The 56398-nt window shown below is 69.8% G+C and carries 53 protein-coding genes; 37 read left to right on the top strand and 16 right to left on the bottom strand.

The genetic code is table 11. The annotated features are described in order from the left end of the window. Entirely contained in the window at positions 1-450 is a 450-nt protein-coding gene (gene rbfA / locus AAEX60_RS04650; RefSeq protein ID WP_342101546.1) for a 30S ribosome-binding factor RbfA, read from the top strand. A 90-nt stretch (positions 451-540) separates the two neighbouring features. Here rbfA and AAEX60_RS04645 read toward each other — a convergent pair whose 3' ends face one another. Continuing rightward, positions 541-1893, bottom strand: coding sequence for a sn-glycerol-1-phosphate dehydrogenase (locus AAEX60_RS04645; RefSeq protein WP_342101545.1), 1353 nt, complete (start codon positions 1891-1893; stop codon positions 541-543). Between the two features lie 94 nt (positions 1894-1987). Between AAEX60_RS04645 and truB the strand changes: the two genes are divergently transcribed. Beyond that, positions 1988-2893, top strand: coding sequence for a tRNA pseudouridine(55) synthase TruB (truB, locus tag AAEX60_RS04640; protein WP_342101544.1), 906 nt, complete (start codon positions 1988-1990; stop codon positions 2891-2893). Position 2894: 1 nt separating this feature from the next. Here truB and AAEX60_RS04635 read toward each other — a convergent pair whose 3' ends face one another. Beyond that, the gene (locus tag AAEX60_RS04635) at positions 2895-3149 is read right to left on the bottom strand and encodes an HPr family phosphocarrier protein (RefSeq protein WP_342101543.1); all 255 of its coding nucleotides are present in this window, start codon (positions 3147-3149) and stop codon (positions 2895-2897) included. Positions 3150-3287: 138 nt separating this feature from the next. Between AAEX60_RS04635 and AAEX60_RS04630 the strand changes: the two genes are divergently transcribed. The 7 genes from AAEX60_RS04630 (at position 3288) to AAEX60_RS04600 (ending at position 9491) form a co-directional block, all read left to right on the top strand. Beyond that, on the top strand, positions 3288-5189 hold the full coding sequence (locus tag AAEX60_RS04630; protein ID WP_342101541.1) for a BglG family transcription antiterminator: 1902 nt from the start codon (positions 3288-3290) through the stop codon (positions 5187-5189). 1 nt (position 5190) lies between these two features. Further along, on the top strand, positions 5191-5631 hold the full coding sequence (locus AAEX60_RS04625) for a transcriptional regulator GutM (RefSeq protein WP_342101539.1): 441 nt from the start codon (positions 5191-5193) through the stop codon (positions 5629-5631). Between the two features lie 31 nt (positions 5632-5662). After that, complete coding sequence (gene srlA / locus AAEX60_RS04620; RefSeq protein ID WP_342101538.1) at positions 5663-6214, top strand: PTS glucitol/sorbitol transporter subunit IIC; 552 nt, start codon at positions 5663-5665, stop codon at positions 6212-6214. Continuing rightward, complete coding sequence (gene srlE, locus AAEX60_RS04615) at positions 6211-7230, top strand: PTS glucitol/sorbitol transporter subunit IIB (RefSeq protein WP_342101537.1); 1020 nt, start codon at positions 6211-6213, stop codon at positions 7228-7230. The genes srlA and srlE overlap by 4 nt, the downstream gene beginning before the upstream one ends. A gap of 12 nt (positions 7231-7242) precedes the next feature. Then, the gene (locus tag AAEX60_RS04610; RefSeq protein WP_342101536.1) at positions 7243-7608 is read left to right on the top strand and encodes a PTS glucitol/sorbitol transporter subunit IIA; all 366 of its coding nucleotides are present in this window, start codon (positions 7243-7245) and stop codon (positions 7606-7608) included. 242 nt (positions 7609-7850) lie between these two features. Beyond that, positions 7851-8780, top strand: a complete 930-nt coding sequence (locus tag AAEX60_RS04605) for an SDR family NAD(P)-dependent oxidoreductase (protein ID WP_342101534.1) — start codon at positions 7851-7853, stop codon at positions 8778-8780. An 18-nt stretch (positions 8781-8798) separates the two neighbouring features. Beyond that, positions 8799-9491, top strand: a complete 693-nt coding sequence (locus AAEX60_RS04600; RefSeq protein WP_342101532.1) for a transaldolase family protein — start codon at positions 8799-8801, stop codon at positions 9489-9491. A gap of 34 nt (positions 9492-9525) precedes the next feature. On the opposite strand, the gene AAEX60_RS04595 is transcribed toward AAEX60_RS04600, so the two are convergent. Together AAEX60_RS04595 and AAEX60_RS04590 are read right to left on the bottom strand one after the other, a co-directional pair. Beyond that, complete coding sequence (locus AAEX60_RS04595; protein ID WP_342101530.1) at positions 9526-9837, bottom strand: AzlD domain-containing protein; 312 nt, start codon at positions 9835-9837, stop codon at positions 9526-9528. Then, complete coding sequence (locus AAEX60_RS04590) at positions 9834-10496, bottom strand: AzlC family ABC transporter permease (protein ID WP_342101529.1); 663 nt, start codon at positions 10494-10496, stop codon at positions 9834-9836. Before AAEX60_RS04590 ends, AAEX60_RS04595 begins: the two co-directional genes overlap by 4 nt. A gap of 124 nt (positions 10497-10620) precedes the next feature. Here AAEX60_RS04590 and AAEX60_RS04585 point away from each other — a divergent pair, with 124 nt between their 5' ends. Next, positions 10621-11523 carry a bifunctional riboflavin kinase/FAD synthetase gene (locus tag AAEX60_RS04585; RefSeq protein ID WP_342101528.1) on the top strand — a complete coding sequence of 301 codons (903 nt, stop codon included), beginning with the start codon at positions 10621-10623 and terminating at the stop codon, positions 11521-11523. Here the strand turns inward: AAEX60_RS04585 and AAEX60_RS04580 are convergent. Further along, complete coding sequence (locus tag AAEX60_RS04580; protein WP_342101525.1) at positions 11520-12002, bottom strand: GNAT family N-acetyltransferase; 483 nt, start codon at positions 12000-12002, stop codon at positions 11520-11522. The two genes, AAEX60_RS04585 and AAEX60_RS04580, sit on opposite strands and share 4 nt — an antisense overlap. Positions 12003-12268: 266 nt before the next feature. Between AAEX60_RS04580 and rpsO the strand changes: the two genes are divergently transcribed. The 5 genes from rpsO (at position 12269) to AAEX60_RS04555 (ending at position 21736) form a co-directional block, all read left to right on the top strand. After that, positions 12269-12532, top strand: coding sequence for a 30S ribosomal protein S15 (gene rpsO / locus AAEX60_RS04575; protein ID WP_446721262.1), 264 nt, complete (start codon positions 12269-12271; stop codon positions 12530-12532). Positions 12533-12830: 298 nt separating this feature from the next. Further along, positions 12831-15053, top strand: coding sequence for a polyribonucleotide nucleotidyltransferase (locus AAEX60_RS04570; protein ID WP_342101524.1), 2223 nt, complete (start codon positions 12831-12833; stop codon positions 15051-15053). A 76-nt stretch (positions 15054-15129) separates the two neighbouring features. Continuing rightward, entirely contained in the window at positions 15130-16398 is a 1269-nt protein-coding gene (locus AAEX60_RS04565) for a M16 family metallopeptidase (protein WP_342101523.1), read from the top strand. 75 nt (positions 16399-16473) lie between these two features. Further along, positions 16474-20376 (top strand): Pls/PosA family non-ribosomal peptide synthetase, encoded by a 3903-nt coding sequence (locus tag AAEX60_RS04560; RefSeq protein WP_342101522.1) that lies wholly within the window; start codon positions 16474-16476, stop codon positions 20374-20376. A gap of 40 nt (positions 20377-20416) precedes the next feature. Continuing rightward, entirely contained in the window at positions 20417-21736 is a 1320-nt protein-coding gene (locus tag AAEX60_RS04555) for a M1 family metallopeptidase (RefSeq protein ID WP_342101521.1), read from the top strand. On the opposite strand, the gene AAEX60_RS04550 is transcribed toward AAEX60_RS04555, so the two are convergent. Both AAEX60_RS04550 and pulA read right to left on the bottom strand, forming a co-directional pair. Next, on the bottom strand, positions 21693-22280 hold the full coding sequence (locus AAEX60_RS04550) for a 4'-phosphopantetheinyl transferase family protein (RefSeq protein ID WP_342101520.1): 588 nt from the start codon (positions 22278-22280) through the stop codon (positions 21693-21695). The two genes, AAEX60_RS04555 and AAEX60_RS04550, sit on opposite strands and share 44 nt — an antisense overlap. After that, positions 22277-25015: a pullulanase-type alpha-1,6-glucosidase gene (pulA, locus tag AAEX60_RS04545; protein WP_342101518.1), complete on the bottom strand. Its 2739-nt coding sequence runs from the start codon at positions 25013-25015 to the stop codon at positions 22277-22279. Before pulA ends, AAEX60_RS04550 begins: the two co-directional genes overlap by 4 nt. 92 nt (positions 25016-25107) lie before the next feature. Between pulA and dapB the strand changes: the two genes are divergently transcribed. Beyond that, a complete protein-coding gene (gene dapB, locus AAEX60_RS04540) occupies positions 25108-25848 on the top strand; it encodes a 4-hydroxy-tetrahydrodipicolinate reductase (RefSeq protein ID WP_342101516.1) in 741 nt (246 codons plus the stop codon). A gap of 33 nt (positions 25849-25881) precedes the next feature. On the opposite strand, the gene AAEX60_RS04535 is transcribed toward dapB, so the two are convergent. Further along, entirely contained in the window at positions 25882-26469 is a 588-nt protein-coding gene (locus tag AAEX60_RS04535) for a GNAT family N-acetyltransferase (RefSeq protein WP_342101515.1), read from the bottom strand. Positions 26470-26642: 173 nt separating this feature from the next. Between AAEX60_RS04535 and AAEX60_RS04530 the strand changes: the two genes are divergently transcribed. From AAEX60_RS04530 to hepT, 5 genes are all read left to right on the top strand, one after another. Next, positions 26643-28328 (top strand): ribonuclease J, encoded by a 1686-nt coding sequence (locus tag AAEX60_RS04530; protein WP_342101514.1) that lies wholly within the window; start codon positions 26643-26645, stop codon positions 28326-28328. A 124-nt stretch (positions 28329-28452) separates the two neighbouring features. Next, a complete protein-coding gene (rpmB, locus tag AAEX60_RS04525) occupies positions 28453-28638 on the top strand; it encodes a 50S ribosomal protein L28 (protein ID WP_342101513.1) in 186 nt (61 codons plus the stop codon). A gap of 160 nt (positions 28639-28798) precedes the next feature. After that, positions 28799-31015 (top strand): ATP-dependent DNA helicase RecG, encoded by a 2217-nt coding sequence (locus tag AAEX60_RS04520; protein WP_342101512.1) that lies wholly within the window; start codon positions 28799-28801, stop codon positions 31013-31015. Between the two features lie 5 nt (positions 31016-31020). Continuing rightward, entirely contained in the window at positions 31021-31437 is a 417-nt protein-coding gene (locus AAEX60_RS04515) for a nucleotidyltransferase family protein (protein WP_342101510.1), read from the top strand. Positions 31438-31460: 23 nt separating this feature from the next. Continuing rightward, a complete protein-coding gene (gene hepT / locus AAEX60_RS04510; protein ID WP_342101508.1) occupies positions 31461-31874 on the top strand; it encodes a type VII toxin-antitoxin system HepT family RNase toxin in 414 nt (137 codons plus the stop codon). Positions 31875-31890: 16 nt separating this feature from the next. Here hepT and AAEX60_RS04505 read toward each other — a convergent pair whose 3' ends face one another. The 7 genes from AAEX60_RS04505 to AAEX60_RS04475 form a co-directional block, all read right to left on the bottom strand. Further along, complete coding sequence (locus tag AAEX60_RS04505; RefSeq protein ID WP_342101507.1) at positions 31891-34227, bottom strand: FtsX-like permease family protein; 2337 nt, start codon at positions 34225-34227, stop codon at positions 31891-31893. 1 nt (position 34228) lies between these two features. Then, on the bottom strand, positions 34229-35017 hold the full coding sequence (locus tag AAEX60_RS04500) for an ABC transporter ATP-binding protein (protein WP_342101506.1): 789 nt from the start codon (positions 35015-35017) through the stop codon (positions 34229-34231). Between the two features lie 46 nt (positions 35018-35063). Next, positions 35064-36338 (bottom strand): HAMP domain-containing sensor histidine kinase, encoded by a 1275-nt coding sequence (locus tag AAEX60_RS04495; protein ID WP_342101504.1) that lies wholly within the window; start codon positions 36336-36338, stop codon positions 35064-35066. A gap of 5 nt (positions 36339-36343) precedes the next feature. Then, complete coding sequence (locus tag AAEX60_RS04490; RefSeq protein WP_342101503.1) at positions 36344-37030, bottom strand: response regulator transcription factor; 687 nt, start codon at positions 37028-37030, stop codon at positions 36344-36346. Between the two features lie 4 nt (positions 37031-37034). After that, a complete protein-coding gene (locus tag AAEX60_RS04485) occupies positions 37035-37760 on the bottom strand; it encodes an ATP-binding protein (RefSeq protein ID WP_342101501.1) in 726 nt (241 codons plus the stop codon). Further along, a complete protein-coding gene (locus AAEX60_RS04480; RefSeq protein WP_342101500.1) occupies positions 37708-38301 on the bottom strand; it encodes an AAA family ATPase in 594 nt (197 codons plus the stop codon). The genes AAEX60_RS04485 and AAEX60_RS04480 overlap by 53 nt, the downstream gene beginning before the upstream one ends. A 177-nt stretch (positions 38302-38478) precedes the next feature. Next, a complete protein-coding gene (locus tag AAEX60_RS04475) occupies positions 38479-38898 on the bottom strand; it encodes a pyridoxamine 5'-phosphate oxidase family protein (protein ID WP_342101498.1) in 420 nt (139 codons plus the stop codon). Positions 38899-39105: 207 nt separating this feature from the next. Between AAEX60_RS04475 and AAEX60_RS04470 the strand changes: the two genes are divergently transcribed. Beyond that, positions 39106-39690, top strand: a complete 585-nt coding sequence (locus AAEX60_RS04470; RefSeq protein ID WP_342101496.1) for an RsmD family RNA methyltransferase — start codon at positions 39106-39108, stop codon at positions 39688-39690. Then, on the top strand, positions 39680-40195 hold the full coding sequence (coaD, locus tag AAEX60_RS04465; protein WP_446721261.1) for a pantetheine-phosphate adenylyltransferase: 516 nt from the start codon (positions 39680-39682) through the stop codon (positions 40193-40195). Before AAEX60_RS04470 ends, coaD begins: the two co-directional genes overlap by 11 nt. Before the next feature lie 134 nt (positions 40196-40329). Here the strand turns inward: coaD and AAEX60_RS04460 are convergent, their stop codons facing one another. Further along, a complete protein-coding gene (locus tag AAEX60_RS04460; RefSeq protein WP_342101494.1) occupies positions 40330-40956 on the bottom strand; it encodes an IMPACT family protein in 627 nt (208 codons plus the stop codon). 100 nt (positions 40957-41056) lie between these two features. On the opposite strand from AAEX60_RS04460, the gene AAEX60_RS04455 reads away from it, so the two are divergent. From AAEX60_RS04455 to ffh, 14 genes are all read left to right on the top strand, one after another. Next, complete coding sequence (locus AAEX60_RS04455) at positions 41057-41611, top strand: YceD family protein (RefSeq protein ID WP_342101492.1); 555 nt, start codon at positions 41057-41059, stop codon at positions 41609-41611. Between the two features lie 45 nt (positions 41612-41656). Further along, positions 41657-41848, top strand: a complete 192-nt coding sequence (rpmF, locus tag AAEX60_RS04450) for a 50S ribosomal protein L32 (protein WP_342101490.1) — start codon at positions 41657-41659, stop codon at positions 41846-41848. Position 41849: 1 nt separating this feature from the next. Then, on the top strand, positions 41850-42617 hold the full coding sequence (gene rnc / locus AAEX60_RS04445) for a ribonuclease III (protein ID WP_342101488.1): 768 nt from the start codon (positions 41850-41852) through the stop codon (positions 42615-42617). Positions 42618-42645: 28 nt separating this feature from the next. Next, complete coding sequence (mutM, locus tag AAEX60_RS04440; protein ID WP_342101487.1) at positions 42646-43494, top strand: bifunctional DNA-formamidopyrimidine glycosylase/DNA-(apurinic or apyrimidinic site) lyase; 849 nt, start codon at positions 42646-42648, stop codon at positions 43492-43494. A 228-nt stretch (positions 43495-43722) separates the two neighbouring features. After that, positions 43723-44274 (top strand): GtrA family protein, encoded by a 552-nt coding sequence (locus tag AAEX60_RS04435; protein WP_342101658.1) that lies wholly within the window; start codon positions 43723-43725, stop codon positions 44272-44274. Positions 44275-44276: 2 nt separating this feature from the next. After that, complete coding sequence (gene smc / locus AAEX60_RS04430; protein ID WP_342101486.1) at positions 44277-47831, top strand: chromosome segregation protein SMC; 3555 nt, start codon at positions 44277-44279, stop codon at positions 47829-47831. A gap of 145 nt (positions 47832-47976) precedes the next feature. Then, complete coding sequence (locus AAEX60_RS04425) at positions 47977-48195, top strand: hypothetical protein (protein ID WP_342101485.1); 219 nt, start codon at positions 47977-47979, stop codon at positions 48193-48195. Between the two features lie 33 nt (positions 48196-48228). Then, positions 48229-49332: a signal recognition particle-docking protein FtsY gene (ftsY, locus tag AAEX60_RS04420; RefSeq protein WP_446721260.1), complete on the top strand. Its 1104-nt coding sequence runs from the start codon at positions 48229-48231 to the stop codon at positions 49330-49332. Positions 49333-49432: 100 nt separating this feature from the next. Beyond that, complete coding sequence (locus AAEX60_RS04415) at positions 49433-50794, top strand: sn-glycerol-1-phosphate dehydrogenase (RefSeq protein WP_342101483.1); 1362 nt, start codon at positions 49433-49435, stop codon at positions 50792-50794. A 136-nt stretch (positions 50795-50930) separates the two neighbouring features. Then, positions 50931-51968: a glycosyltransferase family 2 protein gene (locus AAEX60_RS04410; RefSeq protein ID WP_342101481.1), complete on the top strand. Its 1038-nt coding sequence runs from the start codon at positions 50931-50933 to the stop codon at positions 51966-51968. Continuing rightward, positions 51965-52312 (top strand): EamA family transporter, encoded by a 348-nt coding sequence (locus AAEX60_RS04405; RefSeq protein ID WP_342101479.1) that lies wholly within the window; start codon positions 51965-51967, stop codon positions 52310-52312. Before AAEX60_RS04410 ends, AAEX60_RS04405 begins: the two co-directional genes overlap by 4 nt. A 1-nt stretch (position 52313) precedes the next feature. Then, complete coding sequence (locus AAEX60_RS04400; RefSeq protein WP_342101478.1) at positions 52314-52655, top strand: EamA family transporter; 342 nt, start codon at positions 52314-52316, stop codon at positions 52653-52655. Next, on the top strand, positions 52655-54487 hold the full coding sequence (locus AAEX60_RS04395) for a DUF6020 family protein (RefSeq protein WP_342101477.1): 1833 nt from the start codon (positions 52655-52657) through the stop codon (positions 54485-54487). The genes AAEX60_RS04400 and AAEX60_RS04395 overlap by 1 nt, the downstream gene beginning before the upstream one ends. A gap of 155 nt (positions 54488-54642) precedes the next feature. After that, positions 54643-56238, top strand: coding sequence for a signal recognition particle protein (ffh, locus tag AAEX60_RS04390; protein WP_342101476.1), 1596 nt, complete (start codon positions 54643-54645; stop codon positions 56236-56238). The last annotated feature ends 160 nt before the right edge of the window (positions 56239-56398 follow it).

Genomic DNA, 56398 nt, shown 5'->3' with positions numbered 1-56398 from the left:
ATGACCAACCCTCGTGTGGCGAAACTGGCCGACCAGATCAAGATGATCACGGCCGAAATGCTGGAACGCAGAATCAAGGACCCGCGCCTGGGCTTCGTCACCGTCACCGACGTGCGGCTCACCGGCGACTCCCGCGAGGCGACGGTCTTCTACACCGTGCTAAGCGAGGAGGAGACGGGTGGCACCGCCGCGGCCCTGGAGTCCGCCAAGGGCCTGATCCGTTCCACCATCGGCAAGAAGCTGGGCCTGCGCTTCGCCCCCAGCATCGCCTTCATCCCCGACGCGACGCCGGAGGCCGCCGCGGCCATCGAGGACCTGCTGGCCCGGGCCCAGGCCGGTGACGCCGAACTGGCCAAGCAGCGCGAGGGCAAGACCTTCGCCGGCGAGGCGGACCCGTACAAGCACGACGACGACGCGCACGGGGGCTCCGCCCCCGTGGACCCCCAGTAAGGCGCGGAAGCCGCTGCGCTCGCTGCCACCTGTGCCGGGCGAGCGCATCGGCTCCTTCGCCGCCCGCGCGCCCGGCTGGGGTAGTGGCCGTCAGCCCCAGAGGCCGCCGGGGGCGAAGGTCTCGTCGACCAGGCCGTCGAACCAGCCTGCCTCCCGGGCGACGTCCAGCACGGTGTAGCGGGAGCGGTAGTACATCGCCTTCGGGAACGTGGCCTTGACGTCGGCCGCGGTCAGGCCGATGTCCTCCGGCCTGGACGGGGCACCGGCGCGGGTCAGCATGTCCTTCAGCTCGGCGGCGGGTATCAGCTGGTCCGCCAGGCGACGTTGGGTGTCGGGCCAGGAGTCCACCAGCCGCTGCAGCCGCTGGCGCAGTCCGTCGGCGTCGACGTACTTCTCCTTCGTCTGCTCGATTCCCCGCTGCACCAGGGCGCCGGTGGAGACCCGCTCGATGTCGGCCACCACCTCATCCCAGCTGGGCCAGGCCGTCACCGCGGCGTCGATGTCCAGACGGCCCAGGTCCCGGGCCATGAAGCGCTCGTAGAAGCCCAGCATCGCCAGGGTCCCGATCGCCACCTTAGCGCCGTGCGAAAGCGGGGGCTGCAGGTCGGCGCCCAGATGGGCCAGCTCCCACAGGTGGCTGAAGTAGTGCTCGGCGCCGGAGGCGGGCCGGGTTCCGCCATTGACCTGCATCGCCAGGCCGGACAGCACCAGGCCGTCCACCAGGCCCTGGTAGGCGTCGGGGGATCCGGCGGCCAGCCGCTGGGGCTGGGACAGGGCGTCACGCACCCCGGTCTGCACCAGCCGCCAGGCCTCCGGGTCAATGGGGTCGACGCCGGCGGCGTCGGCCAGGATCCAGTCCGCGCCGGCCGGGATCTTGGCGGACAGGTCGCCATAGCCGCTGGCGGTCATCGACGCCGGGGCGGTGGCCGCCACGTCCAGGTCGAAGATCACGACGGTGGGGGCGGGGCAGGGCATGGTGATCTTGACCCCGTCGGTCTCCATCGGGGCACCGAAGCCGGTGTAGCCGTCCATGCTGGCGGCGGTGCCGACCACGGCATAGGGCTGCTCCAGCTCGCCGGAGGCCAGCTTGACCAGGTCGTTCAGGGTTCCGGAGCCAATCGCGACGCCCAGTGCATCGTGCGCGGTCAGGGATTCGCGGATCTCCTGGCAGTGGTCATAGGAGGCGTAGAGGTAGGGCGTCGCCGGGTAGACCAGCGGGAGCACCACGTCGGCGCCCACCAAGGAGAGCTGATCTTGCACCTGCTGACCGGCGACGGCCCAGGTCCGCTCGTCGGCGATCAACTGGAAGGGCTGGTCCATCCCCAGGGCGTCGGTGATGATCTGGCCGCTGTGCTGCAGGATGTCACGGCCCACCTCCACAACTCGGGTGTCGTGGGCCTGGGCGACCGCGTCGGAGATGATCTGCTGGCTGGTCTGCGTCATGGGTCCGACGCTAACAGCGCTGCCGGGGCCGCCGGCAGGGGCAAGCGTCCGCTGCTTTTCCCTCGCCGTGTAAACGTCGGCGACAATGGACCCCATGACCTCTGCTAGCGACTCCGGCCTGCTGATCTGCGACAAGCCCCAGGGCTGGACCTCCCACCAGGTGGTGGGGCGGGTGCGTCGGCTGATGGGGACCCGCAAGGTGGGCCACGCCGGCACCCTGGACCCGATGGCCACCGGGGTGTTGATCATCGGGGTCAACCGGGCGACCCGACTGCTGGGCCACCTGGCGCTGCACGACAAGCGCTACGAGGCCACCATCCGGCTGGGGCAGTCCACCACCACTGACGACGCGGAGGGCGAACCCAGCGGGGGAGCCGACGCCGGGCACCTGACCCGGGAACTGGTGGAGGCCGAGCTGCCCGCCTTCCGTGGGGTGATCCAGCAGGTGCCCAGCTCAGTCAGCGCGATCAAGGTCAACGGGCAGCGCGCCTACAAGCTGGTCCGCGACGGGGAGCAGGTGGAGCTCAAGAGCCGGGAGGTGACCATCACGCGCTACGAGGTGCTGGGCCTGCGGCAGGTTGATCTTGCTGACGGCACCCGTGGCCTGGATGTCGACGTCGAGGTGGAGGCCAGTTCGGGCACCTACATCCGGGCACTGGCCCGTGATCTTGGTGCGGCTCTGGGGGTTGGGGGGCATCTGACCGCGCTGCGTCGCACCCGGATTGGCGGCTACAACCTGGTCGACCTGCCCGTGGTTGATCTTGAATGCGACGACCGGCCGCAGCTGTTGGGGATGGCCGAGGCGGCGCGGCTGAGTTTCCCCGTCGTCCAACTGGACGAGGACCAGGCACGCGACGTCGGCTTCGGACGGAGCCTGCGGGGCCTGATGGTGCCCGGCAGTCCCACCGGGGTGCTGGCGCCCGACGGCGAGCTGCTGGCCCTCTACCGCCCCGACGAGGAGGATCCGTCCATCGCTCGCCCGATCGCCGTGCTGGCCTGAGCTACTCTCCGGAGCGGAGCAGTTCCAGCACGGCTGTCAGGGCAGCCTGCTCGTCACGCCCGTCGGCGACGACGGTGACGCTTGCCCCCTGCTCCAGGCCCAGCTCCATCACGTCGAAGACCCTGGCCAGGCTGACCGGCCGCGGAGTCAACAGGAAGACCGAACTGCTGTGGGCCTCGACGACCCGTGCCAGCCGGAGGGCCATCCGGGCATGCACACCCCCGGTGACCCCAATGGTGACCTCACCTTGGCGCATTGTCCTCCTCTTCGAGGGTGATCGGCTGCCGATGTCGGAGCTTTGCGTCGGTCCGCGCAGAGCAGCGGTTGATTCAGACGGGACTATTCCACATCGGCTGATCTAGCGTTCCTTCCACCACCAACGAAGGGGGAAACGATGCAGCGGCCCGCCATCATCCTGCACCAGCTCGAGACCAGCCTGTCGGTTGCTCCCGAACAGCTGGAGCGGCTGCTCGGCGTCGGTTCCCGAACCGTGGCCAATGAGGTGGCCAGCCTGAACCAGCTGCTGGCGGGCGGCGCCCAGGTCCGGCTGGTCAACGGCCGATACCGGCTGCGGGTGCTGGACACCCTGTCCTTCGAGGAATCCCGCCGCCAGGTCACCGGCATCCGGGACTCCTTCAACGATCCCCAGCACCGGGTGGCACACATTCTGGCCCAGTTGGTGCTCAGCCCCGTCCCCGTCCGGATCGAAACGCTGGCCCGCGGTATGAACGTCGGGCGCACGACGGTGACGGCCGACGTTGCCGCACTGCGTCGACTGCTGCAGCCGATGGACGTCCAAGTGGAGGGGCGACCCCACGTCGGTCTGCAGCTCCAGGGTGAGGAACTGGCGGTCCGGCTGGCGGTGCTGCGACATGCCTACCGTCAGGCCTACGGCACATATCCGCTTGGTTCCGCGCTGCTCGATGTTCTGGACGAGACCTGTCGTGAATCCGACTTCGACGAGGCCGTGGCCATGGAGGTCTCCCGCTGGCTGACCGTGGCCCTGGACCGACGCATGGCCGGGCACCCGCTGGAGGAACTGACCCAGGACCTCGCCCAGCTGGACCGAACCGAGGCCCACGTCTTCGCCGCTCGGCTGGCCAGGCGGGTCCAGGCCGTGACGGGGGAGCAGCTCCCGGAGGCCGAGGTGGCCTACTTGGCAATCCCCGCCTCGGGCCGACGCACACCGGTGGGTACCGGGCCGTCGTCCCGGGTCAGCGGTGAGGAGAACAGCCAGCTGGTCTCCGCGATGTTCGCCCGGATCCGGGAGAGCCTCGACGTCGACGTCCAGCCCCAGGACCTGTTGGCCGAGTTCAGCCAGCACGTCGGCTTCATGGTGAACCGGCTGCGCTTCGGGCTGAGGGTGGACACCGAGGCCGACATCCCGGAATTGCGGGAGAGCTTCCCGCTGGCGGTCCGGATGGCCGAGGTGGCCGCCGAGGTGGTCCGGGAACGCACTGGCCTGCGCATGGACGACTCCGAGCTCTCCTTGACGGCCACCTACTTCCAGGTCTTCCTGAACAATGCTGAGCGCCTGAACCGTCGCCCCTTCCGGATCGGGATCCACACCAGGCGCGGACCGGCTGCCGCCAGCCTGCTCAAGGGGCAATTGGAACGGGCGATCACCGTTGCCACCGAGTATCTTCCCGTGGCCAGCGCGGAGGACGCCGCAGCGAAACGGATCGACCTGCTGGTCACCTCGCCGGGCACTGACTTGGTGACCCGGATTCCCACCATTGAGCTGTCCGCCCTGTTCGACCGGGGTGAGCTGATCAACCGGCTGTCCCGGCTGCATTTTGCGGACTTCGGCTCGTTGATCGGTGACACCATCGGCGGCTCCATGCTGGTGCTGCTGCTCTCCGCGGATCGGGTGGTCACTCTGCCCGCCGGCTGTGGCCACGACGAAGCAGCCAACCGACTGGCCCACCACCTGAGCGACTTGGGGGAGGTGGACGAGACCTTCCTGGACACGATGGCCGAACGGCTCGCCGAGACCGAGCCCGTGCTGATCGGTGACCGGCTGGCCTTTCCGCACGCCAGCTCGCCCGGGATCCAGGCGGTCACCTCCGCCCTGGGGATCGTGCCCGCCAGCGATGATCGCCCCGCCTCCGTCGTCTTCCTGATGGCGGTCCCGGAGAAGGAGAACTACGACGACCAACTCCTCATCCGCACCTACGAGGAGCTGATCCGGGTGGGCACCAATCCCCGCCTGATGGATCAGCTCTGCACCATCACCTCCTATGCCGACCTCCTCGGGCTCCTCGAGGACCTCCGAGACCACACCCAAGGAATGTGACATGTTCTGGCCAATCATCATCGCCTTTGGCGTCTTCTACGTCATCCAGACCGTCTTGGCACTGCGCCAGGCCAACAGCTATGCCCGTACCTTCGGAGCGCTGCGGCGCCGCGGCCGAGTGGCCATCGGCAAGCAGAAGAACCTGGTGCTGAGCGGCGCCATCGTGATGTTCCTGCTGGACGAGCAGGACCGGATCGTGGAGGCCACTCGGCTCAGCGGAGTAACGGTCTTCTCCCGCTTCCGCCGTCTGACCACCTTCGACGGTCAGACGATGCGCGATGTCGACGCCACCCAGCACCGGGAGCTCAGCAGCAGCCTGCGGGCCGCCATCGTCAATGCCCGGGACAACTTCCTGTTGGTCTCCGAGGGGCGGATCCCCCCGGAGCCCCCCGGCCCCATCACCAAGCTCTTCACCCGTCGCAAGCAGCAGGCATTCGCCTGACTGCCCACCAGACCACCCGAAAGGAAGAATCGTGGACTTCTTCACCCACGCAGCCGAATGGTTCATTGGGCTGTTCCGCGCCGGAGGCGAGACCTTCATCAGTTGGATGACCGGCATCGTGCCGCTCGTGCTGATGCTGCTGATCGCCATGAACTCGCTCATCCAGATGATCGGTGAGGACCGGATCAATGCCGTCGCCCGGCGGGCCGCCGGCAACCCCGTTAGCCGCTACCTGATCCTGCCCTTCCTGGGCTTCTTCATGCTGGCCAACCCGATGGGCTTCACCCTGGGCCGTTTCCTGCCGGAGAAGTACAAGCCCAGCTTCTACGCCTCTGGCGCGCAGTTCTGCCACACCTCCAGCGGCATCTTCCCGCACATCAATGCCGGTGAGCTGTTCATCTGGCTGGGCATCGCCAAGGGCGTCGAGCAGCTGGGTCTGAGCAGTGCCGAGCTGGCCATCCGCTACCTGATCGTGGGCCTGGTGCTCAACTTCCTCGGTGGCTGGGTCACCGACTTCATCACTCCCTGGGTCGCCAAGCAGCAGGGCGTCACCCTCAGCTCCGAAGTGAAGGTGTCCGCATGAGCGAGTACAAGAGCGTCATCGTGGAGAAGGGCCAGGGTGGCTATGGCGGCCCGCTGACCATCACCCCGACGCCTGAGAAGAACAAGATCGTCTACATCGTCGGTGGTGGCAGCAAGCCGGACGTCGTCGACAAGCTGGTGGAGCTGACCGGTTGCGAGGCCGTCAACGGCTTCCAGACCTCCGTGCCCGACGACCAGATCGCCATGGTGGTCATCGACTGCGGCGGAACCCTGCGCTGTGGCATCTACCCCAAGAAGAACATCCCGACGATCAACATCATCAACACCGGCAAGACCGGGCCGTTGGCCCAGTTCATCCACGAGGGCATCTATGTCTCCGCCGTCGGGCCCGAGCAGGTGCGGCTGGCCGGCGAGTCGCCGAGCGCCACCCCCACCGCGGCTGCCCCTGCTGCGGCTGCCGGTGGTGCCAGCGCCCCGAAGTTCAGCGCGGACAAGAAGGTGACCGAGACCCTGCGAGAGCAGAAGAAGCAGGGGCTGATGATGAAGATTGGCCTGGGCGCCGGCAAGGTGGTCGCTATCTTCTACCAGGCCGGCCGCGACGCCATCCAGACCATGATCAACACCATCCTGCCCTTCATGGCCTTCATCTCGATGCTGATCGGCATCATCAACGCGTCGGGCTTTGGCAAGTGGTTCACCAGCTTCCTCACCCCGCTGGCCGGTTCCGGCTGGGGCCTGATGGCGCTGGGCTTCATCTGCTCGATCCCCTTCCTGTCGCCCCTGCTGGGCCCGGGAGCGGTGATTGGCCAGATCATCGGTACCCTGATCGGCGTCGAGATCGGCAAGGGCAATGTGGCCCCGCACCTGGCCCTTCCCGCGCTGTTCGCCATCAACACCCAGAACGCCTGCGACTTCATCCCCGTTGGTCTCGGCCTGGCCGAGGCGGATCCGGAGACCGTCGAGGTGGGCGTTCCCGCAGTGCTCTACTCCCGCTTCCTGAACGGCGTCCCGCGCGTGGCGATCGCCTGGCTGGCCAGCATCGGCCTCTATTCCTGATTTGGAGCTGACATGACCGAGATCTACCGCACCACCGTCACCGACGCAGGTTCCCAAGCCGGTGCGTTCATCGCTGACGGCCTGTTCGTCACCTTTGGGGAGAATGCCCCCGAGGCCCTGGCCGACTACTGCTTCATCATCGAGATGAACCAGACCACCGCGGATCTGGCTGTTGGCCAGACCTTCGTCGTGGACGGGCAGCGCTTCCCGATCACCGCGGTGGGGGAGGCGGCCCAGAAGAACCTGAACGGGCTGGGCCACCTCACCGTGAACGTGGACGGCGGCACCGAGGCCAGCCTGTCCGGGGCCATCCACATCCGGTGCGACGAGGGCGCACCGCAGCCGGGGATCGGTAGCGTCTTCTCGGTTGAGGCATGAGCACATCCCAGTCCGGGAATCAGCTGGGACGGTCGGCCGCTGGCCGGCCGTCCCTCGGCGCATCTGCGTCCGGTCATGCTGACGCCGCCCGACTCTGGGCGCCTTGGCTTCGGGGCCTGTTGGCCGCGGGGACTGGGCTGCCAGTGCTCACCGTGCTGCCTGACGGAGCGCAGGACGTCGCGACCGGCTCTTGCCCCCGCCTCACCGCCCCGGATGAGCCGTGCCGGGAGGCCGTCGAAGGCTTGGCCCGTCAGCTTGAGGTGGCTGGCGTCGGTTTCAGTCAGCTGGAACTGGCCGGCATCGGCCGCTGGCGGATCGACCGCAGCATGGGGCAGGGCCGGCTGGGTGGCAGAGTGGCGCTGATCACCGGCGCCGCCCAGGGATTTGGCCGGGAGATTGCGGTGCAACTGGCCGGACTGGGCTGCCGCGTGGTGCTGGCCGACGTGAACCTGGCCGGCGCCCAAGCCGCGGCAGAGGCGCTGAATGCCAGCCACGGCGACGGCTGGGCCCTGGCCGTGGCCGTGGACGTCGCCTCCCCGGAATCCTTCGACGAGGCACTCGGGGCGGTGCTGGACCAGTTCGGCGGGGTGGACCTGCTGGTCAGCAATGCCGGGGTCGTGCGTGCTGGGTCAGTGACCGACCTGACCCCGGAGGACTTCGACCTGGTCACCCGGGTCAACTACCGCGGCTACTTCGTCGCGGTGCGGGCGTTGGCGCCGGTGATGGCCGCACAGCATGCCGGCGCCGCGGCGGTGGGGGTGCCACGCTGGTTCGACGTGATTGAGGTGAACTCCAAATCCGGCTTGACTGGATCCAGGCGAAACTCTGCCTATGCCGGCAGCAAGTTCGGCGGGATCGGCCTGACCCAGTCCTTCGCGCTGGAGCTGGTGGACCAGGGCATCAAGGTCAACGCGGTCTGTCCCGGCAACTACTTGGATGGCCCATTGTGGACCGATCCGGAGCGCGGGCTGCTGCGCCAGTATCTGGCGGCTGGCAAGGTGCCCGGCGCCACCACCGTTGACGACGTGCGCCGCCACTATGAGCGTCAGGTGCCGATGGGGCGAGGCTGCTTGCCCGTCGACGTGGTCCGGGCCATCTGCTACTGCGTCGAACAGGCCTATGAGACCGGTCAGGCGATCCCTGTGACCGGCGGCCAGACCATGCTCAACTGACTCTGTGGAGAGGGAACAATGCACGAAGATCACATCCCGGGCCAGCCAGTGCCGGTCCGGATCCTGGTGGATTCGGCCGTCCGGGCGGAGGTTGAGCCCTGGCTGTCCACCGGCGTCGCGCACGGCGTGACCACCAATCCCACCCTGCTCAAGCGAGCCGGGCTCGGTCTGACCGACCTGCCGGAGGTGGCCCGCTGGGCCACCGGAGACGGCCAGCGCGAGGTCTGCTTCCAGATCTGGGGCGAGAGTGTCGAGGAACAGTATGCCGCCGCCATGCGGCTGCGGGAGCTGGCGCCGACCGCCACCATGAAGATCCCCGTGACCCCGGTGGGCGCGACGGTGATCAGTCGGCTGCACGCCCAGGGCGTGCCGGTGCTGATGACCGCCGTCTACGCGGCCAAGCAGGTCACTGTCGCCTCCGCGCTGGGCGTGCGCTACCTGGCTCCCTACTTCAACCGGATGAACCTGGCCGGGCGGGACGCCCTGGCCGAGATCCGGGCCATGACCGAGGCCGTGCCGCAGGACGGCAGCGGCCCGCTGGTGATGGCGGCCTCGGTGAAGAGCGCCCAGCAGGTGATGCAGCTGATCGGGGCGGGTGTCCGGGTCTTCACCCTGCCGCCCTCGGTGATCGCGGACCTGTTCGACGACGAACTCACCACCCGGGCGGTGCTGGACTTCGAGGCCGACATGGCCGAGGTGCGTCGGGCCTGACGACGAGGTAGGGGTCCCTGCCGAGTCGACCGGCTCAGGCAATCCCCGCCAGCCGGGCCAGGGCCGCGGCGACGGCGCCCAGCACCACCACCGCCAGATAGGGCGCTCCACGCCACAGGGCGACGGCGGCCACCGCCAGCGCCACCAGCCGCGCGTCCAGCACCAGGTGCTGTCCGGAGCCGACGGCATTCAGCATCACCAGGGAGCTGAGCAACCCAATGGTCATGGCCGACGTGAGCTGCATCACCCGGGGTTGCTCCACCCAGCTGATGGGCAGCAGATAGCCGGCCAGCTTGGTGAACAGGCCGATCAGGCTGGCGGCAAGCACCCATCCCCACAGGCTCATCGCTCACTCCTTCGGCCCAGCGCCAGGCTGACGCCGGCCGCGACGGCGGCGGCCACCAGCAGCGGCAGCCCCGGGGTGAGCACCGGCGCCAGCAGCAGCGTGACGAAGGCGGCGGCCACGCCGATGGCCACCGTGTCCCGGTTGTGCAGCCGCGGCCAGAGCAGCCCCAGGAAGGCGGCCACTGCGGCGCCGTCCAGTCCCCAGGCCTTCGGGTCGCCCAGGGCATTGCCCAGCAACGCCCCCACCAGGGTGAACAGGTTCCACAGCAGGAAGACCCCGACGCCGGCCGTCCAGAAGCCGCGACGCTGCTCGTCGTAGGAGTCCTGTCCGACTGCGGTGGCCACCGACTCGTCGATGGTGACGTGCGCATGCAGCACCTTGGCCGGCCCGGCGGGGTGGAAGACGGCATTCATCTGGGCGCCATAGATCAGGTTGCGCAGCCCCAGCAGGCTGGCCGAGACCAGGGCCGCGGCCCCGCCGCCGGCAATGGCGCCGACGAAGGCGAACTGCGAGCCGCCGGTGAACATCAGCGCGCTCAACACCTGGGTCTGCAGCACCGACAGCCCGGCTGCGGTGCTCAGCGCACCGAAGGAGATTCCGTACAGGCCGGTGGCCACCGAGACCGAGAGCCCCATCCGTACCGCTGGTGTGATCTGCATGATGTGGGCGATGCTAGGCGCCGTGCGTGGGCCGAGGTGACCGCGTCCGGTGCGCGAACTAGACTCCTCCCGGTGCCACCGAGGGCGTGGTGCAGACAGTGGTGCATGACAGGGGCAGTGACCGGTGAGCAAGTCCGTAGTGGTGATCGGCAATTTCGACGGTGTGCACAGCGGCCACGTCGAGGTGCTGCGCCATGCCCAGTCCCTGGCCCCGGACCAGCAGCTGGTGGTGGTCACCTTCTGGCCGCACCCGATGCAGGTGCTGCGGCCGGAGAAGGCGCCCCAACTGCTCACCGGGCTCAATGACCGGATCCGGCTGCTGAAGCAGGCCGGTGCGGCCGAGGTGCGCGTCGTGCAGTTCACCCGGGACGTGTCCACGTGGAGCCCCGACGAGTTCGTCGCCCGGGTGATCGCCCCACTGGACCCGTCACACGTGGTGGTGGGGGAGAACTTCCGCTTCGGCTACCGTGCCCAGGGCACCGTCGAGGTCCTGCGTCAGCTGGGGGAGGGTCGCTTCCAGGTGGATGCCATGCCGCTGGTGCAGGTGGACGGGGAGAACACCTGTTCCACGCTGGTCCGCACCGCACTGGATGCCGGCGACGTGGAGCTGGCGGCCAAGCATCTGGGCCGGATGTTCCGGGTGCAGGGCGTGGTGGTGATGGGTGACCAGCGCGGCCGGGACCTGGGCTTCCCGACGGCCAACCTGCCGGTGCCCGCCGGGATGGCGGTGCCCGCCGACGGGGTCTACGCCGGCTGGTTGACCCGGCTGGACGGCGAGGGCCATCAGCCGATGCCCGCGGCGATCTCCGTCGGCTCCAATCCCACCTTCCAGGGCCTGGAGCGACGGGTGGAGACCTATGTGCTGGACCGGACCGACCTGGAGCTCTACGGCGTGGAGATCGCCGTAGACTTCGTCGCCCGGCTGCGTGGCCAGATCACCTTCACCGGGATCGAGGGGCTGATCGTGCAGATGAATGCCGACGTCCAGCGCACCCGCGAGGTGCTCGGCCTGCCCGCTGAAAGCTAGTACGCGCGGAGGCTCTTCTTGTAGATGGCGTAGTGCTCGCTGACTTGGTCCGGGTCGGCCACCACGTGGGTGGACGGGTTCTCGATCATCAGGTGGTCACCGGTGGGGGCGTAGCCCAGCTGCAGGAAGAGCGAGATGGCCTTGGCATTGTCAGGGGCGACGGACAGGAAGACCTCGTCATGCCCGGCCTCGCGGGCCTGCTCCTCCAACCAGGTCCACAGGGTGTGGGCCGCGCCGAGGCGGCGGTGCTCGGGGTAGATCCACAGGTTCTTCACCTCGGGCTGGAGCGCCTCGTCGATGAAGTCCAGGAAGCCGCTGCCGACGATCTGGCCGTCGTACTCGGCCACGGCGAAGATGCCCGTCCCGTTCTGCATCTCCTGGAAGCGCTGGCCGGCCAGGTCGATGTCGGGCCGAGGCTGGTGGGCACGCAGGTTCTCCAGATCGCGCTGTTCGGCGCGACGGGCGGTGACTTTGCTCATGGCTGGCTCCTCGTGGTGCAGTCGTAGACATCCCCAACCCTAGTCGGCGCCCGGCCAGCTGGGGATCGGTCCACGGTCTGGTACGTCACTCCCAGCGGCGCCAGATCCTGATGGTTGGCGTGCGTTGGGGCCGCTCGATTGGCCGGGCGTCGCCCGGGGCTGTTATCGTTGACCGTTGCCGTTTGATCGGCCGCGGCCCACAAAGAGCCCCCACTGCACCGGCACGGGGGCGCCGCGCAACGGGAAACCGAGAGGAGAGCATCGTCATGGACGCTGCCGAGAAGAAGAAGATCATCGAAGAGTACGCGACCACCCCCGGGGACACCGGCTCTCCCGACGTGCAGATCGCGCTGCTGAGCAAGCGGATCTCCCACCTGACCGAGCACCTCAAGGAGCACAAGGGCGATCACCACAGCCGTCGTGGCCTGATGCTGATGGTTGGTCAGCGTCGTCGCCTGCTCAACTACGTCGCCAAGAACGACATCGAGCACTACCGTGAGCTGATCAAGCGGCTGGGTCTGCGTCGCTGATCACAGTCATCGGGTGAGGGGGAGTGGCCTTTCGGGCCGCTCCCTCTCGTCATATCCCGGTTCTGTCGGAGGTCTTCGATAGGCTGGGCACCACAGACAACTGAACAGTTCGAGAAAGTATCCGCAGAACACCCAGACCGTCGGTCATCGTCGTCTGGTCCTCGGTAGTGGTTCTCGGGTGGGGCGTCCACGTCGACGCCCACCCCGCGAGCCTCGATCGAAGACCGGCAACAGCCCGGCCGGCAGCACGAGGCTGCCTTGGGTGTGGGTGTTCCTGCACCAACAGAAAGGAGTCCCCATGGAGGGACCCGACGTCAAGTTCGCAGAAGCCATCATCGACAATGGCAAGTACGGCAAGCACACCGTGCGGTTCGAGGCCGGTCTGCTGGCCCAGCAGGCCGATGGGGCCGCCGCCGTCTACCTCAACGGCGACACCATGCTGCTGAGCGCCACCACCGCGCAGAAGACCCCGCGTGATTCCATCGACTTCTTCCCGCTGACCGTGGACGTGGAGGAGCGGATGTACGCCGCCGGCCGCATCCCCGGCAGCTTCTTCCGTCGCGAGGGCCGCCCCAGCGAGGGCGCCATCCTGGCCGCCCGCCTGACCGACCGGCCGCTGCGCCCGTCCTTCGTCAAGGGCCTGCGCAATGAGGTCCAGGTGGTCGTGACCGTGATGGCGCTCAACCCGGAGGTCTTCTACGACGTCCTGACGATTAACGCTGCCTCCATGTCCACCCAGATCGCGGGCCTGCCGTTCAGCGGCCCGATCGGTGGCGTGCGGGTCGCCCTGATCGACGACCAGTGGGTGTGCTTCCCCACCGTCGAGCAGATGAAGGACGCCACCTTCGGGATGGCCGTCGCCGGGCGGGTGCTGCCCGACGGTGACGTCGCCATCATGATGGTGGAGGCCGGCGGCACCGAGGCCACCTGGGAGCTGGTCCGCTCCGGCAAGACCGCCCCCACCGAGGAGGTCGTAGCCCAGGGTCTGGACGCCGCCAAGCCGTTCATCAAGGCGCTGTGCGATGCGCAGGCCGAGCTGGCCGCCCAGCTGCCCAAGGAGACCTTCGACTTCCCGGTGTTCGCCGAGTACTCCGACGAGGCCTTCGCCGCCGTCCAGTCCGTCAAGGACGAGCTGGCCCAGGCGATGACCATCGCCGGCAAGCAGGAGCGCGACGACGCCACCCACGCCCTGCGCCAGCGGGTCACCGAGGAACACGACGAGCTGGAGCCCACCGATGTCTCGGCCGCCTTCAAGGCGCTGACCAAGAAGATCGTGCGGCACCGCACCCTGACCGAGCAGGTCCGGATCGACGGTCGTGGCGTGCGGGACATCCGCACCCTGTCTGCCGAGGTGGGCGTGATCCCGCGGGTGCACGGCTCGGCCCTGTTCCAGCGCGGCGAGACCCAGATCCTGGGCGTCTCCACGCTGAACATGTTGGACATGGAGCAGAAGCTGGACACTCTGAGCCCGGAGACCACCAAGCGCTACATGCACAACTACAACTTCCCGCCCTACTCCACCGGTGAGACCGGCCGGGTGGGCTCCCCGAAGCGTCGCGAGATCGGCCACGGTGCGCTCGCCGAGCGCGCCCTGGTGCCGGTGATCCCGCCGCGCGAGGAGTTCCCCTACGCCATCCGCCAGGTGAGCGAGGCGCTGGGCTCCAACGGCTCCACGTCGATGGGCTCGGTCTGCGCCTCCACCATGTCCCTGCTGAACGCCGGTGTGCCGCTGAAGGCCCCCGTCGCCGGCATCGCCATGGGCCTGATGAGCGAACAGATCGACGGCGAGACCAAGTACGTCGCGCTGACCGACATCCTGGGTGCCGAGGACGCGCTGGGTGACATGGACTTCAAGGTCACCGGCACCAGCGAGTTCGTCACCGCCCTGCAGCTGGACACCAAGCTGAACGGCATCCCGGCCGACGTGCTGGCCGGTGCGCTGCTGCAGGCCCGCGAGGCCCGGCACACCCTGCTGGAGGTCATGGGCGAGGCGATCGACGGCCCCGACGAGATGAACCAGTACGCGCCGCGGATCATCACCGTCAAGATCCCGGTGGACAAGATCGGTGAGGTCATCGGCCCGAAGGGCAAGATGATCAACCAGATCCAGGAGGACACCGGCGCCAACATCTCCATCGAGGACGACGGCACCATCTACATCGGTGCCGACAATGGCGAGTCCGCCGAGGCCGCCCGCAGCATGATCAATGGCATCGCCAACCCGACGATGCCGGAGAAGGGCGAGCGCTACCTGGGCACCGTCGTCAAGCTGACCGCCTTCGGTGCCTTCGTCAGCCTGCTGCCCGGCAAGGATGGCCTGCTGCACATCTCCAAGCTGAAGCCGCTGAACAACAACCAGCGCGTGGAGGCCGTCGAGGACGTGCTGAGCGTCGGCCAGAAGCTGCAGGTGGAGATCAACGAGGTGGATGAGCGCGGCAAGCTCTCGCTGATCCCCGTCGTCGAGGAGAAGAAGGAGGAGGCCGCCGAGGCCCCCGCCGAGGACGCTCCCGCCGCCGAGTGACCCCGCTCGACTGAACCCGGTCCACGGCCACGCCACCACCCGGTGGCGTGGCCGTGGGCATTCGGACAAGGAATTCATGAACCCCATTCGTCGCAGCACCCTGGCCCACGGCCTGCGCGTGGTGACCGAGCAGGTCCCGGGCGCCCGGGCCTTCAACCTGGGCGTCTTCGTCGGCGTCGGTTCCCGCGACGAGAGCCCGGACGAGCACGGGTGCAGCCACTTCCTGGAACACGTCCTGTTCAAGGGCACCCCCAGCCGGGATGCGGAGCAGATCTCGGCCGAGATCGAGCGTTTCGGCGGGGACCTGAATGCCTACACCACCCGCGAGTACACCTGCTTCCACGCCCGGGTGCTGCATTCCCAGGCCGACGTGGCGCTGGACGTGCTGACCGACATGCTGGCCAACTCCCTGATCCGGCCCGCCGACGTCGCCACCGAGCGGGAGGTGATCCTGGACGAGATCGCGATGCACGACGACGACCCGGGCGAGGTGGCCATCGAGGGCGCGATCGGCAAGCTCTTCGCCGGCAGCCGGCTGGGGCCGACGGTGATCGGCTCGGCCACCTCCATCCGGCGGATGCCCACCCGTCGGATCACGGACTTCTGGCGCCGGCACTACACCAGCAACCGGATGGTGGTCAGCGCGGTGGGTGACCTGGACCACGACGACCTGTGCGCCCGGCTGGCCGGATTCGACGCCGCCCTGGCCCCGTCCCCGGGTGGCGAGGTGGCGCGACCGGCGGCCCACCATGCCACCGAGCCGCGGATCTTTCGGCGCAGCAATGAGCTGGCCCAGACCTCGGTGGTGCTGGCCTTCCCCGGCTTCGGGACCCTGGACCCGCGCCGGGAGGCGCTCAGCCTGCTGGCCGTCGCCCTGGGCGGCGGGATGAGCTCCCGGCTCTTCCAGGAGGTGCGGGAACGCCGGGCGCTGGCCTACACCATCGACTGTTCGGAGGCGGCCTGGCGGGACGCCGGGCTGGTCACCATCGACTGGCAGGCGCTGCCGGAGCGGACCCCGGAGATCCTGGACGTGGTGCACCGGATTGTCGCGGATGTGCGCCAGCACGGCATCACCGCCGACGAGCTGGCAGCCGCCAAGGGCCAGCTGCTGGGCCAGACCGTGCTGCACTTCGAGAATCCCGGCGCCCGGATGAGCCGGCTGGGCGGCGCCGAGCTGGCGGGGGACCGGCGCGGGATCGAGGACCTGCTGACCGACATCCGGGCGGTCACGCTGGCTGAGGTCAATACCCTGGCCGCTCAGGTGCTGGGGCGGGTGCCGGTGGTCAGCATGGCCGGGGCCGCCGGTTCCCGGGCCGCGGCCCGACGCCTGCAGACCGCTTGGTGAGACCGGTACGGGACACCAGCCGAGTGTTCGGCGAGCCGCCGTGACTTGTTCACCTTGGCTGGGGATACTGCGCCGGTGACCGACCAGTTTGCCGACCCTCCCCAACCCCTCGTCGACGACCCGCTGCGGCGTGGTGCCCTGGCACCCACCCCGCGGACCCTGGTTGACGTCTTCCTGGAGACCGTCGAGACCTGCGGGGACCAACCCGCGCTGGATGCCGGCAGCCAACAGCTGACCTATGCCGACTTCCACGAGACGGCCGCCGACCTCGCGGCGCAGCTGGCCGCGCTGGGGATCGGCCGCGGGGACAAGGTCGGGGTGCGGGTGCCGTCGGGCACCGCGGACCTCTACGTGGCCATCATGGGCATCCTGCTGGCCGGCGCCGCCTATGTCCCGGTGGACGCCGACGACCCGGACGAGCGGGCTCGCACCGTCTTCGAGGAGGCCGCCGTTGCCGCCGTGGTGGGCACCGACCTGGTGATCAGCAGCCGGCTCACCGCGCCCCGGGAACCGATGGCGGCCGAGACCGCCCGGCTGGGGGACGACTGCTGGGTGATCTTCACCTCCGGCTCCACCGGCAAGCCCAAGGGGGTGGCGGTCAGCCACCGCAGCGCCGCCGCCTTCGTCGACGCCGAATCCCGGCTCTTCCTGCAGGGGCAGGAGATCGGCCCCGGGGACCGGGTGATGGCGGGCCTGAGCGTCGCCTTCGACGCCAGCTGCGAGGAGATGTGGCTGGCCTGGGCGCACGGCGCCTGCCTAGTGCCCGCACCCCGCAGCCTGGTCAAGTCCGGGGTCGACCTGGGGCCGTGGCTGATCGCCAACCAGATCAGCGTCGTGTCCACCGTGCCCACCCTGGTCTCGCTGTGGCCGGCCGACGCCCTGGAGCGGGTGCGCCTGCTGATCGTCGGCGGCGAGGCGTGCCCGCCTGAGCTGGGCGCCCGCTTCGCCACCCCCACCCGCGAGGTGTGGAACACCTATGGCCCCACGGAAGCCACCGTCGTCGCCTGCGCAGCCCAACTGGACGGCACCCCGCCGGTCCGGATCGGCCTGCCGCTGGACGGCTGGGACCTGGCCGTGGTGGACGCCGACGGCAATCCGGTGCCCGAGGGACAGGAGGGGGAGCTGATCATCGGCGGGGTGGGGCTGGCCCGCTACCTGGACCCCGCCAAGGATGCCGAGAAGTACGCCCCGATGCCCAGCCTGGGCTGGGAGCGCGCCTACCGTTCCGGCGACGTGGTGGTCAACGACCCCGCCGGCCTGCTCTTCCGCGGCCGGGCCGACGACCAGGTGAAGGTGGGTGGTCGACGGATCGAGCTGGGGGAGATCGACTCCGCCCTGCTGCAACTGCCCGGCGTGCAGGGCGCGGCCGCCGCGGTCCGCAAGACCGCCAGCGGCAATGCGCTGATCGTCGGCTACCTGAGTGTGGACCAGACCTTCGATCGGGCCGCCAGCCTCGAGCGGTTGCGGGCGGACATGCCGGCCGCCCTGGTGCCGCGGCTGGCCGTCGTCGACGACCTGCCCACCCGCACCAGCGGCAAGATCGACCGCGACGCCCTGCCCTGGCCGCTGCCGGAGACCGACGCCGATGACTCGGCACTGGGCGAGACCGGCCGATGGGTGGCCGAGATCTGGCGCGACGTGCTGGGCAGCCGCCCCACCACCCCCGATGAGGACTTCTTCGCCCTGGGCGGTGGCTCCCTGACCGCGGCCCAGATCGTCGCCCGGGTGCGGGAGCAGTACCCCACCGCCACCGTCGCCGACGTCTACGAGCACCCCACCATCGGTGGCTTCGCCGGCTGGCTGGGCTCCCTGACCGCCCCCACCGGCCGGTTGAACGAGCCGGTCCACCCGGTGCCGCACAAGACCCAGGCCGGGCAGCTGCTGGCCCTGCTGGGCTTGCGCACCATCAGTGCCTTGCGGTGGGTCTTCTGGCTGGCCCTGGGCTGCCGCCTGGCCGGCGTGGCCGGCTGGCAGCTGCCGGTCACTGCCCTGCCCGTCGCCCCCTGGTGGGCGCTGGCCCTGGGCTGGGCCCTGCTGGTGCTGCCAGCCGGTCGACTGGCCCTGGCCGCGCTGGCCGCCCGGACCATCCTGGCCGGGATCACCCCCGGCCAGTACCCGCGCGGCGGCAAGGTGCACCTGCGGCTGTGGCTGGCCGAGCGGGTAGCGGACGAGCTGGGCGCCGGGATGATCTCCGGTGCCGGACTGGTCCGCTGGTATGCCCGGCTGCTGGGATGCCGGGTGGGCCGCTATGTGGACCTGCACGCCATGCCGCCGGTCACCGGCCACCTGGAGCTGGGCGACGGTTGCGCCATCGAGCCGGAGGTGGACCTGACCGGTCACTGGATCGACGGGGGCACCCTGCACCTGGGGCACGTGGTGGTGGGACCCGACGCCCGGGTGGGCGCCCGGTCCACCCTGCTGGGCGGCGCCCGGGTGGGGCGGGGGGCCGAGATCGCGCCCGGCTCCGGCGTCTTCGGCGCGGTGCCCGACGGGGAGCGCTGGTCCGGCTCCCCGGCGGTGCGGATCGGCGAGGCCCGCGGCGCCTGGGAGGAGCGGCCCCCGGCCCGTCCGGTGTGGACCGCGCTGTACGCCCTGACCGGCGTCGGCATCTCCCTGCTGCCCATCCTGGCGGTGCTGGCGGGGGCGGCCGTCGCGTGGCCGGCGATGTCGGCCACCACCACCGTCGGCCAGGCCCTGTGGACCGCCGCCGGGTGGTTGCCGCTGGCCGGTCTGGCCGGCTATGCCGCCCTGATCCTGCTGGTCTGGGCCTGGGTGCGGCTGCTCGGCGTCGGGCTGCGCCCCGGGCACCACGCCGTGCAGGGCCGGCAGGCGCTGCAGGCCTGGGCCACCATGCGGCTGATGGACGAGGCCCGCACCTGGCTCTTCCCGCTCTATGCCGGCGCGGCCACCACCTGGTGGCTGCGGGCACTGGGTGCCGACATCGGCAAGGACGCGGAGGCCTCCACCGTGCTGATGATCCCGTCGCTGACCAGCGTCGGCGCCGGCTCCTTCCTGGCCGACGACACCCTGATCGGCGGCTACGAACTGGTGGGCGGATGGCTGCGGATCGAGCGGGTGAAGATTGGCAAGGGCGCCTTCGTCGGCAACTCCGGGATGACCGCCCCCGGCCGCAAGGTGCCCAAGCGTTCCCTGGTGGCGGTGCTGTCCGCCGCGCCCCGACGCAAGAAGGCCAAGGCCGGTTCCTCCTGGGTGGGGTCTCCGCCGGAGAAGCTGCGCCGGGTCAGCAGCGACGCCGACACCTCCCGCACCTATGCCCCCAGCCGGGGCCTGCGGATCGCCCGCGGCCTGGTGGAGAGCTGCCGGGTGCTGGCGCTGCTGGCCCACCTGGTGCTGCACCTGGCCGGCGCCGCGATCCTGTGCTGGGTGGCCCACGAGTTCGGCTGGCTGCTGGCCGCCGTCGTCTCCGGGCTGGTGCTGCTGGCCGGCGGCGCCGTGGCGGTCGGGGTGGCCGTGGCCGCCAAGTGGCTGCTGGTGGGCCGGTGGAAGCGGTCCGAGCACCCGCTGTGGTCCGGCTTCGTCTGGCGGGGTGAGCTGGCCGACGCCTTCGTCGAGTCCGTCGCCGTGCCCTGGCTGCTGCGGCACGTCCCCGGCACCCCGGTGCTGAACCTGTACTTCCGCACCATGGGTGCCCGGATCGGGCGCGGGGTGTGGTGCGAGACCTACTGGCTGCCCGAACATGACCTGATCACCCTGGCCGACGGCGCCACCGTGAACCAGGGCTGCGTGGTGCAGACCCACCTCTTCCATGACCGGGTGCTGGCGATGGACGCCGTGACCCTGAAGGCCGGCGCCACCCTGGGCCCCAACTCGGTGATCCTGCCCGCCTCCACCCTGGGCCGCCATGCCACCGTCGGGCCGGTTTCCCTGGTGATGCGCGGCGAGTCCGTGCCGGACAAGACCCGCTGGATCGGCAACCCGATCGGCCCCTGGGAGGAAGCCGACGGCCGGGAAGACTAGGCTGTCCCGGACCCCACCCACCGTCTGGAGGAGTACCTGCATGGCCACGCCCGATTCGTACCTGCCCGGGCACGGCGACACCCGGTACCGGGTGCGCCACTATGACCTGCGGCTGGACTACAAGGTCACCACCAACCGGCTGGACGGGGTGGCCCGGATCGACGTCGTGCTGGCCCAGCAGGCGGACCGGATCGAGCTGGACCTGTCCGGGCTGCAGGCCTCCCGGCTGCTGGTGGACGGCAAGAAGGCCAAGTACCGCCAACGCCACCGCAAGCTGGTGGTGGAGCTGCCCGGCGGCCAGAGCGGCGACGCGCACCAGCTGCAGGTCACCTATGGCGGCAAGCCCCGCCCGGTGCCCGGGGTGCACGGCGCCGCGGGCTGGGAGGAGCTCACCGACGGGGTGTTGGTGGGTTCCCAGCCGCAGGGCGCGCCCAGCTGGTTCCCGTGCAATGACGACGCCGCGGACAAGGCCAGCTACCGGATCCAGCTGGACGTGGCTGCCGGCTACCACGTCGTCGCCAATGGCAGTCTGGTGGAAAAGTCCCGGCACGGCGGCCAGATCCGGTGGATCTACCAGATGGACCAGCCGATGGCGCCCTACCTGGCCAGCGTGCAGATCGGCCACTACGTGGTGGACGCGCGCGTTGCCACGGTGCCGGTGGAGCTGGTGCACCCACCAAACCTGGGGGTGGGCGCCGGCTCGGCCTTCGAGCACCAGGCCGAGATGGTGGACCACTTCAGCGAGCTGTTCGGCCCCTATCCCTTCACCGAGTACCGCGCGGTGATCGCGGACGACGTGCTGGAAATCCCCCTGGAGGCCCAGGGCCTGAGCTCCTTTGGTCGCAATTTCGCCCAGCCCACCTGGGAGAACGAGCGGCTCGTCGCCCACGAACTGTCCCACCAGTGGTTCGGCAACAGCGTCACCGCCGAGCAGCTGCGCGACATCTGGCTGCACGAGGGCTTCGCCTGCTATGCCGAATGGCTCTGGTCGGATCACCGCTCGGCCGCGGGCGAGACCCCGACGGTGCAGCAACAGGCCGAACGTCACCATCGCCAGCTGGCCGGCAAGAAGCAGGATCTGGTACTCAGCGACCCCGGGATGCCGGACATGTTCGACGACCGCGTCTACAAGCGCGGCGCCCTGACCCTGCACGCGGTGCGGTGTGTGCTGGGGGAGCGGGCCTTCTTCCAGATGCTGCGGGACTGGACCGCCGGCAATGCCGGCGGCCTGGTCACCACCGAGGGCTTCCGGCAGCACTGCATGCAGTACACCTCCGACGACGGCTTCGACGTCGCCGCCACCCTGGACGCCTGGCTCAACCAGCCGAAGCTGCCCGCGCTCCCGGTGCTGCGCCGCTGACCTGGAGGGCCAGGGCGCAGACCCAGCGGGGGCCCAGGTCCACGTCCAACAGGCTGACGTCGGCCAAGTCATCCAGCCGCACTCTTCGAGGGTCGACGGCCAGGCCGGTGCCCCAGGCCTTGAGCGCCGCCTCCTTGCGCACCCACAGCCGGGTGCGTTCGACGGCGGTCCAGCCCCCGGCCGGGGTGGGCTCGTCGGGGTGTACCGCCAACTCGTCGAAGCCCGGGAAGCCGGCCGCGGTTGCCGCCTCGACGTCCACCCCAACCTGGCCGGTGCGGGACAGGGCCGCCACGGCCAGCTCGCCGGTCCGGTCCCGGGACAGCGAGACCCCGACGGGTGCTGGCGCGCCCAGCAGTACCGGGCGGCCGTGTGCGCCGCTGCCGCAACCGGGGCAGGCATGCCCCAGCCGCAGCCGCTCGGTGTACGGGCCGGTCAGGCCCAGCCGTTCCCGCGCCAGCTCCAGCAGCAGCTCGTGCGCCCGGGCGGCGGGGCCCGTGGCCAGCCACACCCCGGTGGGCAGCGCGCCGGGCCGGGTGAGGCTCACTGGTGGTGGAAGACCGCCACGGTGCGGGCCGGCACCTCGAAGGCCTCCCCGTCGAAGTGGGCGCGCCGGATCACCGGGTAGGCCTGTTCGGACTGCAGCGGGGAGACCGCGAAGCGCTCGCCGGCCAGCCCGGGGACCAGCTGGCGGACGTCCTCGCCGCGGGCATTGAAGACCACCACGATTCCCTGCACGTCCGGGTCCACCCGAAGGCCCTCGCGGTCGTCGATGTGCATGGTGACCACGCCGGGCAGCGCGCGCTCGGTGCCGGCATTGGGGAAGCGCACCTTGGTGCAGATCTGGTCGGCATTGCCCAGCCGGAACAGGCGGGAAGAGCGGCGCACCTTGAGCAGCATGTGCGCCTGGTGGGCGGCGGCCTCCACCTCCTGCCGGGTGGGTTTGAGCGACGGGTCACCCAGCAGCGGCCGCAGCCAGTGCCAGCGGGTCATGTTGTCGTCGGCGCTGGGCAGGCCGTGGCCGAAGCCATTGTCCTCGCCGGTCCAGTCCAGCCGGTTGAACCAGTCCCCGGAATTGTAGGAATTGCGGTCCAGGGACTTGCTGCGCAGCAGGTCCGCGCCCGCATGCCACAGGAAGGGCGACTGGCCGAAGACCACGGTGGCCAGGCACAGGGTGTTCATCAGGATCCGCTGGTCCATCGCCATCTCCTGCGGCAACTTCATGGTCAGCGCATCCCACAGCGTCTCGTTGTCATGCGCGTCGACGTAGTTGATCACCTCGAAGGGCTGGGTGGCGTAGCCCGCCGGCCGCCCGGTGTAGTCGATCTCGTCGCCGCGGCGCAGCACCCCGTCGGTGCATGGCAGCTGGTAGTCGCGCAGGTTGCCCGCCAACCCCAGCATCAACAGGTCGGTGGCGTGCTGCAGGGCCCGCTCCGGCTCCCGGTTGCACGGGGCATGGTTGGGGTCGGTGGCCAGGCCGGAGCCGAAGCCCTGCCGTCGGGGGTCCTCGTCGAAGGGCCGCCCGCCCCGTACAGCATCGCGCAGCCGGTCATTGAAGGTGCCGATCCGGGTGCCCTCCAGCTGGCCCTGGATGGCCTGGCGGAACAGGGCATTGTCGGCCACCTCACCGAAATTCCAGCCCTCGCCGTAGAGGTAGACCCCGTGGCCGTCGATCCCGTCGTCGGCCAGGGTCAGGTCATCCAACGCCTCGCGCACCCGGGCCATGTTCTGCGCGCTGGAATGGCCCATCAGGTCAAAGCGGAAACCGTCGACGTGGTAGTGCCTGGCCCAGCGCACCACCATGTCCACCATGATCTTCTCGGCCATCAGCCGCTCGGTGGCCACATTGTTGCCGGCCGCGGAACCCCGCGGATTGCCGTCGGGATCCAGCCGGTGGTGGTAGCCGGGCACGATCCGGTCCAGCACGCTGAACGGGTTCTGGCCGGACGCGCCGGTGTGGGTGAAGACCTGGTCCAGCACCACCCGCAGACCCAGACCGTGCAGGGCGTGCACCATCTGGCGGAACTCGGCCACCCGACGGGCGCCGTCGGCTTGCTCCGGGCTGGAGGCATAGGAGCCCTCGGGCACCCCCCAGTGGAAGGGGTCGTAACCCCAGTTGAAGGAGTCGTGGGCGGCGCCGCGGGCCACCAGGCGCTGCTGTTCGTGGCTGTCGGGCGGGTAGCTGGCCAGCTCCTGCTCCGGCGGCTGGGGCTGCGGGTGGGCCTCCGGGATGCTGGTGACGTCGAAGCAGGGCAGCAGGTGGACGGTGTTCATGCCGGCCCGGGCCAGCCGACGAAGGTGCCGGGAGCCGTGGCCATCACAGCCAAAGGCCAGGTAGCTGCCGCGCAGCTCGGCCGGCACCAGCTCGTCGCTGGCGGAGAAGTCCCGTACGTGCAGCTCGTAGACGCTGGCGTCCACCAGGGTCACCAGGCGGGGGCCGACGGAGCTGGCCCAGTCCTCCGGCTGGTACTGCGGATCGGCCAGGTCCACCAGCACCGAGCGCTGGGAGTCCACCGTCAGACCGGTGGAGTAGGGGTCGGTGACCACATTGGTCTCCAGCCGACGGGTGCTGGGGGAGTAGACCTGCACCTCGAAGAGATAGCGGGCCCCGGCCTGGTCCGGGGACAGACGGGCCTGCCAGGTGCCATTGGCCGAACGGGTCATGGAGCGGCGCCGGGCCGTCTCCAGGGCCGGGGCTGCCCCGGCGTCGGCGGGCCACAGCAGCAGGGTGACCCGTTGGGCCGTGGGCGCCCACAGCCGCAGGCTGATCCGCTCCGGCTCGAAGATGGGGCCCAGTTCCTCGGCCTGGGCCCGGACCCCGTGCACCGCATCCAGCACGGGGCCGATCTGCACCCCGGTCAGGTCGGCCAGTTCCCCATGCGAGCGGCGGCCCACCATCAGCTGCCCGGTGAGCATCTCCGGCACGCTGCGGCGCCACTGGGTGGGCACCCGCAGCACGGTGTGGCCGGTGGCCAGGTCCGGGTGCAGCTCCTGCTGGCTCTCGTTGAGGCCCTCCTCACGCGGTGGCAGGTCAATGGTGACCAGGTCGGGCGCGTGCAGGTGGTCGCCGTGCAGGGTGATCGACGCGGTGGGTGACCAGAGCAGCACCCACTCGGAGGTGTCCGGCCCGCGCCAGGTGCGCCGGGCCTGGGAGGCGTCGTCCATGCTGCGCGGCACCACGAGGGTCCGTGGGTCCACCCAGACCGCTCGGGCCCCCTGCACCTGCAGGGTGGGCAGGGTGGGCTGTCGGACGTCGGCGTGCGCTTCGAAGAGAGGGGCCACGTGACGAGGATAGTCGCCACCACCGGCCGTGATTTGCGACAATGACCGTGCACCGGCCCGGACCCCCCAGCCGGTTGATGACAGGAGTTGACGTGACGCGCGTTGCAGTGTTCGGAGCCAACGGTCGGATGGGTGCAGAGGTCTGCCGGGCGGTGCAGATGGAGCAGGGTCTGGAGCTGATTGCCGCGGTGGACGTCGGCGACCCGCACGACGAGGCCAAGAAGGCGGACGTGGTGGTGGACTTCACCCATCCCGACGCCGTGATGGACAACCTCAAGTGGTGCGTTGACCACGGCAAGCACGCCGTGGTGGGCACCACCGGATTCACCGAGGAACGCCTGGAGACCCTTCGGGGTTGGCTGGCCGCCAAGCCGGAGGTGGGCGTGATCATCGCCTCCAACTTCTCCATCGGTGCGGTGCTGCTGATGCACTTCGCCAAGAAGGCGGCCGCGTACTACCCCAGCGTGGAGATCATCGAGCTGCACCACCCGCAGAAGGCCGACGCCCCCTCCGGCACCGCGGCCAGCACCGCCCGGATGATTGCCGAGGGCCGTTCCGCCGCCGGGCTGGGCGACGTGCCCGATGCCACCGAGCTGGATCCTGACGGCGCCCGGGGCGCCCAGGTGGACGGTGTCCACGTGCACGCGGTGCGGCTGCAGGGCCTGATTGCGCACCAGGAGGTGCTCTTCGGCCAGGACGGGGAGACCCTGACCCTGCGGCACGACTCGATGAACCGGGCCTCCTACATGCCCGGGGTGATGACCGCGGTGCATGCCGTCGGCGACCGCCCGGGGCTGACCCTGGGGATCGAGAGCCTGCTTGGCCTGGAGTGATCCTCCCGGCAGGGGTGTTGAGCCGGCCAGGGCTCAGCTGATGTCGGTGTGCATCCGGATCTGCTTGACCCGGAGCACACCGTCCGGGGTGCCGACCTCGCGGTGGGCGCCATCTGGGGCCCAGCCGGCCTCGGTCAACCAGCCCCGCAGCTGGTCGTCGGTGCTGCGCAGCCACCAGGTGGCGCGCTGGTAGCCGTCGGCCTGCATGGTGTTCACCGCGGCGTGCATCAGCCGGTCCTCGTGTCCCTGCCCGGCCAGCAGCGGGTCGACGCAGAACTCGGCCACCAGGGAGTCGGTGGCCTCGGCGTCCGGGTCATCGCTGGGGCCGATCGCGGCGAAGCCACAGACCGTGGTGCGCTGCCGGGTGCTGCCCGGTTCGGCGCCGGGCTCGGCCTGACCGTAGGTCTGGGTGGCCACCAGCACCCGAAAGTGGGCCAGCGGCGGGCGGGTGATGGCCTGGTGCCACACCTCGGCCATCTGCTCGGCGTCGATCTCGTCCAGGGCGCGGCGTTCCAATTCGTCGCCGGCCCAGGCGCGACGCTGGATCTGGGCGATCTGCAGCGCCTCGGCGGGCATGGCCAGGCGGACGGTGGGCGGCGTGGGCGGCGTGGGTGCGGACATGGCGCCAGCATAGGGAACCGGCCCGCGCGGCCGTGAAATCGGCCGTTCGTTGGCCTTTTCGACCTGTGGGTGGTGTGCAAGCCTGGCTTCAGGTTTGGGCCGCCCGACCCCCGACGGGCGGCCCAAACCCTTTTCCTGCCCGGCGCGGCTCCCGTGGAGGTTAGGGTGACGGTGTGTCAGCCCCTCTGAAGGCCCCCGGCAGCCTGGCCCCCGAGACCCTGCGGATCATCCCGCTGGGTGGTCTGGGCGACGTCGGGCGCAACATGACCTGCTTCGAGATCGACGGCCAGATCCTGCTGGTGGACTGCGGCGTGCTCTTCCCCGAGGACGACCACCCCGGCGTCGACCTGATCCTGCCCGGCCTGGACTACCTCAGCGACCGGATGGACGACATCATCGGGATGGTGCTCACCCACGGCCACGAGGACCACATCGGCGCCGTGCCCTACCTGCTGCGCCGGCGCAGCGACATCCCGATCTGGGCTTCCAAGCTGACCCTGGCGCTGGTGGAGGGCAAGCTGCGCGAGCACCGGATCCGCAATACCGACCTGCAGGAGGTGGCCGAGGGGGACCGGGCGCGGGTCAGCGACGGCTTCGACCTGGAATTCCTGGCGGTCAACCACTCCATCCCGGATGCGCTGGCGGTGTGCATCCGGACCAAGGCCGGCACCGTGCTGGCCACCGGCGACTTCAAGATGGACCAGCTGCCGCTGGACGGCCGGATCACCGACCTGCGGGGTTTTGCGCGGCTGGGTGAGGAGGGCGTCGACCTGTTCCTGGCGGACTCCACCAATGCCGAGGTGCCCGGCTTCACCACCCCGGAGAAGGACATCGTCCCGGCCCTGGAGCGGGTCTTCGAACGGGCCGAGCAGAAGCTGATCGTCGCCTGTTTCGCCTCCCACGTGCACCGGGTTCAGCAGGTGCTGAACCTGGCGGTCAAGCATGGCCGCAAGGTGGTCTACGTCGGCCGCTCCATGGTGCGCACCATGAGCGTCGCGCGTGACCTGGGCTATCTCACGGTGCCCGGGGACACGCTGATCGAGCTGAAGGACATCGAGCACTTCCGCGACGACGAGGTGGTGATCATCTCCACCGGTTCCCAGGGTGAGCCGTTGAGCGCGCTCAGCCGGATTGCCAACCGGGAGCACCCGGTGATCGACGTCGGCCCCGGCGACACGGTGCTGCTGGCCAGCTCGCTGATCCCGGGCAATGAGAATGCCGTCCACCGCGTCATCAACGGCCTGTCCCGGCTGGGGGCCACGGTGGTGCACAAGGGCAATGCGCTGGTGCACGTCTCCGGGCACGCGTCGGCGGGGGAGCTGCTCTACTGCTACAACGTGATCCGGCCGCGCACTGTGATGCCGATCCACGGCGAGATCCGGCATCTGATTGCCAACGCCAAGCTGGCCGAGGCCACCGGCGTACCCGCCGAGAACTGCCTGGTGGTGGAGGATGGCGCGGTGGTGGACCTGGCCGACGGCCAGGCCAGCGTGGTGGGCCAGATCGACGCCGGCTACATCTTCGTCGACGGCTCCACGGTGGGCGACATCACCACCAGCGAGCTCACCGACCGCAAGATCCTGGGGGAGGAGGGCTTCATCTCCATCATCGCCGCGGTCAACCTGCACACCCAGAGCCTGGTCAGCGGCCCGGACATCCACGCCCGCGGCTTCAGCGAGAACGACGACGCCTTCGCCGAGATCCGGGAGCAGATCTCCCGAGACCTCGCCCAGGCGCTGGCCGACGGGGTGGACGACACCCACCGCTTGCAGCAGGTGATCCGGCGCACCATCGGGCGCTGGGTCTCCCAGACCTACCGTCGCCGCCCGATGATCGTGCCCGTGGTGGTGGCCACCTGAGGCCAACCCGGCGCGGTTTGGACCTCACGGGCCGGGCGGGCTATCATTCTCGGGTTGCCCGTTTTGGGCTGACCGACCTGGGGATCCTTCCCCACTTCTGATCCATCTACCAAGGAGTACTCCAATGGCTGCCGTGTGCGACGTCTGCGCCAAGCGCCCGGGCTTCGGCCACAACGTGCCGTGGTCGAAGAAGAAGACCAACCGTCGTTGGAACCCGAACATCCAGCGTGTTCGTGCGGTTGTCAATGGCACCGCGAAGCGCGTCAATGTGTGCACCTCCTGCCTGAAGGCGGGCAAGGTCTCTCGCTGACCTCCCTCCGGCCCCGGCCGGACGCTGCAGGCCATCGGACCATCTGGTCCGGTGGCCTTGTTGTGTTGCGCACGGATGTTGAGCCCGGTGTGGGCCCCGCTGGTTGTGCCCGGGTTTTGCTGCCCGGGTTTTGTCACTGGCCGCGGGTAGGCTCACGCAGGTGAGCAGCAGTTGGCAACCTCAGTGGCGTACCGAGACCTTCGCGGAGCTGAACCGCCCCCTGAAACAGGTGGTGGGGGACAAGACGGCGAGGATCCTGGACACCAAGCTGCGCCTGCACACCGTCGGGGACCTGATGCGCCACCTGCCCCGGCGTTACCTGTCGGGCACGGAGAACTCGTCGCTGGCGGACCTGCCGGTGGGGGAGGAGGCCGCGGTGCTGGCCACGGTGGCCAGCGTCCGGATTGGCGGCGCCCCGCCCCGGCAGCGGCTGGAGGTGCTGCTCACCGACGGCCATGGCACCCTGGACTGCACCTTCTTCGGCAAGCCACACCTGGTCAAGTACTGGGGCGAACACCTGGTCAAGGGGGCGCGTGGCATCTTCGTCGGCAAGGTGGGCACTTTCAATGACCGCCCGCAGCTGACCCACCCCAACTATGTGGTCTTCGACCGGTCCGGCAAGGTGATCGGCAAGAAGGACAAGGAGACCATGGTCCAGCAGGTCACCCGCTCGGGCCTGGTGGGGATCTATCCAGCCACCAAGCAGCTGCCCACTTGGGAGCTGAGCGAGACGGTGCAGCTGGTGCACGCCCAGATGGGGCAGCTGGCCGAACCGCTGCCGGAGTGGCTGGTGACCGAGGAGGGCCTGATGGGGCTCGACGAGGCGCTGGTGCAGGCCCATCAACCGGTCAGTCGGGAGCATGCCGAGGCGGCGGCGGAGCGGCTGCTGTTCGACGAGGCGCTGCAGATGCAGCTCACGATGGCCTACCGTCGGCATGACAACGCCCACTTCACCGCCGCCGCCCTGCCCGGCGTCGACGGTGGACTGTTGGACACCTTTGACGAGCAGCTGCCGTTCACCCTGACCGACGGCCAGCGAAGCGTCGGGGAGGAGATCTTTGCCGACATTGCCACCACCGCGCCGATGCAGCGGCTGTTGCAGGGCGAGGTGGGTTCGGGCAAGACGCTGGTGGCGTTGCGGGCAATGTTGCGGGCCGTCGACTCCGGCAAGCAGGCGGTGCTGCTGGCGCCCACCGAGGTGCTGGCCCAGCAGCACGCGGAATCCATCCGCAGCCAGCTGGGAGAGCTGGCGGCCGGGCAGACCCTGGGGGCGCCCGACGGGGCCACCGAGGTGGTGCTGCTCACCGGCTCCCTGACCGCCGTCGCCAAGCGGAATGCGATGCTCAAGATTGCCAGCGGCCAGGCCGGGATCGTCGTCGGCACCCATGCCCTGCTGGCGCAGAAGGTGAGTTTTGCCGATCTGGGCCTGGTGGTGGTGGATGAGCAGCACCGCTTCGGCGTCGAGCAGCGCGCCGTGCTGAACGAGAAGGCGGAGCTGCGCCCGCACGTGCTGGTGATGACCGCCACGCCCATCCCGCGATCGGTGGCGATGACGGTCTTCGGCGACCTGGTGGTCTCCACCCTGACCGAGCTGCCCGCGGGTCGGCAGGAGGTGCAGACCTCGTTGGTGAACACGGTGCAACGCCCCGGCTGGGTGGATCGGGCCTGGCAGCGGATCCGGGAGGAGGTGGCCCAGGGGCGGCAGGCCTTCGTGGTCTGCCCCCGGATCGATCCGGCGGACAAGGAGGAACTGGCCGACGGCGCCACACCCAGCGCCACGGTGAACGACGTCTTCGACCAGTTGCGCACCGGCCCCCTGCGCGGGCTACGGCTGGAGATGCTGCACGGCCAGCTCTCCACCGAGGAGAAGGACGCGGCGATGGCGCGCTTCTCCCGGGGCGAGACCGACGTGCTGGTGGCCACCACCGTGATCGAGGTGGGGGTGGACGTGCCCAATGCCACCGTGATGGTGGTGATGGACGCCGACCGTTTCGGAATCAGCCAGCTGCACCAGCTGCGTGGCCGGATCGGCCGGGGCGGCCACGCCGGACTCTGCCTGCTGATGACCGCGATGCCGCCGGATTCGGCGTCGATGGAGCGGTTGCGGGCGGTGGAGCAGACCCGCGACGGCTTCCAGCTGGCCGAACTGGACCTGGTGCAGCGCCGGGAGGGCAATGTGCTGGGCGCCAACCAGTCCGGCGGACGTAGCAACCTGCGGCTGCTGAAGGTGATCGAGCACGCCGAGCTGATTGCCCACTGCCGGGAGTTGGCGGAACGGCTGGTGGCCCAGGACCCGGACCGGGTCAACCCCTACCTGTCGGACATGGTCACCCAGACCGAGTTGCTCGCCGCGGGGGACTGGTTGGAGAAGGCCTGACTAGCATGGGACACGTGACCGCCCCCGGCGATCAGCTCGCCTGCCTGCGCGCCGATGCCGATTCCGGCGTGCTTGCAGGGCTCTGCGAGCGGCTGGGCGTGGGGCTGCTGGTGGTCTTCGGCAGCGTCCTGGTGCGTCCGGAGTCGGCCGAGGACCTCGACGTGGCCTGTGCGGCCAGCGATGGCTCCCGCCTCGACCGGATGCGCATCCTCGAGGCGCTGGAGGAGCGCTATGGCGTCGGGCTGGACCTGATGCCGCTCGACCAGGCCGGACCTGTCGCCCGCTATGCCGCACTGGGTCCGGGAGAGCTGCTGTACGAGAGCGAGCCGGGTGGGTTCGCCCGCGCGCAGATGGCTGCCTTCGGGATCTATCGGGACACGCAGAGGATGCGGGATCATCAGCTGGAGGTGCTGCTCGGATGAGTCCGCGTTCCCTGTCTCCCCAGGTGGTTCTGCAGAAGCTGACCCAGATGGCCAGGCTCCTCGACACGCTCGACGGCATCGGCCCGGTCGGCCGGCAGCGGCTGGATGCCGATCCCATTCTGCGTCTGGCGCTGGAGCGCGTCGTGACCCAACTCGTGGATCTCGCCATCGACGTGAACATGCACGTCGTCACCACCGCTGGTCACGGCAGCGTGGTGCCTGCCGACGGCAAGGAGTCCTTCGCTGCCGCCGCACGCGCCGGGCTGCTGGCTGAGCCCCTGGCCAACCAGCTGGCCCTCAACGTCGGCCTGCGGAACGTGGTCGTGCATGACTACCTCGCGCTCGACGAGGACATATTCCTCGCCGGTGTCGAGCTGGCAGGGGTGCAGTATCGCGCCTATGTGCGGCAGGTTTCCGCCTGGATCCAGCGGGCCTGAGACTATTCCCGAGGGGTCACCCCAACAGCTCGACCGGCCGGCGGCGCAGCGACGGCAGGGCCACCAGCACGGTGATCCCCAGCGCCAGCAGCACCAGCAGCCCGATCACCCCGGCCACCAGCGGCACCGACGTCGTGAAGTCGAACCGGGACAGACCCAACGAGCCCATCGCGTCGGTGAGCAAGCGCGGCACCGCGACCACCCCGAGCAGCGTGCCCAGTCCGCTGCCCAGCAGTACCAGCGGCAGGTAGCAACCCAGCAGTTGGCCCACCTGGGCGGCGCGCGAGTGGCCCATCGCGGCCAGCACCCCGAAGGAGCTGCGCTGCCGACGCAGCATGGTGGCGGTCATCAGCGCCAACACCAGCAGGGTCACCACCACGCTCAGCGCCAGCACCCCGTGGGCCAGTTGCTGGATCATGCTCATGTAGACGCCCAGCTGGGAGTCGATGGACTCCTTCTGGTTCTGCACCGCGCTCAACCGCGCCCCGCCCACCTCGCGCACCCGGTCCACCAGCGCGGGCAGGTCGGTGCCGTCGGCGGCGTGCAGGTCCACGTCGGTCAGCTGGTGGCCGGGCACCATTCGTCGATATCCCTCGGTGGTGAGGTTCACCCGGAAACCGGTGTACTGGATGGTGGACAGCTCGCCCACCACCAGGTAGTCGGCGCGGCGTTCCCCGGCGCCCAGGGTGATGGTCTGGCCCACCGCGACGCCTGCCTGCCGAGCAGCCTGGGAACCGATCGCCACCTCATTGGGATGGCGCGGCTCCCGGCCCCGGTGCACGGTGGAGAAGGCCTGACTGGCGAAGTCGTCGGTGACCACGAAGACCGCCTGACGCCCGGCGATGCTGCCCTGCAGGTAGTCGGTGAACTGGGCGCGCTCCACCCCGGGCAGGGCGCGCAGCTCGCCCAGCAGCCCGGCCTGGTCGATGCCCGGTTTGGCCTGGGCGGTGATGTCGCCCACCTCGCCGATCAGGTTGCGGGTGAAGGCGTCCCGGTCATTGAGCACATTGGTCACCAGCGAGGTGGAGAAGATCGCGGACAGGGCCACCACCGCCATCGTCGCCAGCACCATCGCCGACTGGCCGCGCTGGGCGATGGCCGTCTTGAGACCGAGCAGCAGCGGCAGCGGGCCGCGGGTGGAGGCCAGCGGCCACCAGCCCCGACGGAAGGAGTGCGCCCGCTGCCCGCCCGCCAACGCCTCCACCGGGCGCAGGGTGCGCACCCGTCGGGAGGCCAGCAGACCCAGCACGACGGTCAGCAGCAGCGCTCCCAGCAGCACGATCCCTGCCGATCCCAGGTCAAAGCCGGGCTGCCATTCCAGCCCGGACTGGTTGGCCAGCGAGTTCGCCACCCGCGGGACCACGGCCGCGGACGCGCCGATTCCGGCCAGGCAGCCGAGCCCCACCACCGCGAGTGGGGCCAGGGTCAGGGCCGCCCGGACCGTCGCCGGGGTGACCCCGACGGTGGCCAGCACCCCGATCCCCGCCAGGTCCTGGTCAATCGCGGAGCGGGTCCAGAACCACAGGATCATCGCCACCACCAGCACCACATTGGCGGCGAAGGCCATCAGGCTGGCGGCATAGACATTGGGGCCGGGCAGCAAGGCCTCCCGCAGCAGCGGCAGGTTCCACAGCCACGTGGTCATCACCGAGTCCCCGGGCCGGGCCAATGCCTGCCCGACGGCGGCCGAGACGTCCGGTGCCTGGTCCGCGGGATTCACCGTCGCCTGCACCATCACCTGCGGCGCCGGGCGCTTGGCGTCGGCGGCCAGCTGCCGGTAGGCGGCGTCGGGCAGGCCGATCCCGAAGGCGCCCATCGTGGTGGTGCCCAGGTAGAGGTTCTCCAGGAAGCCCGCCACGGTGAAGGTGCGGGTGGTCTGGCCGGTGGTCACGGTGAACCGGTCACCGACGGCCACCGTGCCGGAGGTCTGGAAGAGCAGCGGCAGGTAGATCCCGTCGGGATACTGCGCGTCCCGGCGCTGGTCCACGCTGCTGCGCCCCATGCTGGTGGGGCGGTCCAGGTTCAGGTAGACCACCACCGAGTCCATGGTGGAACCGGCCAGTGGGACGGTGCCGAACTCGGTCAGGGCCGACGACGTCTCCACCTGCCGGACCCGCGGATCGGCGCGGAAGGCCTGCTCCGCGGCCTGTTTGCGGTCCGCGGTGGTGAGCAGCTGCACGTCGGGAACGTTCAGCCGGGACACCGTGGCATCCAGCATGGCCGGGTAGCGCAGGGCACACATCAGGCCCACATTCGCCATGGTGGCAGCGATCGCGCCCCGCAGGCCGATCACCAGCAGTTGCAGGCGTCCGCGGCGCAGGTTGCGGCGGACCAGGAGGCCCAGGGTGCCCATGTCACCAGCCCATCTCGTCGAGGAAGCCGGTGAGCCTGGCCAGGCGCTGGCCGTCCGGGTCCGCGTCGTCCCGCGACGGGTCCCAGCGGCCCAGCACGCACTCGCCGCGGATGGCGCCGTCGCGCAGGTAGACCACCCGGTCTCCCCGCAGCGCGGAGCGCAGGTCATGGGTGACCATCATGATGGTCTGGCCGTCCCGGTTGACCCGGCCCAGCAGGTCCAGCACCACCTGGGAGGAGGTGGAGTTCAGCTGGCCGGTGGGCTCGTCGGCGAACACCACGGCGGGGGAGTTGACCAGGGCCCGCACCAGCGCCACCCGCTGGGCCTCGCCACCGGAGAGCATGCTGGGGAACTTGCCCCACCCCTCGGCCGGGATGCCCACCTCGGTGAGCAGTTCCCGGGCCTGCCGCGTCACTTCGCGCCGCTTCCGGGCGCTGAGCAGCCCGACGGCCAGCACATTGTCCAGCACGCTCAGGGCGTCCAGCAGGTGGATCTGCTGGAAGACGAAGCCGCAATGGCCGCGCCGGAAGGCGGTCAGCCGGGCGGCGGACAGCCCGGTGATCCGGCTGCCGTCGAAGTCGATCTCGCCCAGCGAGGCCTCGTCCATTCCGCTCAGGACGTGCATCAGGGTGGACTTGCCGGCACCGGAGGGACCCATCACCACGATGAACTCGCCGCGCCGCACGTCCAGGTCCAGGTTGGTCAGCACATGCTGTTGGAGGCCGTCGTGGGAGAAGGTGCGGGAGACCCGTCGGGCACTGATCACCGCATCCGGTGCTGTCTGCGTCATGTCATCGACGCTAGTCAGCGGCCGGCCGGCAGTCCTTTCGGAATCTTTAAATGGTTCTGAAAGCTCCCCGACGCGGATCCTGCGGCCCCTCGGCCAGGGCCAGGGTGAGATGGGCCGTGAAGCCGTCGGGGCCGGTGGCCAGGTCCAGGCTGCCGCCCATCGCCTGCAGCAGCACCGACGCGGTGAACAGCCCCAGGCCCTGCCCCGACTTCCCGGCGGCATTGCTGGCCCGGTAGTGCGGCTGGGTCAGCAGTGGCAGCTCGTCGGGCGGCACGCCCTGGCCGGCGTCGGTGAGGGACATCTCCAGCAGCCCGTCGGTCAGCCGGGAGGCCAGCCGCAGCGGGGGAGCGCCGTACTTGGCGGCATTGGCGACGAGGTTGTCCACCACCTGCCGCAGCCGCTGCGGGTCGGCCACCAGCATCGCCTCGGTGATCCGTTCGGGGGCGGGCCAGCCCTCGGGCAGCGCCTCGGTCACCATCCGGACCAGTTCGGTGGAGGCGACGGCGGCCAGCTGCACCGGCATCTGCTCCAGCTCGTCGGAGCTGGCCTGGCTGAGGTCGGTCAGCAGGGCGTCGATCTGGTCGGCCTTGGCCCGGATCAGGCCCAGCCGGGGCTCGTCGGAGTGCAGCTGCAGCAGCTCGGTGGTGGCGCGGATGCTGCTCAGCGGGGTGCGGATGTCATGGCTGAGCTGGCCCACCAGCCGCTTGTGGGCCTGGCGCTGCGCCGCCTCCCGCGCGCGGGAACGGGCCAGCTCGGTGCGCAGGATGTCGAAGCTCTGGGTGAACCGGCCGAAGACCTGGCCCCGATCCACCGCCAGCGGCGCGTCCAGATCCCCCTGGGCAACCCGGTCCGCGAAGCCGCGCAGCCGACGGAAGGGGGCCAGGATCCGCCGGTCCAGCCAGAGCAGGTAGCCGGTGGCGGCCAGGCCGGTGGCACCCAGCGCCAGCCAGCCGGCCCGGCGGGTCCGGCGTTGCTGGGCGGCGGCGTCCTCCGCGATCCGCGACGGCAGGTAGAGCGTGGCCACCCGCTGACCGTCGGCTTCCACCGCGATGCTGCTGGCCCGTTCCCGGACCGCCTGGAAGTCGTCGCGGATCGGGTTGCCCTGCCAGACCACCAACCGGCCGGAGGTGTCCACCACCGAGAAGTCGGGGCTGGGCTGCGGGTAGTCGGCCCGGTGCGGCGTGGGCCAGTGGCTCGCGGTGGTGGCGGCCAGGTCATTGGCCGCGGCCACGTCCCCCGCCGACGGCTGGGCGGTGGTGCCCCGGGCCAGCGCCAGGCCGAGCCCGGCCAGCACCAGCCAGAGCAGGAGCAGCGGGGCCATCCGTCTCACGGCCGCAGGTCCCGGAAGAGGTAGCCGCGGCCCCACAGCGTCTGGATGTAGCGCGGATTGTCCAGGTCTGGTTCGATCCGGGTGCGCAGCCGACGGATGTGCACGCTCAGGGTGCCGTCGCCGGTGATCGATTCGCCCCACACCTGCTGGAAGAGTTCCTGCTTGGTCAGCACCCGTTCCGGATTGCTCACCAGGTGGCGCAGCAGCTTGTGCTCCATCGCGGTCAACTCCAGTGGCTGGCCGTCGACGAAGAACCGGTCGGCGGTCTGGTCGAAGCGCAGGTGGCCGTCGTCATACCCCGCCTGCTGCGGCTGACCGGCGGCGCCGCGCTCCAGGGTGCGGCGCAGCTTGGCCAGCAGCACGCCCAGGGAGAAGGGCTTGCGCAGGTAGTCGTCGCCGCCCAGCATCAGCGCCATGATCTCGTCGTCCTCGCTGCGCCGGGCGCTGGCGATGATGATGGGGGTCTGGCTGTGCTCCCGGATCCGGCGGCACAGGTCGAATCCGCTGGCCCCGGGCAGGTTGATGTCCAGCAGCACGACGCGGGTGGTGTTGTCGGCCAGCCATTCGACGGCCTCCTCGGCGCTGCCGACGCCCGCCCCCGTGAGGCCGAAGGCGGCCAGGTACTCCAGGGTGCTGCTGACCAGGTCCCGCTCGTCGTCGATCATCAGCACGTCGGTGTCCATGGGGTCACGCCCCCAGGGCCGACAGCGGAAAGGTGATGACGCCCTCACCCAGGTCTGCCGTGAAGCCGGTGCCGGTCACCACGGCCATGAAGGACGGCGGTCTGGTCGCATCGATCTGCCGCACCGCCTTTCGGAGTGACTCCGCTCCTGACAGGGCCTGCGGACCGCCCAGCTTGACCTCCACGGCGGCCCAACGGCCGCCCGGGAAGGTGAGCACGGCGTCAATCTCGTGCCCGTTGGAGTCCCGGTAGTGGTGCACCGCGCCACCCAGGGCCTCGGTCAGAACTGTGAGGTCATGCACGACCGCCGACTCGAACAGGATCCCACAGGTGTTCAGGTCACCAACCAGGGCTTCCTCGTCCGCGTCGAGCGCTGCAGCGGCCAGGGCAGGGTCGGCCAGGTGGACCTTGGGGCTGGTGCGCAGCCTGGCGCGGGAACGAAGTGCGGTCACTTGCGGCGGCACCAACTCCACGACGAAGAGTCGCTCGAGCAGGGCCACCAGCGTGGAGATGGTCTCGGGCTGGATCGTCGGGGCGACGGGTGCCAGATCAGCTGCCAAGGTGGCGTAGCGCAGCTCGGATCCCGTCAACCGGGCCAGAGCACGCAGGAGTTGCCGCAGGGTGGCCGGGTGCTGCCTGACCTCCCCGAGCCGCGGGATGTCTGCCCGGCAGATGTCATCAAGGTAACCGTCCAACAGCAGCCGCGCCTGCGCGGGGGACAGCTGGGTCATTGCCGGGAAGCCGGGGGGTGAGGATCCCGGCGATGACCTGATGCAGGTCCACGGTGTCAGCTGCGGCCCGCAGGGGTGAACCCGCCAGCAAGTCGCCCAGCTTGACGTTGCCGGTGCTGTGTCCCTTCTCCTGCCAGGTCATGGTGCGCTGACGCAGCCGCAGGAAACGTCCAGCGCCGCTGTGTCGGGTGTCGTCGTCCGCCGGCACGGCGGAGCCGGTGAGAATGAAGCGGCCGGGGTGGGGGGAGACGTCCACCTTGCGGCGAACCAGATTCCACAGCTGCGGCGCCAACTGCCACTCGTCGAGCAACCGGGGGGAGTCACCCTCGAGCAGGACCTGGGGAGAGACCTGCGAGAGGTCCCGATTCACCTGGTCGTCCAGCAACGCGTAGGAGCCTGCGTGATGCAGCCCCGTCATGGTCTTGCCACAGGCCCGCGGGCCCTCGATCACCACGGCCCCACCAATGTCCAGCAGCTTCCGCAGCGGCGCGTCAATGTGGCGGGCTCGGTACTCCCGCCCCAGCGCCAGCATGGTGTCCATGCCGTGAGACTACCAGTGGGCGGAGGTTTGCTGGATCGCTGGGCGGAGGTTTGCAGGATCGCTGGGCGGAGGTTTGCAGGGCCGCTGGGCGGAGGTTTGCAGGGACACTGGGCGGAGGTTTGCAGAAATGTGAACGGGCGCCCGCCAGGTGGCGGGCGCCCGATGTGGCGTCTGGGATCAGTTGGTGGGCTCGGGGCCGAAGTAGAAGGAGCGGCCCGAGAGCTGGGTGGGGGTGACCCGGACGTAGTGCCGCTTGATGGTGGGCACCCACGGCTTGAGCGGCATCTTGTCGGCCAGCGCCAGCTCGGCCTCGTCGGTGATCTCCTCGGCGTCGCCCTTGATCAGGATGCTCCAGCCGCCGTCGACGGTCCAGCCGTCCACCTCGAAGGCCACGTGGGCATTCTCGGTCAGTTCTTGCAGCTTGGAGCCTCCGGCGGTGCGGAAGACGATCGACTGGCCGTCGACGTAGTAGTTGATCGGGAAGATCTCCGGCTGGCCGTCCTTGGCGGTGGCCAGGCGTCCGACCTCCTGGCTGGCGAGGTAGCCCCAGCAGGTGTCTTCTTCGATCTCGGTCATTGGGTGTTCCATGTCAGCCATGCGCACCATTCTTGCCTACCCACGGCGCGGTCTGCACCCGGCCGTGGCGAAAGCCCACGTCGTCTCGGGTCTGTGCCACAAACCACATCCTGATTCGGACCCGATGCCATAGCGGCACTGGGTGCCAATCAGAATGCAGTTTGTGGCGCAGACCAGCCTGGTCCTGGCTCGGCAGAGAGGTGGAGGGCCCCGCTAGGGTGGGTCCCCATGAGCAGGATCATCGCCGGCAGTGCCGGAGGCATGCGGCTGCAGACCCCACCGGGGGAGAAGACCCGCCCCACCACGGACCGGGTGCGCGAAGCCCTGTTCAGCACGCTGGCCACCTGGAACGGGAGTTCCGGCGCCGGAGCCGACGCCCAGCTGGACGGGGTCGCCTTCTGCGACCTCTATGCCGGCTCCGGAGGAGTCGGGCTGGAGGCCGCCAGCCGGGGAGCCTCGCCGGTGGTGCTCGTCGAGCATGACCAGCCCACTGCGCGGCTGGTCAAGGCCAATGCCGCCAAGACCAAGCTCCCCGCGGAGGTGGTGGCGGCCGGCGTCGATGCCTACCTGGCCCGCGCCGGCCAGCTCTTCGACGTGATCTGGCTGGACCCGCCCTATCCCTTCACCAATGAGCAGATCTCCCACACCCTGGAGCTGGCGCTGCCGCGGCTGGTTCACAACGGGCTGATCGTGCTGGAACGAAGCGCCCGCAGCGGGGAACCGGACTTCCCCGTCGGCACGGAGCACTGGAGCCGCGGCTACGGTGAAACCGTCCTGCACTTCTGTCAACGAGAGGCTTCCCATGACCAGTGACCGCGCAGGCCGCCACATCAAGGCCATCGTCCCCGGCTCCTTCGACCCGATCACCAAGGGCCACCTGGACGTGATCGAACGCGCCACCAAGGTCTTCGACGAGGTGTTGGTGGCCGTGGGCCGCAATTCCCAGAAGGCCAGCCACATGTTCGACCAGGACGAACGGATCGCCCTGGTCCGGGAGGCCACCGCGCATCTCGACGGGGTGCAGGTGGGTCTGATCGAGGGGCTCCTGGTGGACTACGCCAAGGCGCAGGGCTGCGGCGTGATCGTCAAGGGGCTGCGCTTCGCCTCCGACTTCGACTACGAGCTGCAGATGGCCCACATCAACACGCATGTCTCCGGGATCGAGACGGTCTTCCTGCCCGCCGGCGGCCCCTACGCCACCATCTCGTCGACCATGATGCGGGAGATCGCCGGCTACGGCGGCGACGTCAGCGAATTCGTCACCCCGAATGTGGCCCAGGCCATTCAGCGCAAGGTGGCCGAGCGCCAGCGGGGTTGATGGGGCGGCTCTGCCCGTCAGGCCTGCTCAAGGTGGCAAGAAAGCGCTGTTTGGAACGTGCCATTGAATTTCTGTGTCCGCCTAACTGCCAATTTGGGCAGGGGGCTGCACGATCTCGGTGATCGGGGAGAGCGTCAGCCCAGATCCACCCAGCGTTCGCCCACTCGTTCGGGGGCCACGCTGCCATGGGTGAGTTCGGCGAGGCTGGCCTCCAGCAGCTCCCACCGCGCCTCGGGAACCCCCAGCCGCAGCGTCACCCGCTCGGCATATCCGACGTCCAGCACGGTGAGGCCCTTGGCCCGCAGCTCCGACTCCACCCGGGCGGCCAGCCCGTGGTCCAGGCTGAACTCGGCCTCGGTGACCAGTTCCCGCTCGCGCACCCCGGCCCGCTCCAGACCCGCCGCAACCGCGTCGGAATAGGCGCGCACCAGGCCGCCGGCCCCCAGCAGGGTGCCGCCGAACCAGCGGGTCACCACGGCCACCACCTCGGTCAGGCCGGCGCCGCGCAGCACCTCCAGCATCGGCGCTCCGGCGGTGCCCGACGGCTCCCCGTCGTCGGAGGAGCGGGACATGCCGCCCGTCGGGGTCCAGATGAAGGCGGAGCAATGGTGCCGGGCATCCCGGTTGGCTGCCCGCGCGGCCTCCACCACGGCGCGGGCCCCTTGCTCGTCGACGATCCGGGCAATGTCGCAGCGGAAGACCGAGCGCTTCACCTCGATCTCGGTCTGGGCATCGCGGGCCACGGTACGGTAGCGGTTCACCGCCCCAGCCAAGCACGTTTTTGTCCGGCGGGGGATCTCGGATAGAGTTGGCCCTCGGTCATGACGCTGTCATGCCGCTGTGCGTTGAAGGGAATCCGTGATGAACTCACATCACCACCTCGACCATCGCTCGCCCCTGGTCCTCGAGATCCATGAGCTGGCGCGTCGGGCTGGCACGATGAAGGAGATCCACCGGGTTGCCGAGGCGCCCGCGGATCTTGGCATCGACATGATCGCAGTGCCCCAGGGCTCCGACATCACCCTCGATCTTCGGCTCGAGAGCGTGGTCGAGGGCGTTCTGGTCACCGGCACCGCCGACGTCACCCTCAAGGGCGAATGTGCACGCTGCCTGGTCGACTTCTCAACCGAGGAGAGCTACGACCTGCAGGAGCTGTACTTCTACCCGGAGAAGGAGGCGGAGGAGGAGGCCAGCCGGATCGAGGACGAGATGATCGACCTCGACCCCGCGCTGCGCGACGCCGTGGTGCTGGAACTGCCCTTCACGCCCCTGTGTCGGGATGATTGTTTGGGACTGTGCCCGGAATGCGGCTTCGTCCTGAACGATGATCCGGACCACAGCCACGGTGAGGAGATCGACCCCCGCTGGGGCAAGCTCTCCGAGCTGGACGTGCACGGCACCGACGAAGACAACTGACCCCGTCGGCCCATCCGGGCCGGCGGATAGCTCAAGGAGAAGATCGTGGCAGTCCCGAAGCGGAAGATGTCCCGGAGCAACACCCGCAGCCGTCGCTCGCAGTGGAAGGCGTCCGTCGTCCCCACCGTGACCTGCGTGAACCCCGCGTGCCGTCAGCCCCACCTGCAGCACACCGCGTGCCCCGCGTGCGGCCAGTACGGCCCCCGCGCCGCGCGTCGCCAGGTTCTCGACGCCTGAGATGGCGGCTCAGCAGAGCCGTTTCCAGCAGCTTCTCGATGAGCTGGGTGTCCCGCTGGACACCCAGCTCTTCGAGCTTGCCCTGACCCACCGCTCCTTCGCGTACGAGAACGGCGGGATCCCCACCAACGAGCGGCTGGAATTCCTGGGCGACGCGGTGTTGGGCATCGTCGTCACGGAGCACCTGTACGGCACCTTCCCGGACTATCCGGAGGGTCGCCTGGCCAAGTTGCGCGCCGCCGTGGTCAATGCCGTCACCCTGGCGGAGGTCGCGCGCGGGCTGGAGATCGGCCCGATGATCAAGCTGGGCCGGGGTGAGACCACCACCGGCGGGCATGACAAGACGTCGATCCTGGCCGACACCACCGAGGCGCTGATCGGTGCCATCTTCCTGACCGGTGGGATGGCGCGGGCGGAGACCTTCGTGCACCACCTGTTCGACCCGTTGGTGGCCGAGGCGGACCAACTGGGTGCCGGGCTGGACTGGAAGACCTCCCTGCAGGAGGTCTGCGCCAATGCCGGCTACCCGATGCCCACCTACCGGATCGAGGATTCCGGGCCGGACCACGACAAGCACTTCATTGCGCGCGCGGTGGTCAACGGCGTCGAGTACGGTGCGGGTGAGGGACGCAACAAGAAGCAGGCCGAACAGGAAGCCGCCGGGAAGGCTTTCACCGCCATCCAGGCTGCCCGGGCGGCCGAGCAGGCGGCCCGCGACGAGGTCGCCGACCTCGCCGAGCACTCCCCAGAACCTGTGTCCGGCTCCTGACCGCGCACAGCGCCCAGAAAGCGACGCCATGCCCGAACTGCCCGAGGTCGAGACCGTCCGCGCCGGGCTCGGCCCGATGGTCGCCCGCTGCCGGATCGACCGGGTCCAGGTGCTGCACCCTCGCTCGGTGCGTGGCCATCAGCGCGGCCCTGCCGACTTCGAACAGGCCCTGCTGGGCCGCATCTTCGACATTCCGCGGCGCCGCGGTAAGTACCTGTGGTTCCCCTTCCACGACGAGGACGCGCTGCTGGCGCACCTGGGGATGAGCGGCCAGTTCCGGGTCAACCGGCCCGGCGACGTGTTGCTGCGCAACACCCGGGTGATCTTCTCCCTGACTGGGATCGGCGACGACGAGCGGGAGCTGCGCTTCGTCGACCAGCGGATGTTCGGCGGGCTGCGGCTCAGCATCGGCGGTGCCCAGCTGCCGCCGGAGATCGCGCACATTGCCCGTGACCCCTTCGATCCCGACTTCGACCTGCCCGCCGTCGCGGAGAAGCTGCGGGCCAAGCGCACCACCGCGAAACGCGCCCTGCTGGACCAGCGGCTGGTCAGCGGGATCGGCAACATCTACGCCGACGAGGCGCTCTGGCTGGCGAAGGTCCACCCGGAGACCCCCACCGACCGGCTCGGCAAGGCCAAGGCGCGGGCGCTGTTGGCGGCCGCCCAGCAGGTGATGCGCGAGGCGCTGGAGCAGGGCGGAACCAGTTTCGACTCGCTCTATGTGCACGTCAACGGGGAATCCGGTTACTTCGACCGGTCGCTGAATGCCTACGGCCAGACCGACCTGCCCTGCCCCCGGTGCGCCGAACCGATCGTTCGGGCACAGTTCATGAACCGGTCCAGCCACTTCTGCCCGAAGTGCCAGCGCAGGCGCTGATCGGCCTTCTCCGGCCACGCTGCACCCCCAAACATCACTGGGCACCCGCTTCGGCGGGTGCCCAGTGGGCCTCCGGGGTGCAGAGCGCTCCTCTCAACGGCGCCACCAGCGGCCACGCCTGCCGGACCGCAGCCCAACGGCCGGTAAACTCCGGTGACTGTGAGCCAACTTCCCGAGACCAAACGCCAGCGCGGCAAGCGACACCTGCGCCAGTTCCTCAAGTTCGGCATGGTCGGCGGGTCGGGCGTGGTGGTCAACATGATCGTCGCCGTGATCATGACCAAGTTGCACGGCGGCACGTCACGGGACAATGACATCCTGGTCAAGATCCTGGGTGAGTACGCCTTCCGGTTCACCGCGCTGGTCTGGATCGTCGGCTTCATCGTCGCCAACTTCTGGAATTTCGAGCTGAACCGACGGTGGACCTTCAAGCGCGCGCACCGCCGCACCTGGTGGCAGGAATTCTGGCCCTTCTTCGTGGTTGGCGCCGTGGCCGCCCTGGCCGGCCTGTTCATCAAGATCGCGCTCACCAACCCCACCAGCCCGATCTACCTGCCCCACCCGCCGTTCAACAATGACCAGGGGCTGCGGGCCCGGGCCTACTGGGCCCAGCTGTTCACCATCGTGCTCACCATGCCGATCAACTTCGTCGTGAACAAGCTGTGGACCTTCCGGGCGGTCAAGCACCACCACGACCAGGACATCCCGATGGTGGCCGAGGTGGTGGCGCCCGAGATGCTGCCTGTTGACGAGGTGCTGGACCGGGCCGAGACGGAGTAGCCGTGTACCTCAAGAGCCTCACCCTGCGCGGCTTCAAGTCCTTCGCGTCCGCCACGACGTTGAACTTCGAGCCCGGGATCACGTGCGTCGTCGGGCCCAATGGTTCCGGCAAGTCCAATGTGGTGGACGCCCTGAGCTGGGTGATGGGCGAGCAGGGGGCCAAGAGCCTGCGCGGCGGCAAGATGGAGGACGTCATCTTTGCCGGCACCTCCGGCCGGGCTCCGCTGGGCCGGGCCGAGGTGGTGCTCACCATCGACAACACCGACGGCGCCCTGCCGATCGAGTACACCGAGGTGACCATCAGCCGCACCATGTTCCGCAATGGCGGCAGCGAGTACGCCATCAACGGTCAGCACGCCCGGCTGCTGGACGTGCAGGAACTGCTCAGCGATTCCGGCATCGGCCGGGAGATGCACGTGATCGTCGGTCAGGGGCAGTTGGACACCATCCTGCAGGCCACCCCGGAGATCCGCCGCGGCTTCATCGAGGAGGCCGCCGGTGTCCTCAAGCACCGCAAGCGCAAGGAGAAGGCGCTGCGCAAGCTGGAGTCCATGCAGGGCAACCTGGACCGGGTCAATGACCTGGTGGCGGAGATCCGACGCCAGCTCAAACCGCTCGGCCGGCAGGCCGAGGTGGCCCGCAAGGCCGCCGTGATCCAGGCCGAGCTGCGCGACGCCAAGGCCCGCCTGCTGGCCGACGACCTCACCCAGGCGACGCTGGCCCTGGAGACCGACCTGGCCGACGAGAAGGCGCTGAACGAGGCCCGGCAGAAGGCCGAGGCTCGGCTGGAGGCCGCCCGGGAGAACGAACTGGCCGCCGAACTCGGGGTGGCCGAGGCCCAACCACGGCTCAACCGGGCCCAGGACACCTGGTACGGGCTGGCCGCCCTGCGCGAACGGGTCACCACCACGCAGCAGATCGCCGCCGAGCGGATGCGGCACGCCGACGCCCAGCCCGAGCTGGGCCGTCCCGGCCGGGACCCGGAGCAGCTGGAGCGCGAGGCCGCCGACGCTCGGGAACAGGAGAACCAGCTGCGGGCCGAGGTGGATGCCCTGGCGCAGAAGCTGGCCGACGCCCAACTGCGCCGCACGGCCGCGGAGAAGGCGCACGCCGAGGCCGACCAGGCCCATGCCGCCGCGCTGCGCGCGATTGCCGACCGGCGCGAGGGCCTGGCCCGGTTGACCGGCCAGGTGAACTCGTTGAAGTCCCGGCTGGGCGCCAGCGCGGAGCAGGCCGAGCGGTTGGCCACCCAGCGCGACGAGGCCCTGGCCCGCGCCGACCAGGCCGCCGCCGATCTCGCCGAGGCCCAGCGGCGCGCCGACGAGCACCGGGGCGGAGGGGACGAGCTGGTGGCCGCCCAGCAGCGGGCCACCGAGAGGGTTTCCGAGCTGGGCTCCGCCATCCAGGAATTGCGTCGCGCGGAGCAGCAGGCCCGGCAGGATCGGGCCGGTCTGGCCGCCCGGATCGATGCGCTGGAAATGGGCCTGGACCGCACCGATGCCCCGGCGGCCCTGCTGGCCGCGCGCGACCAGCTCGGGGGCGTGCTGGGCCAGCTGGCCGAGCTGATCAGCGTCGAGGCCGGCTGGGAGACCGCCGTCGCCGCCGCGCTGGGCAGCGCCACCGAGGCGATCGCGCTGGATTCGCTGGCGGCCGCCACCGCCGCCGTCGAGCACCTCAAGAGCGGCGAGCTGGGCCGCGCCGGACTGTTGCTGGAGGGCGCCAGCCGCTCGGGCGTCACCGAGATCCCCGACGGGCAGCGCGGCGCCCTGGACGCGATCAGCGTCGCCGAGCCGCTGCAGCCTGCGCTCGAGCGACTGTTGGGGCACGTCGTGCTGGTGGACGACGCGGCTGCGGCCGTCGCGCTGGTGGCCCAGAATCCGGATCTGGCGGCCGTCACCCGCGACGGTGACGTCTATTCCTCCTGGTTCGTCAGCGGCGGATCGGCCTCCAGCTCGTCGCTGCTGGAGATCCAGGCCGCGGTGGACCAGGCGCGCAGCGACCTGGAGGATGCCCAGGCCGTCATCGCAGACCTGGAGCGGCAGATCAAGGCGCAGAGCCAACTGCTGGACCAGGCCAATGCCGAGCGGCAGAGCGCCCGCGCAGCGGTCAAGGAATCGGAGAAGCAGCAGGGCGACCTGAGCCGTCAGGTGAGTGTGCTGGCCCAGGCCGAGCGTTCCGCCCGCGCCGAGGCCGACCGGCTGGAGCAGTCCATCACCGCCGCCCAGTCCACCCGGGTCAAGGATGAAGCCGCGCTGGCAGAGGTGGAGCAGCGGCTGGACAATGCCTCCGCGGAGGGTGATCTGGCCGAGCCCGACGCCTCGGAACGGGACCGGCACGCCGACGAGGCCCGTCGCGCCCGCACCGAGGAGATGGACTCCCGGCTGGCCCTGCGCACGGCGGAGGAAAGGGTCCGGGCCCTGGCCGGCCGGGCCGACTCGTTGCGTCGCGCCGCCGTCGCCGAACGACAGGCCCGGGAGAAGGCCGCCGCCCGCGCCGCCCAGCTACGACGCGAGGCCGAGGCCGCCTCCGCCGTCCACACCGCCGCCGGTTGGCTGCTGACCATGGTGGACGCCAGCCGCAACCTGGCCACCCGGGAACGCAATGAGGCCGAGGCCGCGCGGGTCGCCGCCGAGGGAGCCCTGGGCGTGGCCCGGCGGGAGACCAGGGAATTGGCCAAGGAGCTGGAGAAGCTGGTGGAGGGCGCCCACCGCGACGAGATGGCCCGGATCGAGGTCCGGATGCGGATCGAGTCCCTGGCCGAGCGCGCCATGAGCGAGCTGGGGATCGAGGCCAAGATACTGATGGCGGAGTACGGTCCGGACCAGTTCGTCCCCGTGCTCACCCGCCCCGATGGCACCGCCCTGACCGAAGAGGACGAGACCCCGGAGCCGATCCCCTTCGTGCGCGAGCAACAGACCAAGCGCCTGCGCGCGGCCGAACGCAACCTGCAGGTGCTGGGCCGGGTCAACCCGTTGGCCCTGGAGGAGTTCGACGCGATGCAGGAGCGGCACGCCTTCCTGGCCGAGCAGCTGGAGGACCTCCGCCAGACCCGCAAGGACCTGCTGGACATCGTGGAGGAGGTGGACAAGCGGGTGGAGGAGGTCTTCGAGGCCGCCTATGGCGACGTGGAACGCACCTTCGCCGACGTCTTCCCTCGGCTCTTCCCGGGCGGCGAGGGCCGGCTGGTGCTCACCGAACCCGGCCAGTGGCTCACCACCGGCGTCGACGTGGAGGCGCGCCCGGCCGGCAAGAAGGTCAAGCGCCTGTCCCTGCTGTCCGGCGGCGAGCGTTCCCTGGTCGCGGTGGCCTTCCTGGTCAGCCTGTTCATCGCCCGACCCAGCCCCTTCTACATCCTGGACGAGGTGGAGGCGGCGCTGGATGACGCCAACCTGGGCCGGCTGCTTGGGATCTATGAGCAGTTGCGGGAGAACTCCCAGCTGCTGGTGATCACCCACCAGAAACGCACCATGGAGATTGCCGACGCGCTGTACGGCGTGACCATGCGCGGCGACGGGGTGTCGACGGTGATCAGCCAGCGCCTGCACCACGAGGAGTGAGCCCTCGGCCGGGGCTCGGCATTCGCTTGTGGGCTGAGTTTTTGCTGTGTGTTCACCCGGCGGCAGCGAGACGTGTTCCTGGACTTCTCTGACGAGCGGCAGAATATGAGGTGCCCTCCGTACGGATTGACCGAAAGCAGCTGCAGTGACCGCCTTTCTCATCACCCTCTTCCTGATCCTCTTCGTGGCCCTGGCCGTGGCCGCCGTCGTCGTCGTGGGGATGAAGGGATACGGCGGCAACCACGCACCCCGGCTGGCCGGTGGCCTGGCCGAGACCGCCCGGCACATGAACGGCGAGGGTGAGCCGCCGCAGGCGCTGATCGACCTGCTGCCCGAGACCCTGGTGCCCGCCACCAAGCCCTGAGGCGCTCCCGCCACGTCTGGATAGGATGCCGACGTGGACCAAATCTTCTGGTGGATCATTGGCGGCGTCATTGCCTGCCTGCTCATTGCGACCGTCGTCATCTGGACGGGCAACCGGCGGGCGGTGCCGCCGGCCGAACCGACCCCCGAGGTCTCGCCCGAGACGGGCTCCGACCTGGAGCCGGTGCAGCCCGAGGCGGGGATCGAGGTTCCCGAGGCGGCCGGCTCCCGGCTGGCCCGGCTGCGTCGACGGCTGGCGGGCAGCAACAATGTCCTGGCCCGCGGGCTGGCGGACCTGCTGGCCCGGGACCGGCTGGACGAGGACACCTGGGATGACTTCGAGGCGACGCTGATCGCCTCCGACCTGGGCGTCGGCCCCACCACCGAGCTGGTGGGCACCCTGCGCAAGGAACTGGCGATCGACGGGGTGAACGACCCCGGCCAGGCCGCCACCGTGCTGCGCCGGGAACTGGTGAACCTGGTGGATCCCACCATGGACCGTTCGTTGAACCTCACCGGTGCCGCCGGCAAGCCCGCCGTCGTGATGGTGGTGGGGGTCAATGGCACCGGCAAGACCACCACCTGCGGCAAGCTGGCCCGTGTGCTGGTGGCCGAGGGGAAGACGGTGCTGCTGGGTGCCGCCGACACCTTCCGGGCCGCCGCGGCGGAGCAGCTGACCACCTGGGGTTCCCGGGTGGGCGTCGAGACCGTCCGGGGTGAGGAGGGCGCCGACCCCGCGTCGGTGGCCTACCGTGCCGTGGAGCAGGGGATCGCCGACGGCGTGGACGTCGTCCTGATCGACACCGCCGGGCGGCTGCACACCAAGACCGGTCTGATGGACCAGCTGGGCAAGGTGAAGCGGGTGATCGAGAAGATCGCCCCGGTCAGCGAGGTGCTGCTCGTGCTGGATGCCACCACCGGTCAGAACGGCCTGGTCCAGGCCCGGATCTTCCGCGACGTGGTGGAGTGCACCGGCCTGGTGCTGACCAAGCTGGACGGCTCGGCCAAGGGTGGGATCGTGGTGCAGGTGCAGCGCGAGCTGGGCGTGCCCGTCAAGCTGATCGGGCTGGGCGAGGGCGTCGATGACCTCGCGCCCTTCGAGGCCGACGGCTTCGTCACCGGCCTGATGGGGGAGTAGGCCATTGCGCGGCGGCCCCCCGGCCCACAAAATCACACCAAGGATGTGAAATTAGCGACCCCCTCTGTGAAAACGGTGGGGGTCGCGGCATGATGGAGCCATGACATCAGCGTTGATCAGCCAGGCCTTGGAAACTGCCACCGACACCAAGAGCATCATCACCGGGCGAGGCGTCGTCGCCCAGACCGGTCAGGTCTTCCGGGAGTGCTTCGGTGATGCCCGCGCGATCCTGGTTGCCGACCAGAACACCTGGGCGGTGGCCGGGGAACAGGTCCGGGAGAGCCTCACCCGTGCCGGGGTGGAGTTGGAGGAGCCGCACGTCTTCCCCGGCACCCCCACCCTGTACGCCGGCTACGAGAATGTGGAGATCCTGCGGGAGGTGTTGCGCGGCGTCGACGCGGTGGCCGTCTCCATCGCGTCGGGCACCCTGAACGACCTGACCAAGCTGGCCTCCGGCGAACTCGGCCGGCCCTACCTGAACGTCTGCACCGCCGCCAGCATGGACGGCTACGCCGCCTTCGGCGCCTCCATCACCCGCGACGGCTTCAAGATCACCCGCAACTGCCCGGCCCCGACGGCGCTGGTGGCCGACCTGGACATCATGGGGGCCGCGCCGCAGCGGCTGACCGCCACCGGCTTCGGTGACCTGATCGAGAAGGTGCCCGGTGGTGCCGACTGGTTGCTGGCCGACGAGCTGGGCGTCGAGGCCGTCGACGAGTATGTCTGGGGCCTGGTGCAGGGCAACCTGCGCACCGCACTGGCCGACCCGGCCGGTTGTGCCGCGGGCAAGCCGGAGGCGATCGAGGCACTGGCCGAGGGCCTGTTGATGAGCGGCCTGGCCATGCAGGCGCACCAGTCCTCCCGGCCCGCCTCCGGCGCCGGCCACAACTTCAGCCACCAGTGGGAGATGGAGGGTCACGGTCTGGACTGGGAACCGCCGCTGAGCCACGGCAACAAGGTGGGTCTGGGCACTGTGGCGGTCTGCGCCCTCTACGAGCAGGTGCTCCGGCTGGAGATCGACGCCGTGGACGTGGACGCCGCCGTGGCCGCGTGGCCCGATCCCCAGGCCAATGACCAGCGCGTCGCCGCCCTGCAGCCGATCGAGGCAATCCGGGAGGCCGCGCTGGGCCAGTCGCGGGCCAAGTACGTCGCGCCGGACCAGATCCGCCAGCGGATTGAGCTGATCAAGGCCCACTGGCCCCGGATCGTGGAGCGGGTCACGCCCCAGCTGGTCACCGCCGACGAGGCGGCGCGGATGCTCCAGCAGGTCGGCGGCCCCTCCCACCCGTCGCAGATCGGGATCAGCCAGGACAAGCTGAAGCTGACCTACTACCAGGCGCAGACCATCCGCAGCCGCTACACCATCCTGGACACCCTGCAGGAGCTCGGCCTGCTGGGGCAGGTGATCGACAGCCTGTTCGCCCCCGGTGGCTACTGGCACGAATACCCCGCCGTCGGCTGAAGTCCGCCCCGGGTGGCGGCGGGGCGTCGCCACCCGGGAGGAGCCGCTTGCGAGTAGCATCAGGGCGTTGAAGACCCGACGCCGGCGCGCCGTCCCCCCGGACAGCCGCCGCACGTCATGCTCGTGAGGGGACCCCATGGCACGTACCGCGGTGCTGATTCCGTGCTACAACGAGGAAGTGACGGTGGCCAAGGTGGTCCGGGACTTCCGCGCCGCCCTGCCCGAGGCCGACGTCTACGTCTACGACAACAACTCCACCGACCGCACCGCCGAGATTGTCACGGAGCTGGCCGCCGCCGATCCGCGGGTGCACCTGCGCCGGGAGTACCGTCAGGGCAAGGGCAATGTGATCCACGCCATGTTCCGCGACATCGACGCCGACTGCTACGTGATGATCGACGGCGATGACACCTACCCGGCCGACTATGCGTCGCGAATGGTGGAGCTGGTGCTCACCGACCAGGCGGACATGGTGATCGGGGACCGGCTGTCCACCACCTACGCGACGGAGAACAAGCGGGCCTTCCACGGGTTGGGCAACACCATGGTGCGCGGCCTGATCAACTGGCTGTTCAAGGCCCGCATCACCGACATCATGACCGGCTACCGCGCCTTCTCCCGGTCCTTCGTGAAGGGCTTCCCGGTGCTCTCCCGCGGCTTCGAGATCGAGACCGAGATGTCGATCCACGCCGTCGACAAGAACTTCCGGGTGCTGGAGGTGCCGATCAGCTACCGCGACCGCCCGGCCGGCTCCGACTCCAAGCTGAACACCTATTCCGACGGCTTCAAGGTGCTGCGCACCATCTTCCGGCTGTTCAAGGACTACCGTCCGCTGGCCTTCTTCGGCACCATCGCCGCCCTGCTGGGGCTGGCCTCGATGGGCATGTTCCTCCCGGTCTTCGCCGAATACCTGGACAGCCACACCGTGCCCCGTTTCCCGACGCTGATCGTCTCCACCGCCCTGGCCATCGGGGCTGCCCTGTCCTGGGCCGTGGGGCTGATCCTGGACGTCGAGGTGAAGAAGCACCGGCAGCTGTATGAGGTGGTCACCAACTACCACGAGCACCTGGCCCGGCTGGCGACGGCCCAGCTGGACCAGCCGCGCGAGGCCAGCTCGCCGGCCACCCCACCCGTCCCGCCGGCCGTGACGCCGATCACCGGGGCTGCCTCGTGAGCCGTCCGTCGGACACGGCCGTGGGCGTGCTGCTGATGGTGGCCTCCTCGGTCTTTGCCTGCACCGGGCAGCTGCTGTGGAAGCTGGGAGCCCAGGGCGCCGGCTGGCAGATCGCCGTCGGCTTCCTGCTGTATGCCGTCGGGGCGCTGCTGATGCTGGTGGCCTACCGCTTCGGTGAACTCTCGGTGCTGCAGCCCATCCTGGGCCTGTCCTATGCCCTGAGCCTGGTGCTGGGCGCCTGCTGGCTGCACGAACGGATCACCGCCGGCCGCCTGTTGGGCGTCGCCGCGGTGATCGCCGGAGTGGCCCTGGTGGCCCGCGGCCAGGCCCGGACGGAGGCCTGAGATGCTGCTGGGCCTGGCCCTGCCGGCCGCCGTGCTGGGGATGACCATCCTGGGGTCGGTGGCCAGCCTGATGCTGAAGATGGCCTCCGGCAACACTCGTTCGCGCGACCTGCTCACGGACTGGCACTTCCACGCCGGCGGCCTCGGCTACCTGGCTGCGGCGCTGATCAACATCTGGGTGCTGCGGCACCTGGACCTGTCCGTCGTGCTGCCGCTGACGGCCCTCACCTATGTCTGGACCCTGCTGATCGCCCGTGCCTTCCTGGGGGAGCGGCTCACCTGGCGCAAGCTGGCCGGCGTCGGGCTGATCCTGCTGGGCGTCGTCCTGATTGCGAGCACCTGATGATCAGCGAACTGCCGCTGCGCCGGGTCGGGATCGTCGCCCTGGTCACCATCCCCCTGGCGCTGCTGTTCGGCTACCTCAACCAGCCCCGGCCCAATACCGTCGCCACGGGGCCCGGCCCCCTCCACCCGGTGCTGGCCTGGTTGCTGCTCAGCCTGGGCATCCTGCTGGCCCCACAGCTGCGCAGCCGGCTGGCCTGGGTGGCCGCCGGTTCCTGCGCCGTCGTGATGACCCTCGCCCGGCTGGTGGGAGCCCACTTCTGGCCGGCCCAGCACCCGCCCTTCGAACGGCCCGGCTGGCTCTGGCTGCCCCAGGCACTCGTCGACCTGGCGGTGCTGCTGTCCCTGGCCGTCCTGGTGCTGCTGGCGCTCGGCCAACCCCGGCGTGCCCTGCGCTGGCGTCGCTGGGGACGGGGCCGGACGCTGGCCGCCGGCCTGGCGGCCGTGGTGGTGATGCTGCTTGCCTGGACACCCTGGCTGTTGATCTTCTACCCCGGCCTGCTGGTGCGGGACTCCTGGAGCTCCCTCCATCTGGGGCTGGGTGATTGGCCGATGAACAACCATCACCCGGTGCTGTTCAGCCTGTGGGTGGGCCAGTGCATGCGCTTCGCCCGCTGGTTCGGCGGCGGACTCACCATGGGAGTGCTCATCTACTCGGTGGTGCAGGCCGTGCTGCTCGCCACGGGCCTGGCGACGGTGGTGCTCTGGTTGTGGCGCCGGCTGGGCCGCTGGCCCGCCGTGCTGTCCCTGGTCTTCTTCGCCCTGTCCCCCCAGATCGCCATGTGGTCGGTCACCGTGCACAAGGACACGCTGTTCGTGCTCTGGATGACCCTGCTTGCGCTGCTGATGACGGAGACGGCCCACCGCGGCCTGGCCTGGCTGCTCCGCCCGGCTCCGCTGACGGCCCTGGTGTTGTTGCTGCTGGCCATCGCCTTCTCCCGCAACAACGGCCCCTGGGTGGGGGTCGGGCTGGTGGCCCTGCTGATGGCTTTGGCGCTGCCCCGGCTGCTGCGGCCCCGACGCGACGGGTGGCGGTGGTGGCGGCTGCCGCTGGCCGGGGCCGTGGCCCTGGGCACGGTCTTCGCCGTCCAGGGGCCGGTCTACCGGCAGGCCGGGGTGATTCCCGGCGAGTACGTCGAGACGGTCGGCCTCCCGCTGCAACAGCTCACCTGGGCCATGGCCTACGGCCGCACCACCCCGGAGCAACAGGGGCTGGCGTCCAACCTGATGCCGGTCCAGCGGATGCGGGAGACGCTCACCCCCACCATCGTCGACAGCGTGAAGTTCGACCAGGAGTTCAACACCGAGTGGCTGAACCACCATCCCGAGGAGTTCATGGGCCTGTGGCGGGAGGTGTTGCCCGCCAACCGGCTGGAATATGCCCAGGCGTGGTACGGCCTGGCGGGTGGCTACCTGGACCCGAATGTGATGTTCACCCGGCACGACCCGGGCACCACGCTGGGGGCGGCCGGGCTCACCGTGGAATCCCGCGACCTGCTGGGGCCGCTGGTCCAGGTGCCGCACCTCAACCATGTCTCCACCCGCGTCGCCCGTCGGGTCACCTCCCAGCCGGGGATCAATCTGCTCTACAGCATGCCGCTGGTCTTCTGGCTGTGCGCCCTGGCCGCCCTGGCGGCGCTGCTGGCCCGACGGCCGTCGGGAGCCCTGCCCTTTGTTCCCTTCCTGCTGCTGGTGGGCACCCTGCTGCTGGCGGCCCCACTCACCGACTTCCGCTATGTGGCCGCGGGGCACGTGGGCCTGCCGGTGCTGCTGGCCGCGGCATGGATCGGCCGTCCGGTGCGCCCGGTGGGCCCGGCCGACGACGAGCACTGAGCCGGCCCGACCCGCAGGCCCCGGCCTGGCGTCTGGCAGCGGCGGCCCGCCCGCGGCTGGCCCACTACGCCCCGTGGGCCCGGGCAAGTATTGTTGGTGTGATGGCTGCGCGCCCACCGGGGCGGCGCGGCACCCGCTGACGCGAAGGACAACCAGTGTTCGACACTCTCTCCGACCGGCTTGCCACCACCTTCAAGGGGCTGCGCACCAAGGGCAAGCTGACCGAGGCCGACATCGACGCGACCGCGCGCGAGATCCGGATCGCCCTGCTCGAGGCGGACGTGAACCTCGCGGTGGTGAAGGAATTCGTCGCGAACCTCAAGGACCGCTGCCGCAGCGAGGAGGTCTCGGCCGCCCTCAACCCGACGCAGCAGATCATCAAGATCGTCAACGAGGAACTGGTCAACATCCTCGGCGGCGAGGACCGCACCATCCGCTACGCCAAGACGCCGCCGACGGTGATCATGCTGGCCGGCCTGCAGGGCGCCGGCAAGACCACCCTGGCCGGCAAGCTGGCCATGTGGTTGAAGTCCGAGGGCCACTCGCCCCTGCTGGTGGCGGCCGACCTGCAGCGCCCCAATGCCGTCAACCAGCTGCAGATCGTCGGCCAGCGGGCGGGGGCGCACGTCTTCGCGCCCGAGCCCGGCAATGGCATCGGCGACCCGGTCGCCGTGGCGCGCGCCTCCATCCTGGAGGCCCAGCGCAAGCTCTACGACGTGGTGATCGTCGACACCGCCGGCCGTCTGGGCATCGACCAGACGCTGATGCAGCAGGCCGCCGACATCAAGGCCGCGGTCACCCCCGACGAGACCCTGTTCGTGGTCGACGCCATGATCGGCCAGGACGCCGTCAACACGGCGCTGGCCTTCGAGGAAGGCGTCGGCTTCGACGGCGTCGTGCTCACCAAGCTGGATGGCGACGCCCGCGGCGGCGCCGCGCTGTCCATCGCCCGGGTGATCGGCAAGCCGATCATGTTCGCCTCCAATGGCGAGGGCCTGAAGGACTTCGACGTCTTCCACCCCGACCGGATGGCCAGCCGGATCCTGGACATGGGCGACATGCTCACCCTGATCGAGCAGGCCGAGAAGCACTTCGACCAGGAGCAGAGCCGCAAGGCCGCCGAGAAGCTGATGTCCGGCAAGGGCAACGAGTTCGGCCTGGGTGACTTCCTGTCCCAGATGCAGCAGCTGCGCCGGATGGGCCCGATGAGCAAGATCTTCGGCATGCTGCCCGGGATGGGCCAGATGAAGGACCAGATTGCCAACATCGACGAGAAGGAGATCGACCGGATCGAGGCGATCATCTACTCGATGACCCCCGCCGAGCGCGACGACGTCTCCATCCTCAACGGCTCCCGGCGCGCCCGGATCGCCAAGGGTGCCGGCGTGCAGGTCAGCGACGTGAACAACCTGGTCAACCGCTTCGTCGAGGCCCGCAAGATGATGCAGTCGATGGCCGGCATGATGGGCGGAAAGGGCGGCGGAATGCCGGGGATGCCCGGCATGGGCGGTGGCGCCCGCAAGCAGGCCAAGAGCCAGGGCAAGAAGAACAAGAAGGGTCAGAAGGTCTCCGGCAATCCCGCGAAGCGGGCCGCGGCCGCCCAGGCCAAGCCCACCGCCAGCGAGATCGTCGACGCGGGTGCGGCCTTCGGCGTCGGGGCGGGTGCCCAGCCCACCGAGGCGGAGATGGCGGCGGCCATGGAGAACTTCCAGCTGCCGCCCGAGATGCAGAAGATGTTCAAGCAGGGTTGATCGGCGGTCCCCGAGCTTGTCGAGGGGTCGGTCCGGCACTGTTGAGGGTCGGCTCGTCGTCGGTCCGGGAGTCTCTGGCGCTGCGTCTCGTCGACACTCGCTCGCTCGCTTCCCCTCCCCAAACCACCCTGCCGGAAGCAAACCTCGAAACAACCACCCC

It is taken from the genome of Luteococcus sp. H101 (assembly GCF_038433155.1).
Classification (GTDB): Bacteria; Actinomycetota; Actinomycetes; order Propionibacteriales; family Propionibacteriaceae; genus Luteococcus.
The sequence above is the reverse complement of the archived record's forward strand: the minus strand, read 5'-3'. Positions and strand labels throughout refer to the sequence as shown.

Excerpts from the sequence above, each read along its gene's own strand:
- rbfA (WP_342101546.1), top strand. The coding sequence starts at position 1 with ATGACCAACCCTCGTGTGGCGAAACTGGCCGACCAGATCAAGATGATC.
- AAEX60_RS04645 (WP_342101545.1), bottom strand. The coding sequence starts at position 1,893 with ATGACGCAGACCAGCCAGCAGATCATCTCCGACGCGGTCGCCCAGGCC.
- truB (WP_342101544.1), top strand. The coding sequence starts at position 1,988 with ATGACCTCTGCTAGCGACTCCGGCCTGCTGATCTGCGACAAGCCCCAG.
- AAEX60_RS04635 (WP_342101543.1), bottom strand. The coding sequence starts at position 3,149 with ATGCGCCAAGGTGAGGTCACCATTGGGGTCACCGGGGGTGTGCATGCC.
- AAEX60_RS04630 (WP_342101541.1), top strand. The coding sequence starts at position 3,288 with ATGCAGCGGCCCGCCATCATCCTGCACCAGCTCGAGACCAGCCTGTCG.
- AAEX60_RS04625 (WP_342101539.1), top strand. The coding sequence starts at position 5,191 with ATGTTCTGGCCAATCATCATCGCCTTTGGCGTCTTCTACGTCATCCAG.
- srlE (WP_342101537.1), top strand. The coding sequence starts at position 6,211 with ATGAGCGAGTACAAGAGCGTCATCGTGGAGAAGGGCCAGGGTGGCTAT.
- AAEX60_RS04610 (WP_342101536.1), top strand. The coding sequence starts at position 7,243 with ATGACCGAGATCTACCGCACCACCGTCACCGACGCAGGTTCCCAAGCC.
- AAEX60_RS04600 (WP_342101532.1), top strand. The coding sequence starts at position 8,799 with ATGCACGAAGATCACATCCCGGGCCAGCCAGTGCCGGTCCGGATCCTG.
- AAEX60_RS04595 (WP_342101530.1), bottom strand. The coding sequence starts at position 9,837 with ATGAGCCTGTGGGGATGGGTGCTTGCCGCCAGCCTGATCGGCCTGTTC.
- AAEX60_RS04590 (WP_342101529.1), bottom strand. The coding sequence starts at position 10,496 with ATGCAGATCACACCAGCGGTACGGATGGGGCTCTCGGTCTCGGTGGCC.
- AAEX60_RS04580 (WP_342101525.1), bottom strand. The coding sequence starts at position 12,002 with ATGAGCAAAGTCACCGCCCGTCGCGCCGAACAGCGCGATCTGGAGAAC.
- rpsO (WP_446721262.1), top strand. The coding sequence starts at position 12,269 with ATGGACGCTGCCGAGAAGAAGAAGATCATCGAAGAGTACGCGACCACC.
- AAEX60_RS04570 (WP_342101524.1), top strand. The coding sequence starts at position 12,831 with ATGGAGGGACCCGACGTCAAGTTCGCAGAAGCCATCATCGACAATGGC.
- AAEX60_RS04565 (WP_342101523.1), top strand. The coding sequence starts at position 15,130 with ATGAACCCCATTCGTCGCAGCACCCTGGCCCACGGCCTGCGCGTGGTG.
- AAEX60_RS04555 (WP_342101521.1), top strand. The coding sequence starts at position 20,417 with ATGGCCACGCCCGATTCGTACCTGCCCGGGCACGGCGACACCCGGTAC.
- AAEX60_RS04535 (WP_342101515.1), bottom strand. The coding sequence starts at position 26,469 with ATGTCCGCACCCACGCCGCCCACGCCGCCCACCGTCCGCCTGGCCATG.
- rpmB (WP_342101513.1), top strand. The coding sequence starts at position 28,453 with ATGGCTGCCGTGTGCGACGTCTGCGCCAAGCGCCCGGGCTTCGGCCAC.
- AAEX60_RS04515 (WP_342101510.1), top strand. The coding sequence starts at position 31,021 with ATGGGACACGTGACCGCCCCCGGCGATCAGCTCGCCTGCCTGCGCGCC.
- AAEX60_RS04505 (WP_342101507.1), bottom strand. The coding sequence starts at position 34,227 with ATGGGCACCCTGGGCCTCCTGGTCCGCCGCAACCTGCGCCGCGGACGC.
- AAEX60_RS04500 (WP_342101506.1), bottom strand. The coding sequence starts at position 35,017 with ATGACGCAGACAGCACCGGATGCGGTGATCAGTGCCCGACGGGTCTCC.
- AAEX60_RS04495 (WP_342101504.1), bottom strand. The coding sequence starts at position 36,338 with ATGGCCCCGCTGCTCCTGCTCTGGCTGGTGCTGGCCGGGCTCGGCCTG.
- AAEX60_RS04490 (WP_342101503.1), bottom strand. The coding sequence starts at position 37,030 with ATGGACACCGACGTGCTGATGATCGACGACGAGCGGGACCTGGTCAGC.
- AAEX60_RS04485 (WP_342101501.1), bottom strand. The coding sequence starts at position 37,760 with ATGACCCAGCTGTCCCCCGCGCAGGCGCGGCTGCTGTTGGACGGTTAC.
- AAEX60_RS04480 (WP_342101500.1), bottom strand. The coding sequence starts at position 38,301 with ATGGACACCATGCTGGCGCTGGGGCGGGAGTACCGAGCCCGCCACATT.
- AAEX60_RS04475 (WP_342101498.1), bottom strand. The coding sequence starts at position 38,898 with ATGGCTGACATGGAACACCCAATGACCGAGATCGAAGAAGACACCTGC.
- AAEX60_RS04470 (WP_342101496.1), top strand. The coding sequence starts at position 39,106 with ATGAGCAGGATCATCGCCGGCAGTGCCGGAGGCATGCGGCTGCAGACC.
- coaD (WP_446721261.1), top strand. The coding sequence starts at position 39,680 with ATGACCAGTGACCGCGCAGGCCGCCACATCAAGGCCATCGTCCCCGGC.
- AAEX60_RS04455 (WP_342101492.1), top strand. The coding sequence starts at position 41,057 with ATGAACTCACATCACCACCTCGACCATCGCTCGCCCCTGGTCCTCGAG.
- rnc (WP_342101488.1), top strand. The coding sequence starts at position 41,850 with ATGGCGGCTCAGCAGAGCCGTTTCCAGCAGCTTCTCGATGAGCTGGGT.
- mutM (WP_342101487.1), top strand. The coding sequence starts at position 42,646 with ATGCCCGAACTGCCCGAGGTCGAGACCGTCCGCGCCGGGCTCGGCCCG.
- AAEX60_RS04435 (WP_342101658.1), top strand. The coding sequence starts at position 43,723 with ATGGTCGGCGGGTCGGGCGTGGTGGTCAACATGATCGTCGCCGTGATC.
- AAEX60_RS04415 (WP_342101483.1), top strand. The coding sequence starts at position 49,433 with ATGACATCAGCGTTGATCAGCCAGGCCTTGGAAACTGCCACCGACACC.
- AAEX60_RS04410 (WP_342101481.1), top strand. The coding sequence starts at position 50,931 with ATGGCACGTACCGCGGTGCTGATTCCGTGCTACAACGAGGAAGTGACG.
- AAEX60_RS04400 (WP_342101478.1), top strand. The coding sequence starts at position 52,314 with ATGCTGCTGGGCCTGGCCCTGCCGGCCGCCGTGCTGGGGATGACCATC.
- AAEX60_RS04395 (WP_342101477.1), top strand. The coding sequence starts at position 52,655 with ATGATCAGCGAACTGCCGCTGCGCCGGGTCGGGATCGTCGCCCTGGTC.